Source organism: Alcanivorax profundi, assembly GCF_003597125.1.
GTDB lineage: Bacteria > Pseudomonadota > Gammaproteobacteria > Pseudomonadales > Alcanivoracaceae > Alcanivorax > Alcanivorax profundi.
The window spans coordinates 1-57,134 of record NZ_QYYA01000005.1; the positions used below are offsets into that span (position 1 = coordinate 1).

Sequence of the window (57,134 nt, forward strand, 5' to 3'; positions counted from 1 at the left end):
TGCCGCCCGGGCAGATATTTTTGATTATATCGAGATGTTCTATAACAACCGGCGACGCCATGGTTCTAATGAAAAGCTGTCACCGGTAGAGTATGAAAAGCGTCACCAAGAACGGCTGATAAGTGTCTAGAGAACTGGTGGCGATTCAGACTGTATTAATTCGTTTGGCTACTGGGTAGATGAAGATTGGGGCGAAGGTGTTATTACGCTCGAGCCAAATCAAACGGCTGATCCTCACTGGCTTACAGCAATTGATTTTATGTCTGGTGCAGTTTTAGCTGTCCAGGCGGAGAGTGCCAGTGCCAAAGTCACGGCCTAACAAGTCAAAGCATGCGGACTTGGTAAAGTTGTCACCTTTTTGCTTGTGCAAAAAAAGCCGCCAACTTCACCAGGCCGGCGTTTGAGGCGTTAAAGTTTGAGATCTATCTATGGGGCACGAAGAAGATATAAAAATTATAAATGCCTTTGTCGGTCGTGATTGCGAGCGAACACTAGCATGTAATTCGGTTAAGTTAAGGTTTGCGGAGAAAAGGCAATATATTTGGATTGATCCTCCATGGTTCCTCGATAACTCATCCGGAACGGTTATGCGTTCCGACGAATACCCCGGAGATGCCGATGAATTTGAGGAGTGGAGCGAGGGCATGAATCCACTTAACTATGTACAGCTGACGTCGTTTGAGTATCGAAGAGGAAGCTTGGTTCTGTCTTTCAATAATGAGCACAAGCTGATAGTCCCTCCTTCTTTGGCAGAAGTTACCCAGGAAGACTTTTATCATCATTGGTATGCAAGTTCAGAGTAACTTAACAAGTAGCTGCAAGACGACCTTCGGCAGCTGAGGCGGGCGTTAGGTGAATAAATGGGTGGGGAAATTCTTGGCATTTTTATGCCGGTAACTCTTTGGTTGTTGCTGTGGAATTTAGTTCTATTGTTTTTTCCAAAGAAGCGTGCGAAAGCGGCAGCTATGCTGGTTTGCTTCTGCCTGATTATGGCTATTGAGTTTTATTCTGGATCTGATCGCTGGTTAACATGGTCATTAATAATATATCCAGTTTTATATTTACCTATTAGCCCAATGTTTAGTTTGCTCCGGTGGTCGATAATAAAATTAAAGGAGAAGGATGGTGATAAGCCTTGAATCACCTAACAAGCGGCGCCAGGCAGACCAAATTTACGCTCCTTCGTCGCTCAAATTTGCTTGCTTCGCCGGGCGTTAGCCGTCAATGAATATTGAAGAAATTTACAGTTTTCTGGCTAAAGAGATAGCGATTGAGTCAGAGAAGTTGCACCCAGATGTAGATTTAACTGCTGATCTTGGTGTGGAGGGTGACGATTTCTCAGAATTAATCGAGGCTTTTGCGGAAAACTACCATGTAGACATGAGCTCATATCGTTGGTACTTCCATCACAGAGAGGAAGGGTGGAGCCTAGGTGCGTTGTTTTTTAAGCCGCCATATATGCAAGTTCAAAGAATACAAGTTACACCCGAAATACTATTGCACGCTGCAAGAATGAAGAAATGGAGTTTCGAGTATCCATCGCATCAAGTTTCGGAAAGTCGTCTAGATATTCAGATGAATATTATAATTTTAGTTGGTCTTGGGGTCACTGGTGCTTTAATGTGGCTTCTGGGCGTCTTTAGCGCCTAACAAGCGGCGGCAGAGCGACAGCCAACACGGAGCGCCTGCGCTGGGCGTTAGCTATCCTGCGGAGATCAAGATTGCGCACTAAAGAAGAAACAGAAGATCACGTTCGGAAAACAATAGAGATTGCTGACGATCATAGGGTGAATTCTGATCAAAGAATGGAGAAATTCTGCCTCCGTGGAGCTTGTGTAAAACTCATCAGAATATCTGTCGAGGAATTTTCAAACCCTTCTGAAGCTAAGGATTACCTTCGCAATTTCGGGCTTCCTAACTATTTAAAGAGATTTATTTGTCTCAATGGTGAAATCTACCAAAGGTTTAAGGAAAGCCCGAAGCACCCACAAACTGAAGTAACTACAGATGTTAGCATCGTTCACTTTCTTTGGCTCATGGGTATGTTTGAAGAAGCAGAAACAATGATAGCTATTTCATCTGATGAGTCAGTGTGGAAATACTACCCCGTTCATCGTCTTTGGAAAGATTACCATCGAATGGTATTCGCATTTTCAAATCATGAGAAGTATGAGCCTAAGCCGCCAAAGCTAAATGGCTATGAGAAGCATTGGCTTCCATATATCCAGCTTATGGAGAGGTTTACTAAATCAGAAGACATTTCCGATATAGTTATAGAAATCGATGAATCATTTGAGAAGAGAAATAGGGATAAGCGACTAGAAGACTATCCTGGCTTTGATGGTGACGGTAGAGCCCCGGTGAAGTGGGATTTGAGAAAACATACAATCTTAGAATGCGGAGCAAGATTTTATGGCTACAGCTAACAAAGTTCTGCTGTCGGGCAAATTTTGCGCTGCGTCCCAAATTTGCTGAAGATCAAGGCGTTAGGCATACAAGTATGTACCGTAAACTCGAACACAATGTGCCGGAACAAGCGCAGCACAAATATTACAATGAACACTTCGAGGGAGTTGAAATCGATCTCGGGTTCAAAAATGCGGTTCATGTTTTCCAGAATTGTACTTTTGATAACTGCTGTATAAGAGTCAATTCAAGCTCGTCTGCTACGCCACACATACTCGATACTAATGCATTTAGTAATTGCTTAATCTGGCCAGGAAGAAAGATGTTTGTAAGTACCATAGAGGCAAACTTCGAAAGTTGTAAGTTTAAAGGTACATGGTCAGGCCGTATCCGAGGCAAGGTTGAAAATTGTGATTTCTCTGAAGCAAATCTAGAAATGGTTGCCTTCATTGACCAGAAGGATGTAGGGGATAATATTATCAATGGCCAAGGCTTGGCCATAATCGAAAATGCTGGGCAGCATAAATCGGCTTTAAAATCAGCTTTAGGCGAAGAATCTAAAATATGGATTCATATTCGTGAAAATACTGGGCTCTTTGTGGTTAATATCAAAAAGCATCAAGACAGCGAAGTATTATTAAGGGTGTTTGCTAATTTACCATTCGTTAAGGTAGTCCCAAATGCCTAACAATAGCAGGTTGTCGTACTGGTTTTCCGCTGCGCTTCAAACCAGCCGTAACTGCGGGCGTTAAGTCTTGAGGGGAAGGAACGAGGTTGGCATATGAGTCATTGACCCTTGATGACCTAGGGGCACACAAATGCTGGAAGATGGACCATTCTGATGAAACCATTTCTCCAATAGATGATGTGAGGGGTTTTGATCAAGATGAGCCTTATGTTTCATATGCCGAATATCAGTTTAGTAATGGCGATATCTTTTCAGGGTATATGTGTGTTTATGACTCACGGGAAATAGAGTCTTCATTGATGGTGTAAACACATCGCTTTGTATGTACTGCGAAGCCTCTAAGGAAGAGGTGGCGGCTTTATGTAAGATAACCGGCCTGGATGCTTCGGCTATATTTCCTATCAAGTACCAAAATCATATTAAATGCTTTGGGAGTGATTCAGGAAATATCGGGGTGGAGACTTAACAATAACATGCATGCGACATACACCTGCTTTTGGCGTTATATCACTTGAGAATGATGTGTTTGAATATTTGAAGAAGAATGTGGGTTTGGTGTTTCTGGCACTTGTAACGAATTTGGCTGCGGTCAGTGTTTGGAAGGTCTATCTCACTTATGGGTACGTTTATGTTTCAAAGTTTGGTATCAAGTTTTACGGAAATGCTGCGCTTGTTCAGTCTCTAGCAGTTCTTTTTGCTGCGTTGATCTGTGATTACTATTTTTTCAAATCGCTGCGTTTGCATAGATATCAGTGACTGATATAAAAGGTGGCGGCAGGAAGACCAAATTTTCGTTCCTCCGTCACTTCAATCTGCCTGCTGCACCGGGCGTTATAAATTGGGGGAATAAATGGAAGGGACAAAGCTTTTCGCCGCTTTGGGCTATTTGAGCGTGTCTTATGTCTTGGGGATAATCTTGTCCCCTTTGATATATCGAGATGCAAAATCACTGCCTAAGTTATTTTTGGGAACTAAGCCTTGGTTTTGGTCAGTGTGCTGTATTTTTCTAGGTCCGCTCTGGGTGATGTTGGTTTATTGGGCGATTCATCACTCCAGTTTCAGTAACAGAATTTCTAGTGAAGATTTATAACAATGCCTTGCATGCGACAAGCGCATGATGGTTGGCGTCATACATCAGTAAGGAATCAGGCATCGTGAAAGTAGATAGAATTGATCATTTGGTTCTTACAGTAAAAGATATAAATGAAACGATTCAATTTTATTCATCTGTCATGGGCATGGAGAAAGTCGAATTTGGAGAAGGGCGAATAGCGTTAAGCTTTGGCCAACAAAAGATAAATCTCCATCAATTAGGTAAAGAGTTTGAGCCTAAGGCACAAAATGTTAAATCCGGTTCAGCTGATTTATGTTTCATAATTGACCTGCCGGTAGAGCACGCACTACATGATTTGGAGTCAAAGGGCATCAAAGTCATCGACGGCCCAGTTCAACGTACCGGGGCTTTAGGTAAAATTAAATCGGTATATTTCAGGGATCCTGATGGTAATTTGATTGAGGTCTCCAACTATGAAAACGTATAACACAGTGAAGCAACGGCCTTAGTCGTCCCCCGCTTTAGTGGATACTTTCTGCTGGCACGCGAAGGTGACAAATGCCCTGTAAGGCAGTCCAGTAAATCCAGCCCCCCTTCCTGAACCGATAAACGCGTGTCTCACCCTGATCTTCCACGTCATAATCGCTAGCATCCCGTCTGCATACACACTGCAGGAACGCTCGCCGGCCCATTCGTTCCCTTGCCCTGTCATTGAGTCCCTTCCCGCATTCCCCTACATTCATTCCTGGCTGTCTTGAGGGAGGCAGCATGTGATGGCTGTCGATTTTGTGGGGGATGGCCATCTCAGTCGTTACTGTTTCTTGAGGCTGCTGGGGCATATTCAATGACTTCATTCCTGTTTAGGGGTTGGACCAGGGCGGGTGTCCGTGGGGTGGTGTTTGCCGGGATATTGTCGGCGTCGCTCTCCGTGGCGGCCTCACCCTTGCTGGATGCGCTGGCGATGGCGGATCACGATGCCATGGCTGAACAGCTCAAAGCGGACCCTGGTCTGGCGTCGATGCCGGATGGGATCGGTGATTCCCCATTGTTGTTGGCAGTGCGTGCGGGGGATATGACTGCGGTGAAGCTGCTGGTGGACGCGGGGGCGCCCGTGACCCAGAGCTCTGCCAGTGGCGAGACGCCATTGCAGGTCAGCATGCTTTCAGGGCGGGGTGAGGTGACCCAGTGGTTGCTTCGTCATGGGGCGGAGCCGGATCAGTTTAACGGGGGGGGGCAGTCAGCACTGCACTGGTGTGCCCAGGCCGGTGAGGTGGCGCTGTGCGAGCGATTCCTGAAGGACGGCCTGTCACCTTTGCAGCGGGATGCCACCGGGCTGACACCAATGGATTTGGCGATTGGCTGGGGCCGGTTCGACGCACTGGGCGTTTTGCTTGCTGCTACCCCGACACCGCCCTCCCGGGATGTTGTGACACTGGACTTTGATGATGATCGCGTCCGCTACTGGAGTGCCCTCTATTGGTCGGGTGACGAGGCGGCTTTGGTGGCCAGCCTGGGTCAGGATTTGCAGTCCTCCTATCCCCATCCTCTCGCGCCCTATATCTGGAGTGCGGTGCACCGCCGCCAGGACACCCTGGACGCGGCGTTGACACAGGCGTCGCCGGCCCTGAAGCAGGCTCTGGGGATAACGCCACAGGTGCTGATGGCGGTGGATGCCGCCCCTCGTGAAGCCTGGAAGGCGTTCCCGGCGACTGCGACCTATCGGCTCGGTGAGGTGTATGCCCTGGTGGAGTTGGCCGATTCGGCCCGGGATCTGGGGGAGTTCGGGGTCTTTTACGACTACCTGGAAGCCGCGGTTACGCTGGCGCCCAATCACTGGCAGCTGGCCTGGATGTTCGACAACATGACGGCACTGGATCTGCCAGGGATGCGAGAGCGGGCGGCGGCATTTGCGCAAGCCGAGGCGGTGCGTGGCGGGTTTACGGGGGGCTATCTCCAGGCGGTGGTGCCGCAGCACAGTTGGAAGAACAGTGATCAGCTGGCCCATGTGGAGCGCTACCTTGAGCGCTGGCCCCACGATGGTCGGGCCTTGGTCGCCCGCTCATTGACGCTCAAGGGAAATGGCTATTACCGCGAGGCGGTCGAGAGCCACATGGCGGGGCTGGCGCGCTTTCCGTTCTATGCGGGACGCAGTGATGCCATGGAGCTGTTGATTAAAACCGGTCAGCACGACCGGGCCCGGCGCGTGGCGGAAGGCCTGGCGCGCTGGTATGGAAACGAGGGCGTGCCGGCCCGCGCGGCGCGTTATTACGCGGCAGGACTGCTGGATGACGGTGACAAGGGTGCTGCACGGGGCGCCTTGTCGGAGGCGTTGGCTCGTTACCCGGACGAGGGCCGGCTGTGGATGGAGCAGGCGCGTCTGGCGTTGGCAGAGCAGCGACCGGATGAGGCGCTGGCGGCAGCCGCGACCGGTTTCCCCTTGATCGAGAGTCCTTCGTCCGGGCAACTGGCAGACTGGTTGCAGGCGTACCGCGACAGTGGTGATCCGCGCGGTGGCGTTAGCGTGTTTGAGCGTTACCGCGAACGGGTTGGTATGCCGTCTGCCAGCCTGCTCAATAGTGTGCTGGAAGATCTGGCGACGCTGCAGGATACCCAGAGGTACCAGGCGTTACTGCGCGAGGCCCGTTCCTATTACCCCCATGACCGTGAGCTGTTATTGCGTCAGGCGCGGCAGGACGTGGCCGAGGGTCGCCAGGCCTCGGCGCTGGCGTTGCTGGAAGACGGCTTGGCCCGTCATGGCCATTCCCTCGACTATCTGAGCCAGACCTATGACGTCCTGTTGGCTGTACGGGGGGAGGCGTCGGCACGACGTTTTGTGGTTCAGCGGCAGGAGCGCATGCCTTGGGAAAAGGCGTCATGGCAATTGGCAAAGCAGCACGGTGCTGGCGAGGAGCCGGCTCTATGGGAAGCGGCGATTGTCGCTGCGCCGACGGAGACGTTTGGTTGTGAGGCGCTGATTGATTATTACGTGTCTGCCAAGGCGTGGCGCCAAGCCCACGATTGGGCGCAACAGTGCCATGAGCGTTTCGTGTCCACGGGGCGGTTGAGTGCCCGCCAGTCCATGTTGCTGTACGACGCCTGGGTCTATGAAAACCAGACCCGGCAGGAGCGGGTGGATAGCGAGACTTTGCGTGAGGCGCAAACGGCGTTTGATGAATTCGCCCGCGGGCATGGCCATTACATGGATTACCTGCGTTACCGGGAAGCCTTTTGTCTGGCGCGGGGGGACAAGTCCTGTGCGGCACAGTCCTTGGCGCAGCGCAGTGCTTATCAGCAGGACAGCACCAGCCATTTTCATGATCTGGTGGCGCGTTATGCCAATGAACTGGGAGCCGACAAGACCTTTGGCTACGGTGCCCGGATGCTGGCGCGATCACCCTACGACAGCAGCAAGGTGGCGTCGTTTCTGCACAAGCATTTGTTGTGGGGGGGCAGTTCGATTGTGGCACTCAAGGCCATCAATGATGCCGAAACCCGCGGTGTGAGTGTGGACAAGAAATGGCAGCGCCGGGCGCTGGGGAATCTGGGGGATTCCCTGTCCAGTTTCGAGCGTTACACCGTGGCGGGCATGCGCCCCTCGGCGTCACTGCGCTATATCCGCTGGTTCGATGAGGCCCGCCGTGATTCTCTTAGCGCTGATGGTACTCGGGTGTTTTATCAGCTCGACAGCGAGATCCCCGGGGTGGAGATTCTGCTGCCCAGTGGCGAGCAGGTTGTGCGTCAGGATCACCCGGTGTTTGGCAAGCCGTTGTACTTTGCCCGGGGCGCCACGTTTATGCGCCTGGGGTATACCGAGACCGGGCAGCTGACCCGCATTGAAGATTCCAGCGGCCAATCCATGACGTTGCTGTACGACAAGGATGACCAGATCCGCACGCTGATCAGCCCGGAGGGCACGCTGCACTTTACCTACAATGCGTTGGGCAAGCCTGTGCGTATCGTCGAGCAGGATGTGGGCGTGTTGGAGGTAGCGTACGACGAACAGGGCGAGATTCTGTCGGTGAACTCTGAGCAGGGTCAGCAGATGGCGTTGCGTATCACCCGTTCGTTCCAGTCGCTGCTGGGCATGGTCAATCAGGTCAAGCGGATTCACGATGTGAAACGGTTGCCGCGTCTGAGCGTGAACGACCCACAGGTGGATGCCCTGCGGGTGGAGTACGAGGACACCGAATACCACAGTGCGGAGGAGCAGAAGGCAGCGCTGGCGCTGGCGAAGTATTTGATCGGCCAGGTAGGGGACGACCCTGACTATGTCGGAGAGTCCGAGCGTTTGTTGTATGGCGTTGTGGCGACCGCGCAGGTCCACTCCCGTGAAAAGGCATTCCGCCACCGGGGTGCCCAGGCGGTGACGCTGTTGCATCAACTGTATCAGGAGGTGCGTCCGCGTGGGCTGCCGCAGGAGACCTTCAGTGAGTGGTCGGGGGCCTGGAACTGGTTGCGCAGTGCGGAACTGGAGGCGTCGTCGTCCACGTTGCGCAAAGCCCTGGCTGCGGTCAATCAGGCTCCACTGGCGTTGCTTCGGGATGCCCACCGGTTACAGCGTTCCGATTTCAGCAATACCGCTTACTGGAAACGGTACGGCGATCATGAGCTGTTTGGCAAGGCGTTGGCAGGGACAGAAAAACATCAGGTCGTGATGCGTGCCAACGGAGATGTGGTGGTGGCCACCAGCCAGGGATTGTCGGTGCTGCGCGAAGGCTACTGGCACTGGTACGGGTTTGATTTTCGCCAGCAGCGGCTGTCGGCGACTGCAGTGCTATCGGAGCAGGATGCGCGCGCCAACATTCTGGCCGTGACAGAAACCGAGGATGGCATTCTCTGGCTGGGAACGGCCAAGGGCCTGCTGGCGATTCCCGGAGACTACGACGGTGACCTGAAACGCTGGAGTGTGGCCGAAGGTTTGCCGTCGCCACGGGTCATATCGCTCACGTCACGCGGTAGCCGTGTATGGGCGGGGACCGGTGCCGGGCTGGTGGTGCTGGAGTATGCGCAAGCGAACCCGCAGGCCGTTACGGCGGCAGGTACTCATCCCATTGATCAGCTCTACCGCTTGCCCGGCCGACCCGATGCCTTGCTCTACCGCGCCAACCATCAGGTGTGGTTGTTGTCAGGTGACGCTCCCGTGAGTCTGGGACGGGGGCAGGACATGACCTTCGACATGGGGCGCATGCGGGTTTACCGGCTGGAGGGCAATCAGGTCTTTGGCCAATCCCTGACGGATGAAAACGGGCGCTGGGAGTGGCTGCAGCAGGATGCTGAGCTGGTCGCCACGGACAGTGACTTGCTGCTGTCAAAAAAGGTTCATGGGCTGTCGATGTGGGACCTGGGTAGTGGCGAGGAAGCGTTGGTGGTGAGTACCGACCGGGCCATGAATGTCTTGCAGGGCCACTATTATGAGGCGCTGGCGCTGCCGTTTGCCGAGCAACGCGGGGGCATGGCTGTCGGGCCGCGGCACTCTTTCAGTGATTCGCGTGGCGTGGTGGTGCTGAGCGACGAGGGTGTGTACACCCGGCTTGGCGAGGGCGCGCAGCAGCTGCAGCAAGCGCCGGTGTACGACCTGTTGGTGAGTCAGACGCTTAACAGTCTTTATGTGGCCATGGGGGACCACATTTTGTTGCTGGGCAATGATCAGCCACTGGAGTCAGCCCAGTATTTTTCTTCGGCCAATGCCCGTGTGCTGGCAGAGGATCAACACGGCAATCTCCTCACCCATGACGGCTACACGGTTCTGCGTTTTCCTGCCGGCAGCGATCAGCCCCAGGAGTTGTTCTCCGCGCGGCCTGCGGTCGAAGAAAAGGGCTGGCAAGGTGGCGTGGTCGACATGCTGGTGGACCGCGAAGGCACCTTGTGGGTGGTGTCCGGTTCGTCCCTGTTCCGTTACCGCCAAGAGACTCTCACCGAGTTCAACTATCTGCTCGACAGCGAACGTTTCCCGTCACGTAGCCCGATGCTGGCGGGGGTGCATGAAACCCTGGCGGGCGAGATCGAAGTGGTGGCATCCGATGAGGGGCATCTGACACATCAGGGGGTGTCGTTGTCTGGCGGGTTGCTGCGCTGGACTGGCAGCGGTTTCGAGCATGTGGGCAAGCCGCCACACTGGTTTGTCACAGGCTACACACCGGTGGATGACAGAACGGCGGTGATTGGCACCAACACTACCTTCGCCCGTGAACTGACGGGGGGCGCACGGCAGTCGTTTGCCGAGCTCAACGATCCCAGTTACCAGGCACTGGCGGACAAGACCCCACTGCTGTGGCTGGGGGGCGAGGGGGCGCGTTTCCAGGGGAGCAATAGCTGGTTGTTCCCGTCGGCGGGCGGGGTGCTGTTGTATCACGGCGGCACCTGGCTGTACCCGGATCGTCTGAATCAGTTATTGCCGGAGGACGCCGCACTGGGCCAATACGGTGGGCGCACTGTGCATGCGGTAGCGGTGGCCGGCAATGGTCGGGTTTATGTGGGCACCGACCTGGGGCTGTTGCTGTATGACTCTCAAGGGGTGGCGTCGTTACTCAATGACAACCATTTCGGTCAGCTTGCTTTCCGTGAAGAGGACACCCAACAGCAACAGGCGCTCAGTGATATTTTCCTGCCTGCCATATCGGGTGACAGTGACGCCGGGAAAATGCTGGCTCGCTACCGGCAGATGGAAGCGCAGATACGCGAGCTGGAAACCCGGGTGGCGCAGCCGGTGCCCGAGGCGGATGCTGCAACCTTGAGTGGGGCGGCGGCGTCCGGCAGTGCAGTAAAGGGCGTGTCGGATTCGCCCCGTGCTGAGCGTCTGCGGCAGCAACTGAAGAGCAAGAACCGGTTGCGGGAAACGTTGCTGGCACGCATGGAAGCAGAGCATGCGGGGTTGTACCAGATGCTCAAGCTGGACCCCCGTGAAGTGGCCGCCTTGCACCAGCGTTTGAGTGAGGATCAGGCGCTGGTGCAGTATCTGCCGACGCCGGAAAAGTTACTGATCCAGCTGGTAACCCGTGAGGGCGCGCAAATTCGTGAAGTGCAGGTCAGCCGTGCGGATCTGGAGGCCGCCAGTGCGCTGGTGGTAAAAGGCATGCGGTACCGGGCAGCCCATCTGACGGGCAATGACCGCGGGTTGTCGGCTTCCGGGGAGCGTGCGGCAGGGCCTGATGACGATGCGCAGGATGCCAGTCTGGCCTGGTTGTATGACAAGTTACTGCGGCCGGTGGAGCGTGAGCTGGAAGGCAAACAGCAGGTACTGGTCACACCGGTAGGGGCATTGACGTATTTGCCGTTCCCGGCGCTGTTACGCAAGAAAGAGGGCGATGTGCGCGAGTATGCCGCCGAGCGTTTTAACATCGGTGTCATTCCGTCCATGTATCACCTCAGCCTGGTGCTGCAGCAGAACGAATCCTTCAGTGACGGTTTGACCATGGTGGCCGATCCGGATGGCAGCTTGCCTGGGGCCCGGCAGGAAGTGAGCCGGATTGCCCGGGGAGCACTGGTGGCTCCCACCGTGCTTGAGGGCGCTTCTGCCACCTATGCGAATCTGGCGGGTGCGGTGCAGGATGCCCGGGTGGTGCATCTGGCGACCCATGGTAATCTTGATCCGGCGGTGCCGGCAGACAGCTACCTGTTATTGGCCAATAACTACCGCCTCAACGTGATTGATATCGCCGGTCTGACCCTGGATCAGACCGATCTGGTCGTGTTGTCGGCCTGTGAAACCGGTATCGGCAAACCGGGTCTGGAGTATGCGACGTTGGCGCGGGCGTTTGCGCTGGCCAGCGTGCCTACCGTGATCGCGTCCTACTGGAAAGTGGATGACGGGGCGACGGCCCGGTTGATGGAGCAATTTTATGGCAACCTGAGGGAATATCCCGGGGAAGGGTATCTGGTTGCCATGGCCCAGGCTCAACGGGCCCTGATTGAGGAAGGGGGACGGTATTCCGAGCCGGCAGCGTGGGCTGCGTTTACGTTGTTCGGGAAACCGTAAAAAAACAATCTTCATTGCTGTCGAAAAGCGGCTCGCTGGCCATCCCAATTCAACAGCAATGGACAGTATGGGTGCAGGAACAATGACGCTATCGGGAACCGGGAAGTGGCTGTGCGGCGCGATGTTGGCGGGTGGCATGCTGGTGTCACCGGTACAGGCTGCCAGGCATGCCTTGCTGGTAGGGGTGGCGGATTACCCAAATCTGCCGGCCTCGCTGCAGTTGGATGGCCCTGCCCATGATGCTGAAATCGTGCAAGCCATGCTGCGCCAGCGCGGATTCAAGCAGGACAATATCGAGCAGCTGATTACTGCAGAAGGCAAGACCCTGCCTACCCGGGAAAATATTCTGGCGGCGCTGGAGCGGTTGGCGGCATCTGCCAGCGAAGATGATTTCTATTACCTGCATTTCGCCGGTCATGGTAGCCGCCAGCCGGCGAAGGCCACGGACAATACCGAGCCCGACGGGCTGGATGAAATCTTTTTGCCCACCGATGCTGCGGAATGGGACAGCTATATCGGTTCGGTAAAGAACGCGATTCTGGATGATGAAATCGCCCACTATGTCGACCGTATTCGTGATCGCGGGGCCGATGTGTGGCTGGTGTTTGACAGTTGTCATTCCGGCACCATGACCCGGGGGGCAACGGCCATGCCGGAGGTAAAGTACCGCCGTGTGGACAGTGCGGTCCTGGGGATTCCCGACGCACCATTAATTCACCGTCCCTCCCCCATGGTGTCCGAAACCCGGGCGCGGGGTTTCCTGGGAGAGGTGTTCAGCGGTACGCCGGAAGATGAGCCGCCGCGCAAGCGGGGTGAGCTGATTGCCTTCTCTGCGGCACAGAGTGCAGAGACCACACCGGAAATGAAACTGCCTCGCGGGGCGCCGGATCGCCGTTTTCATGGCCTTTTTACCTACACCTTGATGGAAGTGCTTGGGGCCAACCCGCAGCTGAGCTATCAGCAGCTGGCCCAGCAGGTACTGTCCCGCTACCAGAGCTTGCCGTGGCAGGCGACCCAGCCGTTATTCAGTGCCAGCGACATGAGCCGTCCGGTATTCAATGACGATGTCCCGGCAGAGCCGTCCTACTTTGCGACTTTCAAGAACGGCAAGCTGGATATTCAGGCGGGCTCCCTGTCGCTGCTGGGCACGGGGGCCACGGTGACGATCTACGATTCGCCGGTAGGCAAGGCAAAGAACGCGCTCGGCACAGTGAGGCTGGATGGTGCTACCCCGGTGCGTAGCTGGGCCATGCCGGAGGAAGAACAAAGCAAGGACTGGCCGGCAACGTTGTACGTACGACTGGACAAGCCGGTGCTGACGACCGAGGTCAACGTGGCCCTGTTGCCATCCGCCTCCATGAGCAACAAGGACGAGAAGCGCCTGCAGAAGGCGTTGGCAGAAATCGAGAAGTCTGGCATCGGGATCAAGGTGTCGGCACTGGATGCCGCCGACATTCTGGTCAGCGAGTTTGATGAGCAGCTGTGGTTCCTGCAGGCAGATCAGAGCCTGCCCTGCGAAGAGCAGCGGCTGGCAGAAGCGGCGCGCAAGGTTTGTGCCGAAACCCGTCTGCCGCAACGCCTGCTCAACCTGGCATTGCCGGACAGCAAGGATCGCCAGCTGGCGGTCCTGCAAGGCGGCCTGAGCAAGATCGCGAACGTCACCCGCTTGATGTCCAGCGTGCAGCACCTGCCCGGTGCCCAGCAGCAGCTCAAGGTGAGTTTCCGCATTGAACATGACGGTGAGCAGAGCGAGTTTCCGGTGAATGGCCAGCCGGTGCTGACCGAGGGGGACCGCATTTTATTCAGTGTCACGAACAAGGGGCGTCAGGCCCAGGATGTCAGCATCCTGTTTGTGGACAGCCAGTATGGGGTTACCCAGCTGTACCCGGAAAGTGGTCAGCCTAACCGTTTGGACGGCGGTGAGTCGCTGAACTTTGAGTGGGATGTGAATGTGGAAACCGTGGGTATGGAGCACCTGTTGGTAAGCAGTCAGCCTGGTGATGGAGTGAATAGCAATCTGGGATATCTGCAACAGGCACCGCTGAATGTCTCTACCCGTGGGCTCGGTAGCAGCAAGCCGCCGCAGTCATCAGGATTGAATCTTTTTACCTGGCAGGTCAGCCACTAGGCTGAGTGCCACTCCCGGCGAAGAACGATTTTTAACTTGAAAGGAAGGAACGACCATGAAAATTTTCTCAAACATCATGCTGGCTTTGGTGATTGCGTTTTCTGCGATGTCAGTTGCCCATGCAGAGGAAGAAACCCCCTCTTCTCTGCGTGCAGAGGCTGCCAAACTGTATACCCAGGCCGATGAGCTGACGGAGAAAGCCTTGAAATTGGAGGCAGAGCAAGCCAGTGAAGTGAAAAGCCGTGGCAATGAAGTCAAGCTGCGTGGCTATGGGGCACACCAGTGCGTGATGGATTGCATCCCGCATGGCAGCCTGTATTCCTGCCGCCGAGCCTGTGGCGCTTATTAAGTTCCACACAGGATACGGGTGTCAGCCAGCCTGATACCCTCACGAAAAGGCCGCTATCGATAGCGGCCTTTTTTTGTTTGATTCGGGCAAGGTGATGGGGAAGGCATCAGAGAGGGAACGTTTGGCACACATAAGCAACGCGGTTTTCATCACAAAGAACACAGCGTGAGAACCTTCTTTCCTGAGAGGGTAATGGGTGCGCAGAGGGAGTGGTGGCTTGACCGCATATTACGCTCTAACGATCACTCCCTCTGGTGTTGTCGTGTGCTTGGGTAACAACGGCGATGCTAGCGTATCAGACGTTGTTGAAGCTCATTGCGTTTGGCGCTGACGTCATCGCAACGGATCGTTTCTGGCAGAGGCGTGAAGCCGTCAATGTCCGCGGGACGGGTGAGCCGTTCCAGTTTTTCGGGCGTGGTGTGGCAGAGGGCATCACTGAGCAGTAGCCAACGGCCCCACTCATGACGGGCGGTGAGCTGTTCGCCAAACTGTTGGCGGTAGCGTTCGCTGGCCTGCGCAAGTTGAGCCTTGCCGATGCCAGCAAAGCTGCTCAGCAGCCCCTGAGACTGTTGGCCTTGGTGTATGCCGGCGAGGATCTCGTTGATGTCATCGTCTTGTGCAACGGGCAGGTCGCGCATGTTGGGTTGTTCATCCAGATACCTGCTCAGCTCGGGAGAAAATTGCTGATAGGCCCGATCCAGTGTCAGCGGATCCATACCGGGTTTCAGTGCCAGCCAGCCGGCAAAGAGCGCGGCTGCCGCCGCAGTGAGGCCGCCGGCCGGTTGCCACCAGCGCCGGGGTTTGCGTGCGGCACTCGACAGGTTGAGCACATTATTGTGCTCGACCCACAGGTCCTGATCGTTCAGTAAACGCTGCCAGCGCTGGTATAGCGCCGGGTCGTGGGCAAGGTGACTGATGACCTCGGCACGGCGCTGCGGGTCCAGAAAATTGTCCAGTAAGGCCGCCAGGTCCTCATCATCCGGTGTCGAGCCCTGAAGAGCGGGGCGCTTTGATAACGCCAGAGCAATACGGCTCAGATACTCCTCCTGCCGTTTGCTGGATAGGTTTTCTGTCATAGTCGCTTACCCCTGACTACTGAGATGGACAGTTGCCCGGGATGAACGCTGAAACCGGACATCATTGCCAGTCCTCCGGCAGCAAGTGGTGCGCCTGGAGCACTTCCCGTATATGGGCCACTGCCCGTTGCGCCAGTCGCGCAGGTTGATGAGCTGGCAGGTTAAGCGTGCGGGCGATCGCGCTGAACTTGATGCCATCCACATGGGCCATACGCAGTATCAGGCGTTGTTCATCGGTAAGGCGCAGCGCCGCACGTACTGTGTCCAGCGTCTCTGAGCTTTGCCATTGGCTGGCCGGCCGGGGAGGGTCTTCATCGAGAATCAGTTGATGCAGCAATAGCAACAAGGGTTCGAGTGTGTCAGCGGATGCGGTGTCATTGCTGTCCGGTTCCTGATAGTGCTCTTCCAGAGAGACCTCGCCGGTTTGTTGTCCACACCAGGGCAGTTTCCCCTTGATGGTGCGAACCATCTGCTCAAGGGTGTCAGGGTCGCGTAATGTTTCGTCGTGACCAGCCAGACGTTCGATAGCCACCGGGACCGGCTGACGTTCCAGGCAGATAAACTTCCACAATGTCAGCCAGGCATCTCCCAGCTGTTGGAGCCAGGCGGGCGGGCGGATACGGCCAAAGCGTTTGCGGGCGTATTCTTCCACCAGATTGCTGCAAAGGGTGTAAAGGTAGGTTTCCGGGCGAGATTTGCCGGTGAATTTACGGCATAGCTTCCAGTCACTTTCACACAAATGCTCAAGCACATAGTCACTGGCGATTTCCGCATCGGTGGTTTGCCCAAAGCGTCGCTCGCACAGTGAGCGTATCCGGCCCTGTGTCTGCTCGCTGAAGACAATGCCAGGCCAGTCTGTGTGTTTTGCTGACGTAGTAACAGCCATTCTCCTTTTTCCCCAGAGCAAGATTCAATCATAAACCCGGGAAGCATGAAATCCTGTTAAGCCTGCCGCCGACCGGTAGTAGCCGCGAAAAAAACTCTATAGGGTAGAAATGCCCATGGTCTTTCATTCATGAACAACACAGGAAAGCGAGATGGCTGACAAAGGAATGATGCGAAATTCCACGATTCTGGTACCGGTATTCCTCCCGGCGGTGATCGTGGCGCTACTGTTGATCATCGGTACCATCAGCGATCCGGACATGGCTGGCCAGTTGTTCCAGCGAGCACAAAGCTGGATCACAGAAACGTTTGGCTGGTTCTACATGCTGGTGGTGGCGTTGTTCTTCCTCTTTATTGTCGGCATCGCGCTGACCTCCTGGGGCAACATCAAGCTGGGGCCGGATCATTGTGAGCCCGAGTACTCTTTCCCTGAATGGTTCGCCATGCTGTTTTCTGCCGGTTACGGCATTGCATTGTTGTTCTTTGGCGTTGCCGAGCCGGTGCTGCATTACGCCGAACCGCCTGTGGGTGCGCCGGAAACGGTAGATGCCGCCAAGCAGGCCATGCAAATCGCCTTCTTTCACTGGGGGTTTCATATCTGGGCAATCTACGGCCTGGTTGGGCTGGTGATGGCCTATTTTGCCTTCCGCCATGGTTTGCCGCTGTCCATGCGCTCGGCCTTTTATCCGCTGATCGGAGACAAGATTCATGGCCCCATTGGCCATGCCATCGATGTGTTCGCCATTCTTGGTACGATGTTCGGTATTGCCACCACCCTCGGGCTGTCTGCGGCGCAGATCAATGCCGGGCTGAATTATTTATGGGATGTGCCGGTGGCTACCTGGGTGCAAATTACCGCGATCGCCCTGGTTACCCTGGCTGCCACCGCGTCAGTCGTGGCGGGCATGGACAAGGGCGTGAAGCGCCTGTCGATTCTGAACATGGTGCTGGCGATTGCCCTGATGTCGTTTGTGTTCGTGGTGGGGCCGACGATTCATATCCTGGAAAGTTTTGTACAGAACACCGGCAGTTATCTGAGCAATATTGTCGAGCGGACATTCAATCTGCAGGCCTATACCCACAGCGACTGGATTGGTAACTGGACCCTGTTTATTTTCAGCTGGACCATCGCCTGGGCGCCTTTTGTCGGCCTGTTTATTGCCAAGATCAGCCGTGGTCGCACCATTCGCCAGTTTGTGGTGGGGGTCATGCTGGTCCCGACTATTTTCACGTTCTTGTGGTTCTCGGTCTTTGGCGATACCGCCCTCAGCATGATCATGAACCAGGGTGTGACGGTTCTGGTGGAAGAGGTGCAGGCAGACAAGGCGGTGGCCCTGTTCCAGATGTTTGATCTGCTTCCCTGGTCCACGTTTATTTCGTTCCTGGCGGTGTTGTTGATCATTACCTTCTTTGTCACGTCGTCGGATTCCGGCTCGCTGGTGGTGGATTCACTGGCGTCGGGTGGTGTGCTGCAAACCCCTGCCTGGCAGCGGATTTTCTGGGCGTCCCTGGAAGGGGTGATTGCGTCGGTGTTGTTGCTGGCGGGCGGGTTGAGTGCGCTGCAGACCATGACCATTGTCAGTGCGCTGCCGTTTGCGTTGGTGATTATTCTGGCCGCGGTGGGGATGTGGCGTGCGCTGGTGATCGAGAAGCATCGGGAAGTCAGCTTGCAGGCTCATATGGCCACCATGCGGAATATGACGGGCTCTCAGTGGCGTCATCGTTTGTCCGCCATGATTCGCTACCCGACTCGTGACGAAGTCGAAACCTTTATTCGCGTCACCGCCATGGAAAGCCTGAAAGAGGTAGTTGATGAATTGCGCAAGGCGGGTTGGGATGCTGGCGTTGAGTTTGATGAATCGCTGGTGCGTGCCGAGCTGGTCGTCAATCGCGATGGTCATGTGGGTTTTATTTATGACATTCGCCTGATTACCAGCCCGATTCCCGAGTTTGCCTATGCCGGCAAGGCCGGACCGGAATCGGAAAAGGAATACTGTCGGGCCGAGGTGTTCCTGCGCCGGGGTGGTCGTTCCTATGATGTGTATGGCTATGATGGCAACGACATCATTCAGGATGTGCTGGATCAGTTTGGTAACTACCTGCACTTCCTGGATAGTACCCCTGGCAAGTTGCCCTGGGAGATGGCCGAGCATGATGATTTGCTGCACCCTGCAGACAAACCGGATAGCGAATAAGTTGCCGTGTGACCGGCATGATCTGCGGCCTGCAAACACGAAAAGGAAGCGAATGAAACAACCGTGGTTTTGGGTATGGGGGCTGATGCTGGCACTGCTGGCTGGCCATGCGCTGGCAGATGAGCGCGATGACAAGATCGCGAGGCTGTTGAATCTGGCGGGGGCTGAGGAGCTGATTAGTGGTCTTGCCGACTCGGTGATAGCCGGTCTGGAGCAGGCGCAGCAATCGGCCCAGGGTGAGGATGCCGAGCGCGGTGAGGTGATGCTTCACGTGGCGAAGGAATCATTTCTGCCTGAAGTGATTTACCAGCAGGTGTTCGAGGCAGTCTCGGTGGCGTTGCAAGACGACCAGCTGGAGACCTTGCTGCTGTGGTACCAGTCTCCATTGGGTAAGCGTATTACGGAGATGGAAGTCGAGGCGGCCTCCCCAGCATCGGGTCAGGCCATGATGCAAAATGCCACTGCCTTGTTGTCGAATCAGCCGATGATGGAAAAAGCGGCGCAGTTTGATGCCTTGCTCCACCTGACGGATTACAACATGGCGTTGCAAAAACGCATGTTTATTGCCGCTCAATTGCATGTGCGTACATTGCACAATCCCGATCAGCCTGCGGACAGCCGTGAGCTGGCGGCGCTTTTTGAGCCGCGGCGTGCGATGTTTACCGAGCAGACCCGCAACATGGTGATGCTATCCTTCGCCCATACTTACCGTGAGCTGCCGCCGGAAAAGCTGGAAAGCTATCTGGATTTTCTGTCCACGCCGTCTGCCAGACAGTTCAACGAAGCCACCCGCATGGGCCTTGAAGCAGGGCTGGATCTTGTCTTTGAGGACTATATAGCCGGCCTGGCAGAGCTGTAACTCTGCACCTCAACAACTGCAACCCTTCAATGTGGGAGCGGTGGTTCCACCGCGTGTAAAAAGCCGGGCAAGGCCCTCGCGGTCGCTCGATCGCTCCCACAGCAAGCAAGCCACCCGGTCTGATTGCCTGCCTCGCTGAGGCTCGTTATCGCTGCAAGCATAGCTCCTACAGTGGATTGATAGTGGAGGGGGTTATGTGGGAGCCAGCCTGCTGGCGATAGTGTTTGCTGCGCTGGCAGGTGAAAGGGCTGCCGGGTGTTAGCTACGTTTCTTGCCGGCCTTTTCCAGCACCATCAGGGTTTCCACGTAATTGACGAAATGCTCCAGGTAGGCCGGTGAGAGGGTCTGCAGGGTGCGAATGGCGCTGGTGACCAGGCGATGGGAATTGAGTGGGCCGGCGTCGCTGGGCGTCTGGGTCAGGGCCAGGTCAATGCGTTGGCGCTTGCGCTGTTGTTGCTGGCCCCGGCGGGCACGGGTGAGGGCTTTCAGTTCCCGCGGGGGCGTGTGGGCCTGGGTGGGCTCGGGGCTGTCGTCGAGCAGATCACTTTCCTGAGCGTGTAACAGCGCGGTGAGCGGGTCACGGGGCTGGCCAGTGTCTGCTTCCGGTTGGCTGTAGTGTTCGCGCAGGGCGGCCAACGGACTGCGGGTATCCGGGCGACGTTGTTGGCGCAGCCAATGGCGAAGCGCCTGTGGCGATGCCGGCGGGCGGTCTGCACAGGTTTCCGCTTCCCGGGTAGCGGCGTCCAGTCGTTGCTGATACTCGCTCACCGCTGCCGACAGCCTGGCCAGGCTGGCAGCACTGCAATGGCGTTGTTGCTGCAGGCGTTCGCCCTGGCGCTGCACAAAGCGAAAGCGCACCGGGTCGAAGTGATCTGCACCGTTCTCCTGCCACTGGGCAATGTGGTCGAGCAGGGCCTGTAGCGTTGCCGTATCAGCCATCGTTGTCCCCGTTTGCCGGGTCGGTGTTGCGGCGCGGCACGGTGGTCAGCTCCACCCGTCGATTCTTGGCCCGGTGGGCGTTGCTGTCATTGGGGGCAACAGGTTGATGCGGGCCGAAGGCCGCGGCGAATACCTGGTCGGCGGGCATGCCCTGGTCGATCAGGGTGCGGGTCACGGTCAGGGCACGCTGGGCGGATAACCCCCAGTTATCTTCGTAACGCCGGTTGCCGCGCTGAATGGGCAGGTCGTCGGTGAAGCCACTGACCATCAACATCTGGTTGTGCTGATTGAGGTACACCTGCAGCGGTTTGACCAGGTCCTGCAACAGGGCGACGCCCTCGGCTTGCAGCTGATCGGAGTTGAGCTGGAACAGTACGCTGCCACTGATGCCGATACGGCCATCTTCAAAGGTAACCCGGCCGCTCGCCAGCGGATCCGCCAGGGCCTGCTCCAGCGCCAGGCGGCGCTGTTCTTCGGCCAGCCGCTTGGCTTTCTCCTGTTCCAGTGACTGGCTGAGTTCCAGCTGAATGCCGATGACCCACACCAGCACCAGCACCAGGATGCCCACCAGCGCCGCCATCAGGTCGGAAAAGATGGCCCATACCGGGGAGGCCTGGGCGTCGTTGTCGTGCAACTCGTCCATCAGCTGGCCTCGGCGGAGGACAGGGCGCCGAGCGCCTCGATGACCTCTTTCTGGGACGCCATGCTCAGTTCGATCACTTCACGGGCCTGCTCCACGTAGTAGCCCAGCTGCTCGTCAGCCCGGGCGGCGGATTTCTCCAGTGCGGCTTCCACTTGCTGCAGGTTATCCAGCAACTTGTCGTTGCTGTCGCTGAACAGCTGTACGGCGGTGGCAAAGGCCTCGCTGAGGCTGGCTACTTCTGCGGCGCTGCCGGTGACATCGCCCGCTACCTCGTTGAGGCGTTCGCTCTGTTCGCTGACCTGACGGGTGAAGGTGTCGCCCACCTGGGCCAGGGTGTCGCTGGCGCGGGTGATCAGGGTTTCAATGGCATCGCGTTGAGCGCCGGCAGTGTCGCGTTGGTTGCTGAGCAGGGTGTCCAGCTCTTCCATGATGCGGCGGCGCTCGTCGAGTAGCTCGTTGTCCCGCTCGCTGCTGCGGGTCATTTCTTCGCGCAGGCGGCTGATGACCTCGGCGGCAGCCTTGGGGGTTTCCGATGCGGTTTCGATCAGGCGCGTCATGGGGGCTTCAAGGGCCGTACCAAGACGGGCGAGGTGCTCGCTGACGGTGGCTTCCAGGGTGGCCAGGCGGTCGCTGGCTGCGCCGGCCCGTTGGGCCTCGGCATCGCGCAGGGCCTGCAATTCGTCGCGAATACCCGCCACCAGTTGATCAAGCCCTTCGCGCTGCCCTTGCAGCAGGGTGGTGGTGCCTTGCTGGAAATGCTGCTGGTGCTGCTGCAGGGTCTCTCGCAGCTCGCCGATCAGGGCACTGCCGCTGGCTTGTTGCTGTTCGCCGTGCTGCTGCCATTGCTCCGCGGCCTGCTGCACGCTGTGCTGGAACTGGTCGGTGATGCGCGTCAGCTGCTGCTGCTGTTCACCGGCCAGTTGTTGTTGTTGCTCGCGGGTCTGTTCCAGCAGCTGGCGGGCAACTTGCTGTTGCTCGTCCTGCTGTTGTTGCCACTGATGCAGACTTTGCTCGCTGGCGCTCTGGAAGCGATCGGCCAAGGCCTCCAGGGTGCTGGCGCTGCTGTTGGCCAGCTGTTGCTGACTATCGCGCAGGGCGCCGAGCAGGGCGTCGCTGTTATCGCGGAAACGGTCGTGGTGCTCGGCCAGAGACGTGCTGATGTCTGTCACCAGTCGGGCGCTGGTTTGCTGGTGGGCATCGAGCCCTTGCTGCCAGTGCTGGGCGGCGGCTTCAGTGGTATCGCGGAACTGGCGGGTCAGTTCGCCAAGCTGGGTTTGGGTCAGTTCTGTCAGGCGCTGATGGGTCCCTTCCACTTGCTGGCTAAGGCTGGCGAGGGATTGCTCCATGAGCGGCTGGAGATTTTCCACTGCCAGGCGGCTGCTGTCGGCCAGGGTGTTTTTGAGGGAGTCGCCCACGGACTGGGCCAGTTGTCGGTACTGCTCTTCCAGGTTGGCGTGGAACTGTTGCTGGTTACCGGTCAGGGAGTCACTCAGGCCAGTACCCAGTTGTTCCATGCGCCCGGCCAGCCCTTGCAGGGCGTTCACCAGCGCCGGGAAGGATTCGGCTTGCTGATGCAGCGCCTGATAGGCGGCTTCGCGCTGATGATCCAGCGAGAAGGCGTGCAGGGTGGTATCGGTAAGGCTGTCGAGCTTGCGCGAGACCAGCAGCCGGTCGCGACGGCACAGGGTGGCGGTCAGGCCAAGCATGGCGGAGGCCGCGACCCCGGCAATGGAGGTGCCAAAGGCCAGGCTCAGGCCGGCGATCGGGGCGGACAGGGCGCTGCGGATGGCGCTCAGCTCGCTGCTGCCGTCCAGCGCTGTGGCGGCACCCTGCAGGGTAACGATCATGCCCACGAAGGTGCCGAGCAGCCCCAGCATCACCAGCAACCCGGTGAGGTAGGGGGTCAGTACTGGCCCGGGCAGAGGCGCGGGGTGGCCATCAATGCGCCGTTGCACGGCATGACGCAGGGACGCCGGCAGGCTTTGCAGCCAGTGGCGCAGGCTGTCGCGACTGTCGGGCAAGTCGTCCAGGCGCTGGTCCAGCCGGGTGGTATTGCGGCGGAATCGCAACAACTCGGCAAAGCCCATGGCATAGACGGCGGCAATGATCAGGGTCACGGCCAGAGCGACCGGGTGACGCATAAAGGTGGCAGCAATCCACACGACAGCGATGGCGCCGATCACAAAGGGAACGGCAAACAAAAAGCGTTTCATGGGGTGGGGCTTTCCTCGTTCACACTGGCCGGGCAGGCGTCGCGGGCGGCGGCCAGCAGGCCGAGCACCGGTTCCTGTCGAGCGTCCAGCTCGGCCAGTAACAGCATTTTCAATTCCCGGCGGAACTGGGTCAGCCAGCCATGGGGGCCAAGCCAGTCCGCGGGGGTGTGGAAGGGGTCCCGTTGTTGCCAGAGCAGGCGGTAGCGCTGCTCCAGCACACCGGAAAGGGCCGCGAAGCCCTGGCGCGCCCAGGCGGTCAGGCTGCTTTCCATGACCGCATCGATTTCAGCCAGATGCGCCAGGGGCTCACTGTGTCCGGCGAGCAGGCGCCGGCAGCGTAGCCGCAGATTGGTGAGCCCGGCAATCAGTTGTCGCTGGTGCGCCTGATAAAACCGCTCGTAGGCGCCGAAGCTGGGGCGCTTTTCGGCCCCGGCATCCTCGCGCAGGGGCGGCAGGGCAACAATGGATGCCGCCTTTTCGCCCGCGAAGCTGCGGCCGATATAGTCGAGCAGTGCACGACGGGTTCGCAGCAGGTCGGCCTGCAGTTGTTCGGGCAGGTCATCGTTGGCGGTGAAAGGCCCGGATGGGGTATGCCGGGTGGCGCCGTCCAGCGAGATGGCATCGGACAGGTCGAACAGTCGCCCCAGTCGCTCGGCGAAGTCACCATGGCCTGCGCGCACGGCTTTGCTGTCCAGGCTCTGCAGGAGCTGGACCAGGCGGCTGGCGGGAGCGGATTGTGGGGCGGTGTGCGTCCGTTGCATGCAGTATCCGTTGATGAAACCGGGTGCCGGGGCGGGGCGCCGCGCCGGCGAGCCGCCCATTCTAATCGGGAAAGGGGTACGATGATAATGCGTCTGTCGGTTGGCTGGGCAGTGTGCAGACCATCAGGACGCGGTGACAGGTCAGGTCAAAGACTGGATCAAAGTGAATGAGGTGGCGGGTGCAAGGGATAAACCGAATGAAAGCCGGGCTGGTGTGGCTGCTGGTGAGCGTGCTGGCGGGCTGTTTCAGTCCGCCGGGGGGTGACCGGGACCGGCACGGCTGCCTGGGCTCCGGCGGATACCAGTGGTGTCCACGGGTAGCAGAATGCGTGCGTTCCTGGGAGCTGGCCGAGGAGCGCGGTTTCGAGGCAACCCCCGAGGCGTTTCAGGCCTGGTGTACCGCAGAGACGAGTGACGGGGCCCGCTGAGCGAGCCGCTATTCACGCTAAATCTGTGATTCGATGGGCAGTAGCGAAAGGCTCCAGACCTTGAAGCGTTGCCATGCGGAGGTCTCCGGGTCGTGATCGATGCGGATTGGCTGATTGCCGTTGGCCGCTTTCCACTGAAGATCGCCTTTATCGTCCAGGCTCAATTGCCACGCCGATGACGCCTGTATCCAGTCTTCGAATACCTGACTGAGCTGTTGATTGATCGCTGCGCTATGAATCAGCAGGCCGACCTCGGTGTTCTGGATCAGTGAGCGGCCGTCCAGGTTGATTGAGCCGATGAAGGTGCGGTCGTCATCGAACACGAAGGTCTTGGCGTGCAGGCTGGCCCGCGAGCTTCCCTTGAACCAGTGGATGCGCTGCTGTTGGCCGGCTTCGGAGCGCAACTCCCACAACTTGATTTGTTGCTCCAGCAGCGGACGGCGATAGCGGCTGTAGCCACTGTGTACGACGGCCACATCGGTGGTGCTGAGAGAGTTGGTGAGGATGCGTACATCCATGCCCCGGTCTACCAGGCTGGCCAGGTAATCGACGCCCTTGTCGCCCGGAATGAAATAGGCGGAAGTTAACCAGGCTCTGCCATTGCTGCTGTCCAGTTCGTCACGAAGTACATTGCCCAGATAATCCTCTTCCGGTGTGTCATCACGGGCATAGGCTTTTGAGGGCGGGTCGGCGTGGAAGTGCGCCTCTCCCCAGGCTAGCGGAATTTCGCCGGAGAGAATGGCTTGTCCGAGCATGGAATCTGCCAGTGCCAACGCGAACTCACTGTCGCGCTGGCTGTGCAGTAAGTCGGCAAGTACGGCACGTAACTCGCCCAGATTCAGGTCGGAATCGTCGGCGTCCAGCAGGTCGCTGGCCGGCACTGAGACCGGGCTGTTCCAGTACTGGTCAAAGCTTGCCGCGCCTTCGCGAACCACATCCCCCATGGCAATGATATCGATATCCTGAAAATCCACTTCGGTATTGGAGAAATATTCGTCGGCCACATTCCGGCCGCCGGTGAGCAATACACTGTGGTCTGCCAGCATGAGCTTGTTATGCATACGGTGGTTGGTGCGGGAGAAACCAAAGGCGAGTTGCAGCGAGCGGGAGAACCCCGCGCGGCCAGCCACGGGATTGAAAATACGAATGGCAATATTGGGGTGCTGGGCCAGTGTTGATACCTGGGGGTTGTCGATGGGTGTGCCAATGTCATCCACCAACAAGCGGACCCGGACGCCGCGGTCGGCAGCTTCCAATAGCTTGCTGATGATAAGGCTGCCGCTGACATCGGAGGAAAAAATGTAGTACTGAAGGTCAAGTGAAGAGCGGGCCGCTTCAATCATGGCGACTCTGGCAACAAAGGCGGACAGGCCATCGCGGAGCAGGTACAGGCCCGTTTCACCCTGGTGCCCGGCCAACAGTTCACGGTTGGCTTCAGCGAGAGGGCCAGTTTGTGGAGCAGGAAGGCTTTCGCTGTGCGGGCGGTGGGTGAGATCGAACTGGCTATGGGCATGGCAGCCCGTGCATAGCAGTATTGTCAGCAGCAGGGCTGTGTGGCGAATTTGCAAAAGCATGATGTGTTTTTATCTGGCAAGTCTGCGATTATCAAAGCCCAGTGTGGAGAAAATTTCAATTCCGGCGGCGAGGAACCCCTGAATGCTCAAGCGAATTACGCTAATCGCCTGCATGGTAACCACCGCTAGCCCGGTCAGTGCCGACTTTTTTCGCGATTACATGATTGATCCGGAAGACGGTATGTTGGACAGCAGCCGCTTTCTGTCGGAATTACCCATGAGCTTTATGCCGGTTCCTGTGGTTATCACCGAGCCGGCGGTGGGTAATGGGTTGGGCATTGTCGGCGTGTTTTTCCACGAGAGTGACGAACAAAAAGCGATGCGGGTAGACGGTGATGCCCCAGCCATTCTGCCCAACAACATTAGTATCTTGGGTGTTGCCGCGACCGAGAATGGCACCCGGGGGGTGGCCGCCGGGCACCTGGGCTTCTGGCGCAATGACACTATCCGTTATCGGGGGTTTGCTCTGGTGCCGGACCTGAACCTGGATTTTTATACCTTTGCCGGGCACACCATTGACCGGCCGGTAGAGTTGAATCTCAAGGGGCCGGCTGCATTGCAGGAACTGAAGTTCCGGGTGGCAGCTAGCCCGTGGATGGTGGGGGTGCGGCAGTCTTACCGGCAGGTCGAGCTGGATCTGGCGGAAGATATCCAACTTCCCAATCCACGCTTGAATGCGGCGGTAAACCAGTTTCTGGATAACCACCTGGGAGACAAGATTCGTACCTCTGGCCTGGGCGTGCTGGCGGAATATGATTCCCGGGATAACCCGATGGCGCCGCAAGACGGGCTGTATTACGCCGCCAATTACGTCTGGTATGGCGACAGTATCGGCAGCGATCTGAACTACGGAAGTTATACGCTGGAAGGATTGAACTACTGGAACGTCAATGAGCATTTCAATTTTGCCCTGCGCTTTCAGTATGACGGTGTAGATGCCGGTGACAGTGCGAGGCTTCCTCCCTATGTGTTGCCCTTTGTCGATTTGCGCGGTATCCCGGCGGTGCGCTATCAGGGCAAGGCGGTGGCGGTGGCGGAAATTGAAGCCACCTGGAAAGCGAGCATGCGCTGGCGGTTCAATGCTTTTTCGGGCGGTGGTCGCGCGGCAGAAAGTGCCAGTGAATTATCCGAAGCAGAAGTCGCTAATAATTATGGCGCAGGGTTCCGCTATTTGATGGCCCGCCGTTATGGCATGACCATGGGGGTCGATGTGGCGCGAGGCCCAGAAGAGACTGCCTGGTATATTCAGGCAGGCTCAAGCTGGTGAGGGTGGGGTTCCCTAGTCTTCGCGGTTTTTATCCATATTGCGGTTAGCTGCTTCGGCGTCTTCCAGGGCGGCAAACTGTTCAGAGATCAGGCTGCCAATTTCCTGGTTTACCTTTCGAATCGTGTCGTAGACCATGCCGATGGTCTTGCGTTGTTTCTCCTTGAAAGAACCTGCCTGCTCTTCAAACAATCCGAGCTTCTCCAGTGCATCAAACGGCAGGCCGGCAATATGCTGATGAACGTCTTCCACGGTGGTGGCGCCGTCTTCGATGGCTTCCTGAATCATGTCCTTGAGCAGTTCTGCCCGTTGCAGGGTTTTTTTCATGGTTATGCGTCACGGTGATGAGAGTGGGTTCAATGTAGCGAAAAGCGGACAGGGGGGCCATCTTGTGAATGACTTTTCTGACCGATTGTCTGACGTAATAAGCCGTTACATCCTTGCTGGTTGACCGCGTTCATGAAATGGGGTCACTCTGAAAACGGGTTCATCATCGAATCCTGATCGAAACACGGAGTGCGATTATGGAAACTGTGAAAAACATGATTGCCGATATCAAAGGCAAGCTGGATGAACTGGAAGCAGAATTGATGCAGATCGAAAAAATCGGGGTGGGCGCCAATGGCGATACCAACACCGAAGCCGAACGTCACCGTCTTGCCTTGCAGGATGTGTTGGTAGATCTGCAGCAACGCATTGATGAATATCACGAACTGGCCGGCATGGACGACGATGGTGGCCAAACCAACTGGCAGCAGATGGATCGGGATCTGATGGATCTCAACAATGATCTTTATGGGGCGAATTAGCCTCTCGTCGATACTTTTTTGACGCGTCTGATGTCCTGATCCTCAGGGCTCGGGCGCTGTCCTTATTTGCAGGAAATGCATGACTTCCTCGACCGGGATTACGGTGCAGGCCGAGGTGGCAGATGATGTGGCTGCCATCCATTCGCTGACGGCGCAGGCGTTTGAAAACGTGCCCTACAGTGACCAGCGTGAGCCCTTGATTGTTGATGCCCTGCGGGACCAGCAAGCCCTGACCCTGTCGCTGGTGGCGCATGCCGGGGATGAACGGGTCGGGCATATCGCTTTTTCCCCGGTTACCCTGTCGGATGGCGCGTCGGGCTGGTTTGGTCTGGGGCCCGTGTCGGTGTTGCCTTCTCGGCAAGGCGAAGGGATCGGCAGCGAACTGGTGCTGGCGGGACTGGAGCAACTCAAGGCGCGGGGAGCGCAGGGCTGTGTGCTGTTGGGAGACCCCAACTGGTACAAGCGCTTCGGCTTTGTCGCGACCCCCCTGGTGCGTTTGCCCGGTGTGCCTGCCGAGTATTTTCAGGCGTTGCTGTTAAGCGGTGAATGGCCGGATGCAGACGTGCATTACCATCCGGCCTTCAACGCCTGAGCGGCAGCCGCGGAGGTGTTCCCGCCGGCCCGGTTACACCAACGAACCCAGCCCCAGCACCGCAAAGAAGCCCACACTATAGGCCACCAGCAGGTAGCCGAAATAACGCAGATAGCTGGCGAATGTCAGCGCTTCAACTTTGCTCATGGCAATCACCCCGGCGGCAGAACCGATCACCAGCAGGGCGCCGCCCACGCCGACGGAATAGGTCAGTGACAGCCATTCCGGCAGGGTCATTTCTATCCCTGAATTCAGTAATGCAGCCGTCAGTGGCACGTTGTCGAACAGTGCCGACGCCAGCCCGACCAGGAAGTTGGCTGCCACGGGGGGCATTACGTCGTACAGCGCCGGGAAGTAGGCCAGCATGCCGAGTTCCTTGAGCATTCCCACCAGCAGCAGTACCCCGAGGAAGAACAGCAGGGTGTCGAATTCGATCTTGCGGATGTATTCCAGTATCGGCTCATCCTTGTTCATGAACTGCACCACCATGAACATCAGTGACAGGCCAAACAGGAAGCACAGTACCGGTGGAATACCGAAGGCCACATTGGCGGCAATGGTGCCAAGAATGGTGGCGAAAAACAGCAGCGCGATGACCTTGTCGCCGCGATCGATGACGGTGCTCTGCTTTTCGATCTGCACGTCACCGCTGAGACCAAAAGACAGCATCACCGCCAGGACCGCCACGGCACCGGCGGCGGGCAGGCTCAGCATCAGCAAGTCGGGAATTTCCACCTTGCCCGCCAGAAAGATCATCAGGGTGGTGACGTCGCCGGTGATCAGCGCGGTACCACCGGCATTCACCGAGAACACCACCAGCACAATGTAGCGCAGCAGCTTTTTGGCCGACAGGTTCAGGTTCATGAGCACGGCGATACACACCAGCGTGGCGGTAATGTTGTCGGCCATGGACGAGAACAGGAACGCAAACAGACCGGTAAGCAACATCAGTTTGCGTTCACTGATGCGCGAGGGCAGCAGTTTATTGACGATGCTGTCGATGATGCCCTTGCCGGACAGGTAGGCCACAAACGTCATGGCGGCCATCAGGAACAGCCACAAGGTAGCGATATCCAGCAGGTTTTCGTTGAGGCTTTCCATCAGTGCTTCATGGCTCAGGTGGCCGGGCGGGGCAATAAAAAACAGCAGCCAGGCAAAGGAACCGAAGAACAGTGTGGTTTTGGCCTTGTCGATATGGACGATATCTTCGATGACGATGGACACAAAGCCCAGCGCCACCAGGATCAGCAGAAGGGTGGTCATGAGGGGCGTCTCGCAAGGTAATGGGCTGCAGGGCAGCAGGGGGAGCGCGGCGCCATTCTAGGGCGTTTGTGAATGCAGTTCACTAAAATACTCCCTGTATAGGCCCGAATCCTGCCATGAAAGTGGCCTCTGGTTGCGTGGCAGTGCGCATTTTTTCGTCGTTGCCTCTTTCAATCAATGAGAATAATTCGCATTATGTGCCCCTATTGGGGGCTCAAGGCCCGTTTTGCTGTTCACGCATACTGAGGAATTTCTATGTTGACCCGTGTTGCCGCCGGGGGGCTGATGCTGTCCTCCCTGTTCCTGTCTGCCTGTAGCGATCAGCCCAAGGTGGAAGAAAAGGCTGCCCCGTATGAAGCGGCCCAGGCTCGGGACGTGATCAGCCATTATGCGGACCTGGCGCTGGCTGGTTACAGCGATGCCCTGGCGCAAGCCCGCGAATTGCAGGCGACTATCAACACCCTGCTGGACTCTCCGGACGAAGAGAATCTGGCCGCAGCCCGGGCCGCCTGGCGTGATGCCCGGGTCCCCTACATGCAGACCGAGGTCTTTCGTTTCGGCAATAGCGTGGTGGATGAGTGGGAAGGGCAGGTAAATGCCTGGCCGCTGGATGAAGGGCTGATTGATTATGTGGACGACAGCTATCAGGCGGTGATGGGCAACCCTGGTGCCCGCGCCAATATCATTGCCAGTGAGTCGCTGACCATTGGTGAGCAGCGCCTGGATCTGACCGACCTGAATGCTGACCTGCTGGCCAGCCTGAATGAGCTGGGCGGTTCCGAGGCCAATGTGGCCACCGGTTACCACGCCATCGAGTTTTTGCTTTGGGGCCAGGACCTGAACGGTACCGAGGCAGGGGCGGGCGAGCGTCCGGCCACGGACTTCGCGCTGGGCGAGGAAGCGACCGGTGGCAATAACGAGCGTCGCCGTGCCTACCTTCAGGTGGTGACGGATCTGCTGATCAGCGACCTGGAAACCATGGTGGCCGTATGGCAGCCGGAACAGGAAAACTATCGCGCCGAATTGCTGGCGGACACCCCGGAAAACGGCCTGCGCAAAATGCTGTTCGGCATGGGTAGCCTGTCTCTGGGCGAGCTGGCGGGTGAGCGCATGAAGGTGGCGCTGGCGGCACACTCCCCGGAAGACGAGCACGATTGTTTCAGTGACAACACCCACTTTTCGCACTTCTATAATGGCAAGGGCATCCAGAACGTGTATCTGGGGGAGTATCAGCAGGTCAATGGAGAGACCCTCAGCGGGCCCTCTCTGAGCGATCTGGTCGCCGCCAATGACCCGGCGGTGGACAGTCAGCTGAAGCAGGCTTTTGAGGCCAGTGAAGCGGCCCTCCAGGCTCTGGTGGACAGTGCCAACACTGGCGTTCACTTCGATCAGCTGATTGCACCGGGTAATGCGCAAGGCGCTGCCACTGTGAACGCGGCTATCGATTCCCTGGTAACCCAGACCACGGGCATTGAAAAGGCTGCGCTGGTGTTAAACATTCAGGCGTTGAACCCGGACACGGCCGATCACGAGTTCTGAAAACGATTCTCTTTAAGATCTGGTAAGATGGCGCCGCCCCTTGGGCGGCGCTTTGCTGTGGCCGCCTGATCCCCTGGTTCCTGAAGGAAGAGTGTCTTGCGTTATCTGCTGCCCACCTTGCCCCTGATCGCCCTGTTGGCCGCCTGCGATTCCGGCCCCACCTTTACCGAGGCTGAACCAGGCGAACACCTGTCAGCGGGGGAGGCCACGGTCACCAAGACCGACCACAACGCCTTTTCGTTGCCGCTGGCGAACCTGTCTCCGTCCCGCCGGCTGGATTTCAGTGTGGGCAACAGCTTCTTCCGTAACCCGTGGGTGATCGCACCGGCCTCCACCGATGCCCGTGATGGCCTGGGGCCGCTGTTTAACACCAACGCCTGCCAGAACTGCCATATCAAGGATGGCCGCGGCCACCCGCCGGGGCCGGACGCGAAGCAGGCGGTGTCGATGCTGGTGCGCTTGTCGGTGCCGGCCGGTGAGGCAGATGATCTGACCCAGAGTGGGTTGCTGCCCGAGCCTCACTATGGCGGCCAGTTCCAGGATGCGGCGATTCCCGGCATCGAACCGGAAGGTCGGGTGCGGGTGGACTATGAGCCGGTGGTGATGACGTTTGCGGACGGCCATGAAGTATCGCTGCGCAAGCCGAAGCTGACGTTCAGCAATCTGGCCTACGGCGAGATGCATCCCGCTACCTTGTTTTCCGCCCGTATCGCGCCACCGGTGATTGGACTGGGGCTGCTGGAATCGATCAGTGACAAAGACCTGCTGGCCCATGCCGATCCTGAGGATGACGATGGCGATGGCATCAGTGGCCGCGCTAATCTGGTCTGGGATCGGGCCACTGAAACCACCCGCATCGGCCGCTTTGGCTGGAAGGCCGGCCAGCCCAGCCTGCGCCAGCAGAATGCGGAAGCCTTTGCCAACGACATGGGGCTGACCAGCCATCTGGTGCCCACGGATTCCTGCGCTCCCAGCCAGACCGAATGCCTGGCCCTGCCTCATGGCGGCGTGCCAGAGGTGAGCGACAGCATTCTCGACAACGTGACCTTCTATACCCGTAACCTGGCCGTGCCTGCCCGCCGTAATGTGGGGGATCCGCAGGTGCTGGCGGGCAAGACCCTGTTCTTCCAGGCTAATTGCCAGGGCTGTCACGTGCCCAGCTACACCACCGCCGCAGAGGCCGCCGAGCCGGAGCTGGCCAACCAGACCATTCGCCCCTACACCGACCTGCTGCTTCATGACATGGGGCCGGGGCTGGCGGATGGTCGCCCGGAGTTCCTGGCCAATGGCCAGGAATGGCGCACCCCGCCGCTGTGGGGGATCGGCCTTACCGAGGCGGTCAACGGGCATACCCAGCTGCTGCATGACGGCCGTGCCCGTAACCTGATGGAAGCGATTCTGTGGCATGACGGAGAAGCGGCCGCATCCCGGGACCAGGTGCTGAGCTTTGATGCCGAGCAGCGTGCCGCGCTGCTGGCATTCCTGAATTCGTTGTAAGGAGTGGATCATGCGTAGTGCGATTGTACTTGGCTGTGTCGTCCTGCTGGCGGCGTGCAGCAACCCCCGACAGGAAGTGACCAGCCAGCTGGCGCAGCAAGTATTGCTCCCTGCCCATCAGCAGTGGCATGACCGTAATGCTGCACTGGTTCAGGCGGTGAAGGGGTTCTGTGAGGGCGACGCTGAGCGTACCTCAGTGGCGCAGGCGTTTATGGCCAGTCAGCAGGGCTGGTCTTACCTGCAGCCGCTGATGGTGGGGCCGCTGTCAGAAGGCAATCGTAGCTGGCAGGTGCAGTTCTACCCGGACAAACGCAACATGGTTGCGCAGCAGGCTGAGGCCTTGCTCGACAGTCATGATCCGCTCACCCAGCAGGCGCTTGATGGCGCCAGTGTGGTGGTGCAAGGGCTTACCGCATTTGAATACGTGCTGTTTGATGACAGCGTGGAACTGCAGGCGGACAAGGCACGCTATTGCCCGATGCTGATGGGCATTGCCCATCACCAGCAGGGCTTGTCCGGCGAGGTGATGGCACTGTGGGAGGAGGCCGGTGGCATGCTGGCCCAGCTAACGGATTTCCCCAATGACCGTTACGCCAGCGCTGAAGACGCTCTGGGCGGTGTGTTACGCGTGCAGATCACCGGTGTGGATGTGCTCAAGAAAAAACTGGGCACCCCCATGGGGCGCCTGAATCAGGGGGTGGCCCAGCCGTATCAGGCGGAGGCCTGGCGCAGCCGGCAATCGGTGGCCAGCCTGCAGGCCTCTTTGGCAGGAGCCCAGGCCGTGTGGGAGCGGGTGCGCTCACTGGTCAGTGATGGCGAGCTGGCAGGCAAGATCGATCAAGCCTATGCCGAGACCCGCGACAAGTTGGAGGCATTGCCGGCGCCGTTGTTCGAGCTGGTACAGGATCCGGCCAATCAGCCGTTACTCCAGGACCTGTATCGCAGTCTGGATACCCTGGAAACCCTGCAACAGGCCGAGCTGGCCAGTGATCTGGGTATCCAGATCGGCTTTAACGCCAACGACGGAGATTGATTCCGCTCCACGTTTTTCGGTGCGGTTCCATGGGCCAGGCGGGAGAGAGTCATGCCACTGACACGACGAACATTATTGAGCGCCGGGGCGGCACTGGCCGGGGTGGCTGCCGTGGGGGGCTGGGCGTTCTGGCAGGGTCGAGGGCAGTCGCCGTTGCTGCTGTCGGCACGCAATGATGATGCCGGTCAGCATTATTGCGCGGGCTATTTTCTCGATGGCAAGCAAGCGTTCGCCACGCCGGTGCACGAGCGTTGCCATGACATTACCCGCCATCCGTTTTTGCCGCTGGCCCTGTTTGTGGGTCGCCGTCCCTCTCGGGAAAGTTATCTGATCGACCTGCGTGACGGGACTCTGGTGCAGACCCTGCACAGCGAACCGCAGCGGCACTTTTATGGCCATGCAGTGTTTCACCGGCAAGGCGAGTGGCTGTATGCCACCGAGAATGATCTGAGCGACCCCGGCCGCGGAGTGCTGGGCCGCTACCGGCTGGATCTGGACGCTCTGCGGCTGGTCCGTGATGGCGAGGTGCCCACCCATGGGGTGGGGCCGCACCAGTTGAAATGGATGCCGGATGGGGAGTCGCTGGTCATTGCCAACGGCGGTATCCGTACCGAAAGCGACAGCCGCGAGAAAATGAACCTGGATGCCATGGCGCCCAGCCTGGTGATCATGGATCGCCACGGCGAACGGTTCAGCAAGGAAACCCCTGAACATCGCCAAAACAGCATTCGTCACCTGGCTGTGGCCGATGATGGCACGGTGGTCTCCGGCCAGCAGTACCAGGGCCCGGCCTGGGACAGTGTGCCCTTGCTGGCGATCAAACGTCCGGGACAGCCCTACCAGACCTTCCCGGTGGCAACAGAACAGTTGGCCATGATGAATCAGTACACCGCGAGTATTGCCATCCACAGCGAACAACGGTTGGTGGCCATGACGGCCCCCCGGGGGAACCGGTTCTTTGTCTGGGATCTGGATACCGCAGAGACGGTGGTGGATACCCCCATGTCGGATTGTGCCGGGGTCGGGGTGGTGCCCAGCGGCTTTGCCGTGACCTCCGGGCAGGGGCGCTGCCGCCACTTTGATTGCCGGGGGGGAAGCGTGACCAGTGAATGGCTGGATTTGCCCAGCGGCTGGTGGGACAACCACCTGTGGCTCAGCTGACGTCGCCGCCTTTTTGTGGTGAGGCTGGCGGAGTCAGTGTTCGCCCGCACACTCGTTGTGATCGCTCAAGACTTCAATCACGCGGCATTCCCCCTGATGGCCGTGGGCGCATGCTTCAATCATGCGGTCCAGTTCATCGCGCAGGGCGCAGAGGGCGCGAATGCGTTGCTCCACGGCCTGGCGGTGGCGGCGGGCAATGGCATCGGCATGGCCATGCTGTTCGCTCAGTGCCAGTAGTTCGCGAATATCGTCCAGGGTAAAGCCGAGCTCCCGGCTGTGGCGGATAAAGCCCAGCCGTTCCCGGTGACGCGGTTGATAGCGTCGCTGCCCCCCTTCGCTGCGTGCCGGCTCTGGCATCAGCCCGATCTTCTCGTAATAGCGAATGGTTTCCACCTTGCAGCCGGTGACCTTGCTCAGGGTGCCAATGGAAAACAGGGTGCTCATGCTGCCTCCAGCAGGACAATGAAAAGGTGCGTCGCGGATTAGGAAAAGCTGGTTGTCAGACGTCAGACTTTCAAACTGGCCACTTTCCTTTCTTCTCGCCCGCGATGAACCAAAGAAAAGCCTTGAACCTGTAGTCACTATAGCTTTTTTAATGGGGGCAGAGTGAATCAGAACAAGGAGACAGGCATGGCATGTTGCGATACCGATCTGAGCGCCCCCCAGGCCCCCGCATACCGTCGGGTGTTGTGGGTTGTGCTATGGATCAATGCGGTAATGTTCGGGGTGGAAGCCACCACCGGGGTATTGGCGGATTCCCGGGCTTTGCAGGCCGATGCGCTGGACTTTCTCGGTGATGCCAGCACCTATGGCCTGACCCTGTGGGCATTGGGCCAGTCGCTCACCTGGCGGTTACGGGCGGCGCGGATCAAGGGCTGGTCCCTGCTGGTCATGGGCGTACTGGTGCTGGCCAACAGTGGTTGGGCGCTGGTGCAGGGCAGTGAGCCAGTGGGCGAAACCATGATGGGCGTTGCGGCGCTGGCGCTGGTGGCCAATGTGGTCAGCGCGGTGTTGCTGCTGCGTCACCGGCAGGGGGATGCCAATATCCGCTCGGCCTGGCTGTGCTCACGCAATGATGCCATCGCCAATCTGGCGGTGCTGGCGTCTGGCAGCCTGGTGATTTGGGCGGACAGTCGCTGGCCGGACCTGTTGGTGGCAGGGGTGATTGCGGCCCTGTTTACCCACAGTGCAGTGTCGATCTTGCGGCAGGCAAATCGCGAGGCCGTGCCGCATCGCGCCTGCTGACAGCGGGGCGGCTGGTGTCCACGAGGACGCCAGCGTATGGTGCTAAACTTATGTTTTACCGGCACCGCAGTTATGGATTTGAAACACGAAGACTTGAAAGCGCTGGTTGAGCGCACCATGCCCTTTGGCAAATATCAGGGGCGGGTACTGATCGACCTGCCCGAGCCTTACCTGCTGTGGTTTGCCGACAAGGGTTTTCCGAAGGGCGAACTGGGGCGTTACATGGCGTTGGCCTTGATGCTGAAAATGGATGGCACGGAAAAACTGCTGGATCCGCTGCGCGCCTGATAGGCTCCAGTCGCTGCGGCGTTAGTGCCAGTGTGTCCCTATTTTTTAAAAGGAAAAAAGCATGTCCCGATTGCAACCGCTTACCGAGTCTGTCTGGCACGTTGCAGTTCCTCATGCCTTCATGGGGCTTCATGTCGGCGCGCGCATGACGGTGGTGAAACTGTCTTCTGGCGGTTTGCTGCTGCATTCCCCCATTCCGGTAGATGATGCCCTCGCAGAGGAGCTGGCGGCACTGGGCGACGTGACCCACATCGTTTGCCCTAACCTGTTCCATCATGTTTATGCGGGTGAGGTGAAAGCCCGTTATCCGCAGGCGCTGTTGCATGGCCCGGCGAAGCTGGTCAGTAAGCGCAAGGACCTGACCTTTGATGCGACCCTGTCTGAAACGCCACACCCGGACTGGGGCCAGGATTTTGAGCTGGTCTTTATCGACGGCTCGATGATTCACGAGACAGTGTTTTTCCATGTGGCCAGCCGGACTTTGATCGCGGCGGACCTGATCGAAAACTTCCAGCAATGTGACCATGGCGTGACCCGCTGGTACCTGAAACTGGGTGGGTTGTGGAAAAAGCCGGGTTGGCACCCGCTGCTGCGGCTGGTGTATCTGAACCGCAAAAAGGCGCGAGCCAGTGTCACTCGCATTCTGGACTGGCCGACGGAGCGGTTGTGTCTCTCCCACGGGGAGGTGATTACCGAGCATGCCCGCAACGCGCTGTATCTGGGTCTACGCTGGCTGTTGTAGCTCGCACTGACGCACAGCGACCGCTCTCAGGAGCGGTCGCCTTTCTTTCTTTCCAGCCTCTGGCTTGCACTCTCTCTCCACATTTCTTGCACCTTTGCGGTCTATCGTTTCCTCCATCATTAATGGTGTGGAAATGTCATGGCTGTCTGGATTCGCCGTTACCGGAAAACGGCTGTTATATCGCTGATTCTAATTGTGCTGTTGCTGGTCATGGCATGGCGCTGGGGATCGGCGTCATCGCCTGACAGGCAGTGGCAAATGGCCACTGTCGAGCGGGGGGATGTGGAGGAGCTGGTGACCGCACTGGGAACACTCGAGCCCAAAGATTACGTGGATGTGGGGGCTCAGGTGTCTGGCCAGCTTACTCGCTTGCATGTGGAGGTCGGGGAGACTGTCGAAGAGGGGCAGTTGCTGGCGGAGCTGGATGCCTCGGTGCAGCAGACCAAAGTGGATGCCGGGCTGGCGGAAATGGAATCCTTGCAGGCACAGCTCGAGCAGCGTCAGGCGGAACTGGAACTGGCGCGATTACAGTATCAACGCCAGCAGCGCCTGCGTGGTGCTGATGCCACCAGCGACGATGCATTTCAGAGTGCTCGCTCGGCCCTGCTGGTGACCGAGGCGCAAATCAAAGTGCTCCAGGCCCAGCTGCGCCAGAAACAGGCCAGTGTGGAAGGGGATCAGGCGAATCTGGGGTACGCCAGAATCTACGCTCCGCGCAGTGGCACGGTGGTGAGCATGGAGGCCCGCGAAGGTCAGACCCTGAACGCCAACCAGACCACGCCCACGCTGATGCGGATTGCCGATCTTTCTACCATGACTATTTCCACCCAGGTGTCAGAGGCTGATGTGCATCGCCTTCGGGCAGGCATGCCGGTGTACTTCAATACCCTGGGGAATAATCGCCAGCGCTATGACAGCGAGTTGCGGCAAGTATTGCCGACCCCGGAAGTGGTCAACAATGTGGTGCTGTACACCGCGGAGTTTGATGTGGGTAATGAGCAGGCTCAGCTCATGTCCGGTATGACCGCTCAGGTCTTCTTCGTGGTGAATGCGGCGGAAAATGTGTTGAGTCTGCCGGTGGCAGCGGTCAAGCGTTCCGGGCGCGGGCAGTGGAAAGTCCAGGTGCTCGATGGCAAGGGTGAGCCACAGGATCAACCGGTACAGGCGGGTATCAATAACCGCGTGCGCATCGTCATCAACGAGGGACTGGAAGAGGGTGACACCGTGGTGCTGGGGGCGGCAGGTCCGGCCATGGAGCCGTCGAAAGACAATGACCGCCCGCGCCGTCGGGGACTGTTCTGATGGCGTTGATTGAACTGCGCAATATCCGCAAGCGCTACCCCGCGGGGGAGCAGGATGTGGAGGTATTGCACGGCATTGATCTGGCCATCGAGGCCGGGGAATTTGTAGCCATCATGGGCAGCTCCGGGTCAGGCAAGTCTACCCTGATGCACATTCTGGGTTGCCTTGATCAGCCTAGTGACGGCGAGTACCGTTTTGCCGGCCAGGCGGTCACGGCCATGGATCACGAACAGCTGGCCTGGTTGCGCCGGGAAATGTTTGGCTTCGTGTTCCAGAGTTATCACCTGATCGGAACGGCCAGTGCCTGGGAAAACGTGGCGCTGCCGGCCATTTATGCCGGGGTGTCCCGCGAAGAGCGCAAGCAGCGTGCGCAGGCATTGCTGACCAGCCTTGGACTGGAAGAGCGTCTGGAAAATCGCCCGAACCAGTTATCCGGTGGTCAGCAGCAACGGGTCTCTATCGCCCGTGCCTTGATGAATGGCGGCAAGGTGATTCTGGCCGATGAACCCACCGGGGCACTGGACAGTGTCAGCGGTGACGCTGTCATGGCACAGCTGCGCAGCCTGGCCGAGCAGGGCCATACGGTGATCGTGATTACCCACGATGCCAAAGTGGCGTCCCACGCTGACCGGGTGGTGGAAATTCATGATGGTGATGTGATCAACGACACCCGTCATCAACCCCATCAGCAGGATCGTGCCCAGCCGGTATCCCGCCCGCCGCGCCAGTCGGCATTGCCCGACCTGGGCGAAGTGCTGGAAGCGGTGATCATGGCATTGCGTTCGTTGCGGGCCAACTGGATGCGCACCGTGCTGACCTTGCTCGGTATCGTGATTGGTGTTGGCGCGGTGGTGGTGATGCTGGCGATCGGCGAAGGCGCCAAGCAGGACGTGGTCGCCCGCATCAATGACCGTGGCACCAACCTGTTGGTGATCCGACCTGACCGGGGCCAGCAACGGGTCGCCGACGGCGTGATTGCGACACTGGTACCAGAGGATGCCGAGGCGCTGAAAAAGTTACCGAACATTCGCACTGCAGTACCTGAGATTTCCGGTAACGTGACCGCTCGTGCCAACAGCAAGGATGTCTCTACCAGTGTGCAGGCCGTCAGCGAAGATTTTCCGTCGCTGCGAGACTGGCACCCGGTGTCGGGGATTTTCTTTGGCCAGCAGGACATGAACAGTTATGCCCCGGTGGCGGTGATCGGGCAAACCGTAAAGGCCAATCTGTTTCCCGATAGCGATCCGCTTGGCCAGTTCTTGATGCTTAACAGTATTCCCTTTCAGGTCATCGGGGTGATGGGCAGCCAAGGAGCCACCGACTGGGGGGATGATCAGGACGATGTGGTTATCGTGCCGCTCTCTACCGGCACCCTCAGGCTGTTTGGACAAAACTATCTGCGCTCCATCACATTGGCGGTGCAGGATGTCTCGCAAATTGATGCCACCGAAAAGGCCGCGGTGGCCTTGCTGACCGCCCGCCACGGGCGCGAGGATGTGCGTGTTTTCAACATGGCCTCGCTGTTGGACATGGTGTCGGAAACCCAGAACACCCTGACCCTGTTGCTCGGCTCGATTGCCGCCATTTCCTTGCTGGTGGGCGGGATCGGGGTGATGAATATCATGCTGGTCAGCGTTACCGAGCGAATTCATGAAATCGGTATTCGCATGGCGACGGGCGCACGGCAGCGAAACATTCTCCAGCAATTTCTGACCGAGTCCGTGGTGGTGTCCGCGCTGGGAGGTGTGGTCGGTGTGGTGGTTGGTATTCTCGTCGGTTCGTTGCTGGAATGGTTGGGCATGGCGATTGTGTTTTCCGTCCCGGTGATGGTGGCGTCTTTTGTGTGCGCAGCGGGCATTGGTCTGCTGTTCGGTTTTGCTCCCGCCTTGAAGGCCGCGCGCCTGAATCCTGTGGAGGCGCTCAGTAATGATTAAGAAAATGATATGTGTGATGTGTGTGGCGGTGCTGTCCGGCTGTGCCATGACATCCGGCCTTGACGCACCGGAGCAAGCCATGCCGGAACAATGGCTCAACCAGCAGCAAGACAGTGAGGCGATGATCAACCATCCGCAGTGGTGGCAGCAGTTCAACAGCCAGGAACTGAACCTGCTTGTGGGCCAGGCGCTGGCTGCCAATACCGATTTGTTGGCTGCGGCCGCACGGGTCGAGCAGGCTGATGCGCAACTGACCCAGGCAGGTGCTGCCCTGTTTCCTTCGTTGGGCCTGAGTGCAGGTGGTGGACGCAGTGGCGTGTTCGGCGAAAGCGGCAGCACGGACAATTACAACGCGTCGCTGAATGCCAGTTACGAGCTGGACCTTTGGGGGCAGATTCGCAACAGCCGGGATGCGGCGCGAGCCTCTTTGCTGGCCAGTCAGTTCAGTCGCGATACGGTGCAACTCACGGTGATCGCCAGCGTGGTGAATACCTATCTGCAGGTGTTGTACCTGCAAGACAACCTGGCCCTGTCTGAAGAAAACCTGAAGCTCGCCCAGCAGGTGCTTGATGTGGTCGAGTCCAAAGTCGAAAACGGTGCGGTCTCGCCGCAGGACCTGGCCCAGCAGAAAACGGTGGTGGCCAACGCCAAGGCGCAGCTGCCGTCCCTGCGTCACCAGTTACGGCAGAGCCGGTATGCCCTGGCCGTGCTGGTGGGGGAAATGCCCCAGGTATTTCAGGTGGGGGGTGGCACCCTGGACGGTTTGCAGCTGCCCGAGATTCAGGCTGGCTTGCCGGATCAGGTGCTCGCCCAGCGGCCGGATATTGCTCAAGCCCAGGCGCAGCTGATGGCTGCGGATTATTCCGTGGCTGCGGCCCGGGCTGATTACTGGCCCTCCATTACCCTGACCGGTAGCGGCGGCTATGCCAGCAGCGCCCTGTCGTCACTGTTTAACGGTGATGCGGTGTACAGCCTGGGTGTCTCGCTGGCCCAGACCCTGTTCGACGGTGGCGCCCGCGGTGCCCGGATCGACCAGAGCAAGGCCGCCTGGGAGGAGCAGGTGGCAAGCTACACCGGTACCTTGCTGGTGGCTCTGCAGGAAGTGGAGCAGTCCCTGAGCAATGTGCAGGCGCTGGCCGATCAGCAGCAGTATCGCGAGGAAGCCTACACCCAGGCGGAGGAAGCCTACCGGGTGGCGCAGGTGCGCTATCAGGAAGGTGAAACCGAACTCACCGATGTGCTCAGTGCGCAGAGCAGTTTCAACAATGCCCGCCAGAACAGCCTGGAACTGATTTATAACCAGTACCAGTCCCGCGTCACGCTGTACCGGGTGCTGGGAGCCTCTGAATAACTCCTTGCGTACTCAGCGTGGCCTGAAGCGTTCAGCAGTTGTGTCTTGTCTCGAAGGGAAGGGATGCTCCCTGGAAGGTGGCCGGGCCGCGGAGGAATCCTGAGGGGTATTCTGCGATTTCCTCACCCAAGAGGGCACAGAGATCACCGGGGAAGGTGAAATTCTGTGCCCTCTGTCTTTCTTTGATACGGTTTGCCGGTGGCAGCTCGAATCGACAGAATATGGGACTCTTTCTGCGTTCCCGGATAGCCCGTGCTTCCTTTGGTGTATCACCCCGACTACAGTTTCCCTTTTCCCGGCAAACACCGTTTTCCCATGGAAAAATTTTCCCTGCTGCAGGGGTATCTGCGCAGCAAGGGGATTGCCCGTGGCGACAATGAATTTCGTCCCGGCCGGGCAAAGCCTGCGTTGTTAAGTCAGGCCCATTGTCCACAGTATGTGTCGGCCATGGTGAATGGCACGCTGGAGAGCAAGGCATTACGGCGCATGGGCTTGCCGTGGAGCGAGGGGTTGATGAAGCGCACCTGCATTGCGCCCATGGGCACCCTGATGACGGCGCAGCTGGCCCTCCAGCATGGTCTCGCGTGTCACCTGGCCGGAGGCACTCACCATGCCCATTACGATTTCGGTTCCGGTTTCTGCATCTTCAATGACCAAGCCTTTGCGGTGCAGCAATTGCTTGCCCGGGGGGCTGTGGAAACCGTGCTGTTGTTTGATTGCGATGTGCATCAGGGCGACGGCACGGCAGCCATGCTGGCGCAAGAGCCGCGGGCATTTACCTGCTCGATTCATTGCGAGAAAAATTTTCCGGTCAGAAAAATGCACAGTGATCTGGATGTGGGGTTGCCGCCGGGAATGACTGATGGCGATTATCTTGATGTGGTGTTCGATACCCTGGAGCGGTTGCTGGATCAGCTGCAGCCGGATCTGGTGTTCTATGATGCCGGGGTGGATATTTATGCGCAGGATCCGCTGGGGCGTCTGGCTGTTTCCGAACAGGGCATCGCTGACCGGGACCGCGGTGTCATCGAGCGTTGTCGCCGCCGGCATATTCCGGTGGCGACGGTGATAGGTGGCGGCTACGATGATGACCGTGATGCGCTGGCGCGCCGTCACGCCATCGTGATTGAGGAAGCGGCCACAATAGCGGCCTTGTCCCCGTAGTCGCCACTCAAGGAGTTCTCATGTCCAAAGCACTGTTGATCATGGCCCATGGTAGCCGCAGTGATACCGCCAACGACGAATTTCGCGCGTTGGTGGAGACGGTGGCAGAATCCGCCCACGCCGCCGGCGAGGAATATGTGGCCGTGCTGCCCTGTTTTCTAGAGCTGGCGTTTCCTTCCCTGATCGAGGCAATCCAGCAACTGGAGCACCAGCCGGTGACACATGTGCAGTTGTACCCCTTGTTCTTCAACAAGGGCAAGCATGTGGGCCGGGACATTCCCGCCCAGATCGAGGATGCCCGGGCGCGGTTCCCGGAACTGTCCATCGAGTTGCTGGATTACTTCGGCAACGCCAAGGGGTTGGCGCCGCTGGTGTTGAGCCATATTGTGGCGCAGTCTGGCGACTAGAATGACTTGGCGAACACCAGCCCGCCCCACAGAACATTACGGTCGCCTACCCCTTCCTTAAGTTCTGAAGTGTGGCCACGCAAGACATAACTCAGGCGATAGCCATCGCCAAAACCCCAGGTGTACCCCAGCCAGGCTTCGGCAATGGCCTGGTTGATCTCGTCGCTATCGTAGCTCACGTCACTGTCGCGGAATTGTCCTTGCAAAAATACATTGTAGGCGCGACCCACCAGGGAAATACCACCCCACAGATAATGCTCGCTGCCTTGTTCCATGGAATTGGTGCTGTTGCGCTCGCCATAGCGGGCCAGCTCCGGGTTGCTTTGCCACCATGGGGCCCGCAATTTTCCGGCGCGAAAGCTGAGGCTCCAGCGCGCTTCGGTGATATAGCCGACAGACCCTTCAACGGTGCTTTTGACTTCCAGGTTATCAGTGGAGAAAGGCAGCGTTTTCTGACGCGCCAGTGAGTAGCGGGCGGTGGGTTCGCCACCGTCACTGATCTGGTGGTTCCAGCCTTCAGCATGTTCACTGCCGATGGCCTTGTGGAAACTGTTTTGCAGATTGCCGGCCAGATCCAGCCCCAGGGCACCGACGGTCAGGGTGCTGTGCCAGGCGACCTTGTCTTGCGGATTGACCTGAATGCGGCTGCTGGAAGCATATAACAGGCTGGCATACGGACGGTCGTCATATTGTGGAGCTGCGATGCTCTTGTCTTCGGGCGTAAAGCCGAACAGGCCGGCTTCAAAGCTGTGGCCAAGCTCACTGGTGTTACCAATGCCATCGACGCCAATGCCGCGGTCTATCCAGCCCAGCGGTGTATCCAGAGACAAGGCAAAATCCCGGGCCTTGGTGCCGGTGGCGGCGACGCTCAAACCGTAGGTGTAATCCTGGTCGCGGCTGCCGGGGACCAGGGCATCGTTATCCAGTGTGAAGGACCAGCTTCCGGTGTTTTCTTCGCTGTCAGTCGCGGTCTGGGAGACGGGTTGACGATAGGGGGCGTGGGCGGGGTTGCCGACCATGGCCAATCTCAGTGATGGCGGCTGCTCTCCGGCATCTGCGGTGACGGGGATCAGCAGGGCCGCGGCGGTCAGCAGAGCTGCGCAGGTTTGGGGTAAAGCCGGTTTTTTTCGTTTTTTCCTCATGGTTTGTTATCACCCGTTCTCTGTCATTAAGCGGCGTGTTGCCGTGACGTACTGCTGGGCGATTGTGGGTGGTGCGCATTGTTGTTCTGCCAGCGTCGTACCGTGGTACATGCAATCAGATGACAAGAATGGTGACAGACTGTTCGATAACAAAGCGCGAAAGACTGAGCCTTTTAATCGATTTTTTCGAACTTTATAGATTTTACAAGAGGTGGAAAACACTCGGGACGCGGCCATTTCCTGACCGGATTCTCACCGCCGCCGGCGAATGTGTCATTGAGCCGCGGGCAGGCCCATCGTAGCCTGCACCCCATATTTCCCGTGGTAATCAGTCAAGAGATTGAGGAGGCCCCAGGTGGCAGAAGCATATATCGTAGCGGCGGTTCGCACCGCAGGTGGCAAGAAGAACGGCCGGTTAAGCAAGACTCACCCGGCGGACATGGGCGGCAAGGTTATCGATGCCCTGATCGAGCGCACCGGCCTGCCGGCGGACAAGGTAGACGACGTGATCTACGGTTGTGTCAGCCAGATCGGTCCGCAGACCTTCAATGTGGCTCGCACCTCTATTCTCAGCTCATGCCTGCCGGAATCCGTACCGGGCGTGTCTATCGATCGCCAGTGCGGTTCTTCCCAGCAAGCCATTCACTTTGCGGCCCAGGCGGTCATGAGTGGCACTCAGGATGTGATCATCGCCGGTGGTGTGGAATCCATGAGCCAGGTGCCGATCGGTTCTCCGGCGGTGGCCGTGAAGGAAATGGGGTCTCCGTTCGATGGCGTGGAAATCAGTAAACGTTACCCGGGTGAGCATTTCAGCCAGTTCAACGGTGCCGAGCGCATGGCCGAGAAATACGGCGTGAGCAAGGAAGAGCTGGATCAGTTCGCCTATGACTCCCACAAGCGTGGCGCGGCGGCCACCGAAGCGGGCCGTTTCAAGGACGAGATCATTCCGATCACCGTGACCCTGGAAGACGGCTCCCAGGAGGAGCACGTGGTAGATGAAGGGATTCGTTGGGAAGCGGATCTGGCCGCCATCAAGGCACTGAATCCGCTGGTTGACGGCGGCTACATCAGCGCGGCCAATGCCAGCCAGATCACCGATGGCGCGTCTGCGCTGATGATCGTCAGCGAGAAAGCCCTGAAAGAATTTGGCCTGACGCCGCTGGCCCGTATTCACGCCATGTCGGTAGTTGGTTCTGATCCGACCATGGTGCTGGAAGGCCCGATCCCTGCTACCGAAAAAGTGCTGGCCGCAGCGGGCATGACTATTGGCGATATCGATCTGTATGAAGTGAACGAAGCGTTTGGCTCTGTACCGCTGGCCTGGATGAAAGCGGTGGGCGCGGATTACGACAAACTGAACGTGAACGGTGGTGCCCAGGCACTGGGTCACCCGCTGGGTGGCACCGGTACCAAGCTGATGGGTACCCTGATCTACGAACTGAAGCGTCGTGGTGGCAAGTATGGATTGCTGGCAATCTGTGAAGGCCTTGGAACGGCTAACGCGACGATCATTGAAGTGCTGTAACGTCAGTTGAAAGTTTAAACGCGTGTGAGGTTGGTGTCAGCCGTCCTGACGCTGGTTCCGTGCCGCGACGTTCCGCCTGATAAAAAGCCGCTCCGGGAAACCGGGGCGGCTTTTTTGTCTGCAGGGGGTAGCGAGTCTCGAGTTTCGAGTTGCGAAAATCAAAAGCGAAAAGAAAAATCTTTGTCTTTCGGTTTTCGTGGGTTTTGCTCTTCGCAACTCGCAACTCGCAACTCGCAACTCGCAACTCGCAACTCGCAACTCACAATGTACCCGTTAGCACTGTGCCTGGCTGGGGAAAAGTCATCAGCTGAGCCTTTCCACTAGCCAGACCCCGGCAAGCAACATGATCGAAAGTGACCCGACTGGCACAAAAATGCGTTGATAAAAATGCGTTTGCCGCATCAGATACGCCAAGGGAACAAATACCAGAACAATGGCAACCTGACCCAGCTCTACACCGAGATTAAAGCCCAGAAGTGGCAGGAAGATGCCGCTGTCGGTCAATCCCAGGTCCGCAAGAACCGAGGCGAAACCCATGCCGTGGATCAGACCAAAGACAAACGCCATTACCCATCGTTTGGGGAAGTAACGGGGCAGCAAGTTTGCTACGGCGCCAATGGCAACGGTGGCGGCAATGGCAGACTCCACCAGCCATGAAGGCAGTGAGATGATACCCAGAGTGGCAAGCCCCAGCGTGAGTGAATGCGTCAGCGTGAAGGCCGTCACGATGGCCAGGGTTTGAGTCAGCGCGCTGCCCATGTTGGCAGCCGGTTGCCAACCACCTCTTTGCCAGACCAGTACCGCGGGGAACAACAGGGTCAGCAGAAACAGAATGTGATCATAGCCAATCAGGATGTGGTGGATCCCCTGATAAACAAAACCCTGGAAGGCTGGCCAGAGGGGGGTGAGTTCTGCGTTGAACTGCTGGCGGCGTTGCTGGTTGCTAAAGGTGGCGGTAAGTTGGGTGCCATCCTGGTCCAGACGCAAAAGGCCATGATGATCCGGGTCGCGCTCAAACAGGAGCTGGTAATCGACTTCCAGCTGTTGGGGAGGGGCGCTGCATTGGCCTTGCAAGTGCAGGGCCGCATAGGTGCCATCCACATGATCAATGGCCTGCAAACGGGTCAGGGTTAATGGGCACGGATAACGTATGTCGTCCTGCAAGGCCGTCAGACTGAGTGCGGGCAATATCTCTTTGCCCAAACTGCCCTGCATACGTTGCAACTCCCCCCAGGTGATCACCGCATCGCGATTCTCATCAAGCGGAATCAGCAGGTTCAGATCTCTCAGGGCAATGTCCCAACGTCCGGACAGTTGTTTGCTGTCGGAGCGAGCGTCGAGTTGCAGGTAACTGTCACTGGGTTTATGCGCCAGGGCCTGCATCGTGATCAGGGCAAGAATCAGGGATAATATCGCTTTCATCGGGTTGCCCTCTCGTTCCAGTGTTGAGAAGGCGCGTCGTTGATGTTGTGACGTTGAATAAATCGGTAGGCATCATCCAGTGATTTTTCATTTTCGCTCAGTGCCGCACTGGCCAGCAGGATGCGCAGATCGCTCAGCTCCCTTTGTGTTTCCCAGTTAGCTCTGGCCGCCTCAAGTGCCTCGTCAGCCTGTTCCGTTACCGACAGTAAAAAACGGGCGTGTTCACGATGATGAATGGGTCTTTGTGATTGTTGGGCCATGTCGACGCGTTGCTGATAGGCATTGCGCCAGTTTGAAGCTTCAGAATGCCGACTTCGCTTGGCGGCAATGGCCAGGCGTAGCAGGGCGTTATCCCTGTCCTGCCAGTCCAGCAGATCGGTAATCACCTTGGCGTTGGCACCTTGCATAAGCCAAATGTCACTCTGCAAATAACGCAGGTAGGGCGATTGTGGAGCTATCTGCAAGGCCTGTTGAACATGGGTAAGTGCCAAGGCGTTATCCCCTTGTTGCACGGCGATTTCAGTGAGCAGGGTGTATAGCCACTGGCGTTCGTCATCTGTCATTGAAAGCTGATCACTGTTGGCCAGCCGGGTCAGTGTCTGCTCGGCCTTGTCCAGGTTGCCGGTGATTGCCTGGATTCCACTGAGGCAGAGGATGACACTGGTGGCAGGGAGAGAAGTTGCGGCCTGCTGACAGGCTTGTCGAGAAGAGGTGAAGTGGCCTTGCACGCGATCCAGGTTGGCAAGCATCAGCCAGGCCTGGCCCTCATCCGGGCGTTGTTCAAGCAAGCGATTCAGTCGGCTTCGAGCCAAGGAAAAATGGTGCTGGTACTGTTCGATTTCTGCCATCAGCAGTTGCGTAGCGGCAGAGTTGGTGGGCGTCAGGAACGGCTTTAATGTGGCTTGGGCATAACCCAGAAAGCGGGAGTCCTCCCTGAGTCGAGCTTCATCAATCAGTTGTCGTGCCTGCGCTGTGGCGTTGGCCTGGTTTTTGATCGGTGAAGATTGCTGCAGCGCTTGTTCGGCCGGAGATAGTCGAGCCAGAACCTGGTCGTTGGAAGATGGGGTGTAGGGGGCCGCCCAGTTCCGCCCGGCAATCAGGCTGAACAGGACGACAAAAAAAGGTGCCATCACTCTGTAGTGATGGCACACCCCCCGATTCCATTTTTTAGTTTGGAGAGTCCAGAACACTGTTGTAGGCCTCCGGGTTGTTCTGGTCGCGGTCCACAAGCCGCAGGTTGTTGATGTTGACCGGGTCGCGGTCATCTCGTGTATTGGCCAACTGCACCTTGACGAACGCCGTGTAGTTAATGGCAGCATTCGCTTGCGGTGGCGGTCGGTCATTATTGTCGTCACCGCCGCAGGCGCTCAGCGCCATTGCAGAAAGCAGTACGGTGGTCATGGTAAAAAAACGCATGATGTCCTCCAGTTACATGGCCACGTTGTTGGCACCCGGCAGCGGGGTGTTCAGGTAGGGGAAAGTGGTGAGATAGGCATTCGGGTCCGGAAGCGCTCCGTCATTCACAATAGCGCCACCATTTACCTGGCTATTTTGTGTGCCACAGCTACCGATCTCGCCGCCCGGATCTGCGCCATTAACGTCGCCACCACACAGGAACCCTTCGGCAGCGGTGAGTGCAATATCGACTACATCATCAATGGGCCGGCGACCATTGGGGAAACCGGCAAAGTCTCCACCTGCTACGCCCAAATCCACCTGGGAGCCTGCTGCAGTTGCCGGGATGGCAGTGTTGAGGCGCAGTATTTCACTGGCCGTTACCATGGGCAGCTGGGTAACGCCGGGTACACCCGTCAGGAAGACCGTGACCAGATCGTTACGTGGTGTCTCAGGAGCCGTGACACCAAACAGGATCTCTACCAGTGCAGGCAGCGTCGGATTGGTCACATAGGTGGCAAACTGACCGTCATCTTTCGGTTCACTGGCATTGAAACGGTCCTTGTCCTGCAGACCGATAACGACCTCATTGACCAGCGGATTACCGAGGCGTGACACCTGTGTATAGGCGCCACCCTTCACGGCCGGCCCTTTGGCATTCGCACTGGCGGTAGTGTCTGTGCCTTTCGGGGAAGGGTTAATGACGGTGGCCTGACGTACACTTGCGGTAGTCCAGCCGCCAATAACGCTGTTTTCGCCGGTCAGACAGGACGCCGGTACTTCCAACGCCAGACTGGTGACGTTCTTGTCGCCAATGGTATTGCTTCGGGAATCGCGGTCGCCGAGTGGATTGAGCGCAACCAGATCAAATACTTCCCCGAGGTTCACCACAAAGCCTTCCTGTCGTTGACCCGCAAATACTTTGCCCGGCATGGGGCAGTCCGGGATGGCAACCTCGTGGATAAAGCTGTCGGCATAGGTGGCATAGTCCGGCAGCGATTTGGTGCCGATGTTGTCCAGGGGCTTGTCGAATGTCTCACTACCGCTGCCGGCATCGGTGAGATTTTGTACTGTGCCGGTGCGACGATCGCCGGTAATCATCTTCACTGTATAGGTTTCGAGCACGTTCTGGGCGCTATTGTTACCTGCGGTAATCTGGCCAATATTGATCAGTGGAACGGGTACGCTGGTGCCTCCAACATCGACTGCCAGATTTTTGCGTTCGGTGTTGAACTGGAATTGGAAGGTAATGTCTTCCTGGGCATTGCCGGTGTTGTCGATGTGAATCTCGTAGATGGCCTCGTCGTCCAAGGAAAAGTAGTTGGGGCCGCCATAGGCATCTTGCAGCGGCAGATAATTGGCGATCAGGGTGACGTAATTCTCGCGATCAGCTTCGTAGCTGTTGAACATGTAGAAATCGGTGCCATCAACTTTGGGCATGCCGGTAATGAAAGGCGCTTCCCGATGACTGGATGCCAGGGCGCTGGTGCTCGCCAGCACCATGGCCAAGGTAGAGGCAGCGGGGATGAGAAGACTGCGGCATTGCATGGTGGATCTCCCTTTGTATTCGTTGTGAAGGGAGTTACGCCCGACACGGCGTTACGGATGCAGAAAATATTTTGTTTTTTTATGCATCCAATCCGTCGACATTCACGTACTACTAACATCTTTACTGTCATGACTGGGCCTGTTCACACCAACTCAGGCCCCGGTTATGGATTGCGACAATCAACGGCTAGTGACTTTGCTGGCGAAGTCCGCACAGGGCGACCGGCAATCGTTCGCCAGTCTTTATCAGCAAACCAGTGCGGCGATTTATGGCATGTGCGTGCACTTGCTGCGCAATACCGATGAGGCTCAGGACGTGTTGCAGGAAACCTACATTCAGGTATGGCATCACGCGGGTGAATACCACGCAGACCGTGGTACTCCGATTACCTGGATGATGTCTATTGGCCGTTATCGTTGTCTCGACGCCCTGAGGCGCAGGCGGCATCACGTGGATTTCCAGCCGGTGGAGTCCATCCAGGAGAGCGACGCGCCGGGGCCTATGCAAATGGCAGACGCCCAGTCTGAGCGTCAGCGTCTGAGTGATTGCCTCAAGGATCTTGATGAGCGCTATCGCTCTACCATCGAGATGGCTTACTACCGTGGGTTCACACACCAGGAGCTGGCAATGGCCATGGGCCAGCCCTTGGGAACGACCAAGAGTCTTGTCCGTCGTGGCCTGTTAGTGTTGAGACGGTGTCTCGGTTCATGAGGCCTGATCATTTTGAGCGTAACCAGGCGCTTGCTTCTGAATATGTGGTGGGGACATTGCAGGGTGCTGCACGCAAGCGATTCGAGCACTGGATGATGGAATCACCGCGCTTGCGTCGTCAGGTGTGGTATTGGGAGCGAAGGCTTGAACCGTTCAATAACACTTTGCCCAAAACGGCACCTCCTGCGCAGCTGTGGGATCAGATAGAGCAACGGTTGTTCCCGGAGCCGCAAGCATCCAATGCCAGCGCAGGGCACAGGCACAGGCAGGGGCTGTGGTTCTGGCGCTGGAGTGCAGGGCTCGCCATGGCGGCTTTGCTGGTTGTACTGATATGGACTCCTTTGCCATCGCAATCCACACAGGGGGTGGTGGCGGTGGTTCAGTCGGAACAGGCTCTACCGCTCTGGGTGATGAATGCGTCCACGGCGGATCACAGCTTGACCATGAAGGCCTTGCCGTCGGTGGCTACCAATACGGGGCAGGATTTTGAACTGTGGCTGCTGTCAGGGTCAGGCGTGCCCGTTTCCTTGACGGTGTTACCGACGGAAGGAGCCGAATTACGTATTCAGTTGAGCAACGAGCAGGCGCGAGAATTGCTGGAGAGCCGATCGCTTGCCATCAGTCTTGAGCCCAAGGGAGGGTCGCCTACCGGGCAACCCACCGGCCCGGTTCTCTATCACGCTCAGCTGGTAGATTTCTGAGGTGACCGCAACGGTAGCAACAACAGTAAGCGAAGAGGGCGTGCGGCCGGCGGTCATTGCTACTCCAGCGAGCTTTCGGCCTCTTCCAGCGCTTCCATGGCTTCCAGCAGGGCTCCCTCCAGCTCGTCATGCTGTTTCTTGAGGCGCGCTTGATCTCCCAGCAAGCCGTTCATTTCGTTTTTACGGCTATCGTCGGTGTAGAGTGATTCATCGCCCAGAGACGCTTCGGTCTTTTCCAGTTGGCTTTCACAGTCGGCCAGTTGTTTTTCCAGCTTTTCTACCTGCTTTTTCAGCGGTCGCAGTTGTTCACGCTTTTGGGCGGCCAGTTGACGACGGGCCTTGGCATCCATGCCGTCATCGGCTTTTTCTTCCCGTGCCGGTTTGCCGTCCTTGCGGTTTTGTTGCAGCCAGCGAGCGTAGTCATCCAGGTCGCCATCGAAGCGGCGAACCTCGCCGTTGGCCACCAGCCAGAATTCGTCCACCGTGGTTTCCAGAAGGTGGCGATCGTGGGACACCATGACCACAGCACCTTCGAAGGCCTGCAAGGCGAGGGTGAGGGCCTCGCGCATGTCCAGGTCAAGATGGTTGGCCGGTTCGTCCAGAACCAGCAGGGCGGGTTTTTCCTGCACGATCATGGCCAGTGCCAGGCGGGATTTTTCCCCGCCCGAGAAGCGGCCCACCGGGGCAAAGACATCATCGCCATGGAATCCGAAGCGGCCCAGTTCGCTACGCAGTTGCGATTCGCTCCATTTGGGATAAAAACGGGACAGCATCTGGTAAGGCGTGTCGCTGTGATCCAGCCGGTCGACCTGTTGTTGGTGAAAGTAGCCTACGGCAAGGTCCCGGTCTTTTTCAAAGCGCCCGGCCAGGGGCGGCAGCTCGCCGACGAGCGTGCGGATGAGGGTGGATTTGCCCGCGCCGTTGGGGCCCAGCAGTCCCAGCCGGGACTCGGGACGCAGGCTCAGGCTGACCTGGCTGAGGATGGCCACGTCACCCTCATTGTTGCGGTAACCGCATTGCACCTGTTCCAGGTTTTCCATGGGGTTAGGCAGCTTTTCCGGCATATGGAAGTCAAAGCTGAAACCGGAATCCACATGGGCCGGGGCGATCAGTTCGAGCTTTTCCAGCGCCTTCACCCGGCTCTGGGCCTGCTTGGCCTTGCTGGCCTTGGCCTTGAAACGGCGGATGAAGGTTTGCAGGTGGGCCACCTGGGCCTGCTGCTTGTCGTGCATTTTTTGTTGCAGCGCCAGTTGCTCGGCGCGCTGGCGTTCGAAGTCGGAGTAGCCGCCACTGTAGTGATGCAGTTTTTGCCGTTCGATATGCAGGATCTGGTTTACCGTGGCATCCAGAAAGGCACGGTCGTGGGAGATCACCAGCAACGCCCCGGGTTGCTGGATCAGGTAGCTTTGCAGCCACAGGATGGCATCCAGATCCAGGTGGTTGGTGGGCTCATCCAGCAGCAGCAGGTCGGCGTCGCTCATCAGCACCTGGGCCAGATTCAGGCGCATGCGCCAGCCACCGGAAAAGCTGGAGACAGGCTGGCGCTGCTGGGTTTCGCTGAATCCCAGGCCGGCTAACAAGGTGGCCGCGCGGGCGGGTTGTTGCCAGGCGTGCAGGGCTTCCAGTTCGCCATGGGCGACGGCAATGGCGTGATTGTCACCGGCGCTTTCTGCGTCGGCCAGTTTGTGCTCTGCGCGGCGCAGGGCCTTGTGTCCGTCCAGCACATAGTCCACGGCAGGCTGTGCCAGGGCCGGCACTTCCTGGGCCATCATGGCCAGACGCCAGTCATTGGGACAATTCAGGTTGCCGCCGTCGCTCTCCAGTTCGCCCATGATAAGCTTGAACAGCGAACTCTTGCCGGTACCGTTGCGGCCCACCAGCCCCACGCGCCAGCCTTTGTGCAGCACAAAACTGGCCTCCTCCAGCAGGAGGTCCGGGCCGCGGCGCAGGTTGATCTGTTCCAGAGAAAGCATGGTGGGTCCGTCAATAATGAGAAACCGGCGCAGTGTAAGCCAGCCAATCGGATGGGGGAACCGTGGACGATACCGTGAAACAGGATCTTTGGCGCTACGCGCTGGGACGGTGGCAGGACAAGGCGTTTGAGCAGGCTTGCCTGACGTTGCAGGATACCTACCAGGTGCCGGTGTCGTTGTTATTGTGCGGGCTGTGGCTGGCGGCCTCCGGCAAGCAGCCGGATGCGATGGTAGGGCGGCGCGTGGCGGAGGTGGCGGAGCAGTTCGAAGTCGACTATCTACGGCCGTTGCGCGCGGTGCGGCGAAAGGCCGGTAAGGATGTCCGTCTGCCTGAATTCAAACGCCAGCTGCAGCAGGTAGAACTGGAAGGTGAGCGCTGGCTGCTCACTACCTTGCCGTCCCTGTGCGATAACCTGCTGCCGGCGGGGGGGCAGGTAGACCCGATGGCGTGGATGTTGGTGCTGGTGCCGGAACTGGCGCAATGTGAGGGGCTGCAGGATGCGTTGAACGTGCTGGTTGAATTGAAAGTTCAACTTTGAACTTTCCACTGGCCCCTGCCATTCTTCTTTTCCCTTGAGTTTCACCGGACTGCATCATGACCATCGACCTCGACTTTGACCGCGATCATCTCTGGCACCCCTACACCTCTACCTCCAAACCGCTGCCCACCTTTCCGGTGGCCAGTGCTCGCGGGGTACGGCTGACGCTGGAAGATGGTCGTGAGCTGGTGGATGGCATGTCGTCCTGGTGGGCGGCGGTGCATGGCTACAACCACCCGGTGCTTAACCAGGCTGCCAAAGACCAGATCGATCGCATGGCCCATGTCATGTTTGGTGGTCTGACCCATGAGCCTGCCGTCGAGCTCGGTAAGACCTTGGTGGCGCTCACCCCTGCGCCTTTGCAAAAGGTCTTTCTGGCAGACAGTGGTTCTGTGTCGGTTGAGGTTGCCATCAAGATGGCGTTGCAGTTCTGGCTGAGCCAGGGGCAAACCGGCAAGGACAAGTTGCTGGCGCTGCGTAACGGCTATCACGGCGATACCTTTGGGGCCATGGCTACCTGTGATCCGGTCAATGGCATGCATTCCCTGTTCAGTGGTGTGCTGGCAAAACACCACTTCGCTCCCGCCCCACAGAGCGCGTTCGAGGGCCCGTTGCAGGAAGAGGATGTGGCCGCAGTGCGCTCCGTGCTGGAACAACACAGTGGTGAGATTGCAGCCATTATTTTGGAACCGGTGGTACAGGGTGCCGGCGGCATGCGCATTTACCACCCCGGTTATCTGAAGGCCGTGCGTGCACTGTGTGATGAATTCGGCGTGCTGCTGATTTTCGATGAAATCGCCACCGGGTTTGGCCGTACCGGCAAGCTGTTTGCCATGGATCACGCGGATGTGTGCCCCGATATCCTCTGCCTGGGCAAGGCGATCACTGGGGGCTACATGACCCTGGCCGCAACGTTGTGCACCGACCGTGTGGCCGCGGGTATTTGCGATGGTGAGGCGGGCGTGTTGATGCATGGCCCTACTTTCATGGGCAACCCACTGGCCTGTGCGGTGGCCAACGCCAGCATCCAGTTGCTGCTGGATTCCGACTGGCAGCAGAAAGTGGCCGCCATTGAGCAGCAGCTAAAACAGGAGCTGCTGCCTCTGAAGGCGCTGGACAGTGTGGCAGACACACGGGTGCTGGGGGCCATCGGTGTGATGGAGATGCAAGAGCCAGTGGCCATGGAACAGGTGCAGCAACAGTTTGTGGAGCAGGGGGTATGGATTCGCCCGTTCGGCAAACTGGTCTACATCATGCCCCCGTTTGTCATCGAACCGGCAGACCTGAGCAAATTGACCGGCGCCATGCGGGACCTGGCAGAGCGCAGTTGAAAGTTCAAAGTTGAAGGTCCAAAAGCGTGAACCAAACATTCCACACGGGTGCCGTGCCGCAGCGCTACAAACAACCAGCAACGTCCGCGCACTCAATTGCCAGGGGGCATGGCGCGGCTCTAGTCTATGCCAGATAGCGCGATGGCCTGCTCGCGCTTTTAAACGTTGAACTTTCAACTCAACTACCGAAACCCCGGCATGGCCTGAATAAGATGACGCTGAACTTCCAGCCATTCGCCAATCAGGCGCCAGTGCTGGCGATCATCAAGATTACGGGACACTGCAGCATCCATGACGCCTTCGCCATGGCTCATGGCTTGCACATAAAGCTGTGTGTCCCGGAGGGTCACCAGATACGGAATCTTGAGGCTGGTCAGGAACTGACGCAGCGCAGCATACATCTTGGTACGGGTACGTGCCCGGTTGGCGACTACGGCCAGCCGGCGTGGCCGACGGCGATAGGTCGGGGTCAGCATGACGGTCTGAAGAAAGCGGGTAGTGGCACGAATGTCGATGGGGCTGGGCAGCACTGGTACCAACACGATCTGCGACAGCCGCAGCAAGTGGTCGAGTTCATGGGGGTCCAGCCCCGCAGGAGAATCGATGACGACCAGTTCACCGGCCTGATCCAGCTTTTGTTGCAGGCGGCCCAGAGACAGCGGCTCCGACACCGGCCACGACAGGCCATGAATATGGGCGCTCTTGCGCAGTTTCAGCCATTGAGTCGCCGATTGCTGGGGATCGAGATCAAGCAGGGTCACCGGACGGCCGAGTGCTTCGTAATAGCTGACCAAATTAGTGGCAATAGTGGTTTTTCCGCAGCCGCCCTTGCTATTGGCAACCAGTATAACGGTGCGTTTGACCGTGGTTACCGGGCTGTTATGTGCGCTATTCATGCGGTTGAGTGCCAAGATTTTCGTATGATTGTACCCGTCCTTGCGTTCCGGGCGACTGGCATCCCGGAAAACAGTGAATCCCCTCACATTTGTCACACTACCGCATCTGACTGAAAAGTGGTGTAAATTGTTGTGCCTCGGGGCATTGCTGCAGGGAACCTTGAGCGATTTCGCTGTCATAAATGG

General features: G+C 58.1%; 50 protein-coding genes. 33 read left to right on the top strand and 17 right to left on the bottom strand.

Annotated elements, in window-relative coordinates:
* From D4A39_RS13935 to D4A39_RS13990, 10 genes are all read left to right on the top strand, one after another.
* Positions 1-130: IS3 family transposase (locus tag D4A39_RS13935; protein WP_147393865.1), on the top strand; the 130-nt coding region annotated here is incomplete at its 5' end.
* Positions 131-587: 457 nt separating this feature from the next.
* Positions 588-803: a hypothetical protein gene (locus D4A39_RS13940; protein ID WP_119918420.1), complete on the top strand. Its 216-nt coding sequence runs from the start codon at positions 588-590 to the stop codon at positions 801-803.
* Between the two features lie 57 nt (positions 804-860).
* On the top strand, positions 861-1,139 hold the full coding sequence (locus D4A39_RS17675) for a hypothetical protein (protein ID WP_147393925.1): 279 nt from the start codon (positions 861-863) through the stop codon (positions 1,137-1,139).
* Positions 1,140-1,224: 85 nt separating this feature from the next.
* On the top strand, positions 1,225-1,650 hold the full coding sequence (locus D4A39_RS13945; RefSeq protein WP_119918421.1) for a DUF1493 family protein: 426 nt from the start codon (positions 1,225-1,227) through the stop codon (positions 1,648-1,650).
* A gap of 71 nt (positions 1,651-1,721) precedes the next feature.
* Positions 1,722-2,426 carry a hypothetical protein gene (locus tag D4A39_RS13950; RefSeq protein ID WP_119918422.1) on the top strand — a complete coding sequence of 235 codons (705 nt, stop codon included), beginning with the start codon at positions 1,722-1,724 and terminating at the stop codon, positions 2,424-2,426.
* 74 nt (positions 2,427-2,500) lie between these two features.
* Complete coding sequence (locus D4A39_RS17680; RefSeq protein ID WP_147393926.1) at positions 2,501-3,094, top strand: hypothetical protein; 594 nt, start codon at positions 2,501-2,503, stop codon at positions 3,092-3,094.
* Positions 3,095-4,248: 1,154 nt separating this feature from the next.
* Positions 4,249-4,635 (top strand): VOC family protein, encoded by a 387-nt coding sequence (locus D4A39_RS13970; RefSeq protein ID WP_022985442.1) that lies wholly within the window; start codon positions 4,249-4,251, stop codon positions 4,633-4,635.
* Positions 4,636-4,992: 357 nt separating this feature from the next.
* A complete protein-coding gene (locus D4A39_RS13980) occupies positions 4,993-12,123 on the top strand; it encodes a CHAT domain-containing protein (RefSeq protein WP_119918427.1) in 7,131 nt (2,376 codons plus the stop codon).
* A 67-nt stretch (positions 12,124-12,190) separates the two neighbouring features.
* The gene (locus tag D4A39_RS13985; RefSeq protein ID WP_158586943.1) at positions 12,191-14,251 is read left to right on the top strand and encodes a caspase family protein; all 2,061 of its coding nucleotides are present in this window, start codon (positions 12,191-12,193) and stop codon (positions 14,249-14,251) included.
* 55 nt (positions 14,252-14,306) lie between these two features.
* The gene (locus tag D4A39_RS13990; RefSeq protein ID WP_022985438.1) at positions 14,307-14,600 is read left to right on the top strand and encodes a hypothetical protein; all 294 of its coding nucleotides are present in this window, start codon (positions 14,307-14,309) and stop codon (positions 14,598-14,600) included.
* Positions 14,601-14,887: 287 nt separating this feature from the next.
* Here D4A39_RS13990 and D4A39_RS13995 read toward each other — a convergent pair whose 3' ends face one another.
* Positions 14,888-15,676: an anti-sigma factor family protein gene (locus D4A39_RS13995; protein WP_119918429.1), complete on the bottom strand. Its 789-nt coding sequence runs from the start codon at positions 15,674-15,676 to the stop codon at positions 14,888-14,890.
* 61 nt (positions 15,677-15,737) lie between these two features.
* Positions 15,738-16,562, bottom strand: coding sequence for an RNA polymerase sigma factor (locus D4A39_RS14000; protein ID WP_119918430.1), 825 nt, complete (start codon positions 16,560-16,562; stop codon positions 15,738-15,740).
* Between the two features lie 151 nt (positions 16,563-16,713).
* Here D4A39_RS14000 and D4A39_RS14005 point away from each other — a divergent pair, with 151 nt between their 5' ends.
* Together D4A39_RS14005 and D4A39_RS14010 are read left to right on the top strand one after the other, a co-directional pair.
* Positions 16,714-18,756 (top strand): BCCT family transporter, encoded by a 2,043-nt coding sequence (locus D4A39_RS14005; RefSeq protein WP_119918431.1) that lies wholly within the window; start codon positions 16,714-16,716, stop codon positions 18,754-18,756.
* 52 nt (positions 18,757-18,808) lie between these two features.
* On the top strand, positions 18,809-19,615 hold the full coding sequence (locus tag D4A39_RS14010) for a DUF2059 domain-containing protein (RefSeq protein ID WP_158586944.1): 807 nt from the start codon (positions 18,809-18,811) through the stop codon (positions 19,613-19,615).
* A 258-nt stretch (positions 19,616-19,873) separates the two neighbouring features.
* On the opposite strand, the gene D4A39_RS14015 is transcribed toward D4A39_RS14010, so the two are convergent.
* Genes D4A39_RS14015 through D4A39_RS14030 form a run of 4 tightly spaced genes read right to left on the bottom strand, consistent with a single transcriptional unit; the run spans position 19,874 to position 24,171 of the window.
* Positions 19,874-20,554, bottom strand: a complete 681-nt coding sequence (locus D4A39_RS14015; RefSeq protein ID WP_119918433.1) for a DUF2894 domain-containing protein — start codon at positions 20,552-20,554, stop codon at positions 19,874-19,876.
* A complete protein-coding gene (locus tag D4A39_RS14020; RefSeq protein ID WP_119918434.1) occupies positions 20,547-21,197 on the bottom strand; it encodes an OmpA family protein in 651 nt (216 codons plus the stop codon). Before D4A39_RS14020 ends, D4A39_RS14015 begins: the two co-directional genes overlap by 8 nt.
* Entirely contained in the window at positions 21,197-23,410 is a 2,214-nt protein-coding gene (locus tag D4A39_RS14025) for a DUF802 domain-containing protein (RefSeq protein WP_119918435.1), read from the bottom strand. Before D4A39_RS14025 ends, D4A39_RS14020 begins: the two co-directional genes overlap by 1 nt.
* Positions 23,407-24,171 carry a DUF3348 family protein gene (locus D4A39_RS14030; protein ID WP_022985429.1) on the bottom strand — a complete coding sequence of 255 codons (765 nt, stop codon included), beginning with the start codon at positions 24,169-24,171 and terminating at the stop codon, positions 23,407-23,409. The genes D4A39_RS14025 and D4A39_RS14030 overlap by 4 nt, the downstream gene beginning before the upstream one ends.
* A gap of 197 nt (positions 24,172-24,368) precedes the next feature.
* On the opposite strand from D4A39_RS14030, the gene D4A39_RS14035 reads away from it, so the two are divergent.
* Positions 24,369-24,599, top strand: a complete 231-nt coding sequence (locus D4A39_RS14035) for a serine protease (RefSeq protein ID WP_119918436.1) — start codon at positions 24,369-24,371, stop codon at positions 24,597-24,599.
* Positions 24,600-24,616: 17 nt separating this feature from the next.
* Here the strand turns inward: D4A39_RS14035 and D4A39_RS14040 are convergent, their stop codons facing one another.
* On the bottom strand, positions 24,617-26,173 hold the full coding sequence (locus D4A39_RS14040) for a phospholipase D family protein (protein WP_119918437.1): 1,557 nt from the start codon (positions 26,171-26,173) through the stop codon (positions 24,617-24,619).
* A gap of 82 nt (positions 26,174-26,255) precedes the next feature.
* On the opposite strand from D4A39_RS14040, the gene D4A39_RS14045 reads away from it, so the two are divergent.
* On the top strand, positions 26,256-27,440 hold the full coding sequence (locus D4A39_RS14045) for a BamA/TamA family outer membrane protein (RefSeq protein WP_022985426.1): 1,185 nt from the start codon (positions 26,256-26,258) through the stop codon (positions 27,438-27,440).
* A 12-nt stretch (positions 27,441-27,452) separates the two neighbouring features.
* Here D4A39_RS14045 and D4A39_RS14050 read toward each other — a convergent pair whose 3' ends face one another.
* Positions 27,453-27,764, bottom strand: a complete 312-nt coding sequence (locus D4A39_RS14050; protein ID WP_022985425.1) for a hypothetical protein — start codon at positions 27,762-27,764, stop codon at positions 27,453-27,455.
* A gap of 197 nt (positions 27,765-27,961) precedes the next feature.
* On the opposite strand from D4A39_RS14050, the gene D4A39_RS14055 reads away from it, so the two are divergent.
* Together D4A39_RS14055 and D4A39_RS14060 are read left to right on the top strand one after the other, a co-directional pair.
* The gene (locus D4A39_RS14055; RefSeq protein WP_022985424.1) at positions 27,962-28,246 is read left to right on the top strand and encodes a hypothetical protein; all 285 of its coding nucleotides are present in this window, start codon (positions 27,962-27,964) and stop codon (positions 28,244-28,246) included.
* Positions 28,247-28,325: 79 nt separating this feature from the next.
* On the top strand, positions 28,326-28,838 hold the full coding sequence (locus D4A39_RS14060) for a GNAT family N-acetyltransferase (protein WP_119918438.1): 513 nt from the start codon (positions 28,326-28,328) through the stop codon (positions 28,836-28,838).
* A gap of 33 nt (positions 28,839-28,871) precedes the next feature.
* On the opposite strand, the gene nhaD is transcribed toward D4A39_RS14060, so the two are convergent.
* A complete protein-coding gene (nhaD, locus tag D4A39_RS14065; RefSeq protein WP_022985422.1) occupies positions 28,872-30,101 on the bottom strand; it encodes a sodium:proton antiporter NhaD in 1,230 nt (409 codons plus the stop codon).
* 255 nt (positions 30,102-30,356) lie between these two features.
* On the opposite strand from nhaD, the gene D4A39_RS14070 reads away from it, so the two are divergent.
* From D4A39_RS14070 to D4A39_RS14085, 4 genes are all read left to right on the top strand, one after another.
* Entirely contained in the window at positions 30,357-31,640 is a 1,284-nt protein-coding gene (locus D4A39_RS14070) for an imelysin family protein (protein WP_119918439.1), read from the top strand.
* A 96-nt stretch (positions 31,641-31,736) separates the two neighbouring features.
* Positions 31,737-33,137, top strand: coding sequence for a di-heme oxidoreductase family protein (locus tag D4A39_RS14075; protein WP_022985420.1), 1,401 nt, complete (start codon positions 31,737-31,739; stop codon positions 33,135-33,137).
* Between the two features lie 10 nt (positions 33,138-33,147).
* Positions 33,148-34,170 (top strand): imelysin family protein, encoded by a 1,023-nt coding sequence (locus D4A39_RS14080; RefSeq protein ID WP_022985419.1) that lies wholly within the window; start codon positions 33,148-33,150, stop codon positions 34,168-34,170.
* A gap of 51 nt (positions 34,171-34,221) precedes the next feature.
* The gene (locus D4A39_RS14085) at positions 34,222-35,331 is read left to right on the top strand and encodes a DUF1513 domain-containing protein (protein WP_199699469.1); all 1,110 of its coding nucleotides are present in this window, start codon (positions 34,222-34,224) and stop codon (positions 35,329-35,331) included.
* Positions 35,332-35,364: 33 nt separating this feature from the next.
* Here D4A39_RS14085 and D4A39_RS14090 read toward each other — a convergent pair whose 3' ends face one another.
* Positions 35,365-35,775, bottom strand: a complete 411-nt coding sequence (locus D4A39_RS14090) for a MerR family transcriptional regulator (RefSeq protein WP_022985417.1) — start codon at positions 35,773-35,775, stop codon at positions 35,365-35,367.
* Positions 35,776-35,961: 186 nt separating this feature from the next.
* Between D4A39_RS14090 and D4A39_RS14095 the strand changes: the two genes are divergently transcribed.
* The 8 genes from D4A39_RS14095 (at position 35,962) to D4A39_RS14130 (ending at position 43,764) form a co-directional block, all read left to right on the top strand.
* The gene (locus D4A39_RS14095) at positions 35,962-36,576 is read left to right on the top strand and encodes a cation efflux transmembrane domain-containing protein (RefSeq protein ID WP_022985416.1); all 615 of its coding nucleotides are present in this window, start codon (positions 35,962-35,964) and stop codon (positions 36,574-36,576) included.
* Between the two features lie 72 nt (positions 36,577-36,648).
* Positions 36,649-36,864, top strand: a complete 216-nt coding sequence (locus tag D4A39_RS14100) for a DUF3820 family protein (protein ID WP_031226472.1) — start codon at positions 36,649-36,651, stop codon at positions 36,862-36,864.
* A gap of 61 nt (positions 36,865-36,925) precedes the next feature.
* Positions 36,926-37,606, top strand: coding sequence for a DUF4336 domain-containing protein (locus D4A39_RS14105; protein ID WP_022985414.1), 681 nt, complete (start codon positions 36,926-36,928; stop codon positions 37,604-37,606).
* A 138-nt stretch (positions 37,607-37,744) separates the two neighbouring features.
* Positions 37,745-38,908: an efflux RND transporter periplasmic adaptor subunit gene (locus tag D4A39_RS14110; RefSeq protein ID WP_035482149.1), complete on the top strand. Its 1,164-nt coding sequence runs from the start codon at positions 37,745-37,747 to the stop codon at positions 38,906-38,908.
* Entirely contained in the window at positions 38,908-40,842 is a 1,935-nt protein-coding gene (locus tag D4A39_RS14115; RefSeq protein WP_022985412.1) for a MacB family efflux pump subunit, read from the top strand. Before D4A39_RS14110 ends, D4A39_RS14115 begins: the two co-directional genes overlap by 1 nt.
* Positions 40,835-42,193: an efflux transporter outer membrane subunit gene (locus D4A39_RS14120; protein ID WP_031226468.1), complete on the top strand. Its 1,359-nt coding sequence runs from the start codon at positions 40,835-40,837 to the stop codon at positions 42,191-42,193. The genes D4A39_RS14115 and D4A39_RS14120 overlap by 8 nt, the downstream gene beginning before the upstream one ends.
* 252 nt (positions 42,194-42,445) lie before the next feature.
* Positions 42,446-43,357, top strand: coding sequence for a histone deacetylase family protein (locus D4A39_RS14125; protein WP_022985410.1), 912 nt, complete (start codon positions 42,446-42,448; stop codon positions 43,355-43,357).
* Positions 43,358-43,377: 20 nt separating this feature from the next.
* Positions 43,378-43,764: a sirohydrochlorin chelatase gene (locus D4A39_RS14130; RefSeq protein ID WP_022985409.1), complete on the top strand. Its 387-nt coding sequence runs from the start codon at positions 43,378-43,380 to the stop codon at positions 43,762-43,764.
* Here the strand turns inward: D4A39_RS14130 and D4A39_RS14135 are convergent.
* The gene (locus tag D4A39_RS14135; RefSeq protein ID WP_119918440.1) at positions 43,761-44,906 is read right to left on the bottom strand and encodes a lipid A deacylase LpxR family protein; all 1,146 of its coding nucleotides are present in this window, start codon (positions 44,904-44,906) and stop codon (positions 43,761-43,763) included. The two genes, D4A39_RS14130 and D4A39_RS14135, sit on opposite strands and share 4 nt — an antisense overlap.
* A 355-nt stretch (positions 44,907-45,261) precedes the next feature.
* On the opposite strand from D4A39_RS14135, the gene D4A39_RS14140 reads away from it, so the two are divergent.
* Positions 45,262-46,431: an acetyl-CoA C-acetyltransferase gene (locus D4A39_RS14140; protein ID WP_022985407.1), complete on the top strand. Its 1,170-nt coding sequence runs from the start codon at positions 45,262-45,264 to the stop codon at positions 46,429-46,431.
* Between the two features lie 303 nt (positions 46,432-46,734).
* Here D4A39_RS14140 and D4A39_RS14145 read toward each other — a convergent pair whose 3' ends face one another.
* Genes D4A39_RS14145 through D4A39_RS14155 form a run of 4 tightly spaced genes read right to left on the bottom strand, consistent with a single transcriptional unit; the run spans position 46,735 to position 50,796 of the window.
* Positions 46,735-47,853, bottom strand: coding sequence for a HupE/UreJ family protein (locus tag D4A39_RS14145; protein WP_022985406.1), 1,119 nt, complete (start codon positions 47,851-47,853; stop codon positions 46,735-46,737).
* The gene (locus tag D4A39_RS14150) at positions 47,850-48,983 is read right to left on the bottom strand and encodes a tetratricopeptide repeat protein (protein WP_022985405.1); all 1,134 of its coding nucleotides are present in this window, start codon (positions 48,981-48,983) and stop codon (positions 47,850-47,852) included. Before D4A39_RS14150 ends, D4A39_RS14145 begins: the two co-directional genes overlap by 4 nt.
* A 37-nt stretch (positions 48,984-49,020) precedes the next feature.
* Entirely contained in the window at positions 49,021-49,269 is a 249-nt protein-coding gene (locus D4A39_RS17785) for a hypothetical protein (protein ID WP_022985404.1), read from the bottom strand.
* Between the two features lie 12 nt (positions 49,270-49,281).
* Complete coding sequence (locus D4A39_RS14155) at positions 49,282-50,796, bottom strand: DUF4331 domain-containing protein (protein ID WP_022985403.1); 1,515 nt, start codon at positions 50,794-50,796, stop codon at positions 49,282-49,284.
* Between the two features lie 166 nt (positions 50,797-50,962).
* Here D4A39_RS14155 and D4A39_RS14160 point away from each other — a divergent pair, with 166 nt between their 5' ends.
* Positions 50,963-51,508, top strand: coding sequence for a sigma-70 family RNA polymerase sigma factor (locus tag D4A39_RS14160; protein WP_022985402.1), 546 nt, complete (start codon positions 50,963-50,965; stop codon positions 51,506-51,508).
* Positions 51,505-52,209 (top strand): anti-sigma factor, encoded by a 705-nt coding sequence (locus D4A39_RS14165; protein ID WP_022985401.1) that lies wholly within the window; start codon positions 51,505-51,507, stop codon positions 52,207-52,209. The genes D4A39_RS14160 and D4A39_RS14165 overlap by 4 nt, the downstream gene beginning before the upstream one ends.
* Before the next feature lie 59 nt (positions 52,210-52,268).
* Here D4A39_RS14165 and D4A39_RS14170 read toward each other — a convergent pair whose 3' ends face one another.
* Positions 52,269-54,182 (bottom strand): ATP-binding cassette domain-containing protein, encoded by a 1,914-nt coding sequence (locus tag D4A39_RS14170; RefSeq protein WP_022985400.1) that lies wholly within the window; start codon positions 54,180-54,182, stop codon positions 52,269-52,271.
* Between the two features lie 74 nt (positions 54,183-54,256).
* On the opposite strand from D4A39_RS14170, the gene D4A39_RS14175 reads away from it, so the two are divergent.
* Together D4A39_RS14175 and bioA are read left to right on the top strand one after the other, a co-directional pair.
* Positions 54,257-54,721 (top strand): TIGR02444 family protein, encoded by a 465-nt coding sequence (locus tag D4A39_RS14175; RefSeq protein ID WP_035482161.1) that lies wholly within the window; start codon positions 54,257-54,259, stop codon positions 54,719-54,721.
* A 56-nt stretch (positions 54,722-54,777) separates the two neighbouring features.
* On the top strand, positions 54,778-56,052 hold the full coding sequence (gene bioA, locus D4A39_RS14180) for an adenosylmethionine--8-amino-7-oxononanoate transaminase (RefSeq protein WP_119918442.1): 1,275 nt from the start codon (positions 54,778-54,780) through the stop codon (positions 56,050-56,052).
* A 182-nt stretch (positions 56,053-56,234) separates the two neighbouring features.
* Here bioA and D4A39_RS14185 read toward each other — a convergent pair whose 3' ends face one another.
* Complete coding sequence (locus D4A39_RS14185; protein ID WP_035482158.1) at positions 56,235-56,948, bottom strand: nucleotide-binding protein; 714 nt, start codon at positions 56,946-56,948, stop codon at positions 56,235-56,237.
* Positions 56,949-57,134: the final 186 nt, after the last annotated feature.

Bases quoted from the DNA above. Each gene is read 5' to 3' on its own strand.
- D4A39_RS14035 (WP_119918436.1), top strand. From the start codon at position 24,369: ATGAAAGCCGGGCTGGTGTGGCTGCTGGTGAGCGTGCTGGCGGGCTGT.
- bioA (WP_119918442.1), top strand. From the start codon at position 54,778: ATGACCATCGACCTCGACTTTGACCGCGATCATCTCTGGCACCCCTAC.
- D4A39_RS14135 (WP_119918440.1), bottom strand. From the start codon at position 44,906: ATGAGGAAAAAACGAAAAAAACCGGCTTTACCCCAAACCTGCGCAGCT.
- D4A39_RS14110 (WP_035482149.1), top strand. From the start codon at position 37,745: ATGGCTGTCTGGATTCGCCGTTACCGGAAAACGGCTGTTATATCGCTG.
- D4A39_RS14115 (WP_022985412.1), top strand. From the start codon at position 38,908: ATGGCGTTGATTGAACTGCGCAATATCCGCAAGCGCTACCCCGCGGGG.
- D4A39_RS14165 (WP_022985401.1), top strand. From the start codon at position 51,505: ATGAGGCCTGATCATTTTGAGCGTAACCAGGCGCTTGCTTCTGAATAT.
- D4A39_RS14185 (WP_035482158.1), bottom strand. From the start codon at position 56,948: ATGAATAGCGCACATAACAGCCCGGTAACCACGGTCAAACGCACCGTT.
- D4A39_RS14160 (WP_022985402.1), top strand. From the start codon at position 50,963: ATGGATTGCGACAATCAACGGCTAGTGACTTTGCTGGCGAAGTCCGCA.
- D4A39_RS14130 (WP_022985409.1), top strand. From the start codon at position 43,378: ATGTCCAAAGCACTGTTGATCATGGCCCATGGTAGCCGCAGTGATACC.
- D4A39_RS14015 (WP_119918433.1), bottom strand. From the start codon at position 20,554: ATGGCTGATACGGCAACGCTACAGGCCCTGCTCGACCACATTGCCCAG.
- D4A39_RS14010 (WP_158586944.1), top strand. From the start codon at position 18,809: ATGAAACAACCGTGGTTTTGGGTATGGGGGCTGATGCTGGCACTGCTG.
- D4A39_RS14060 (WP_119918438.1), top strand. From the start codon at position 28,326: ATGACTTCCTCGACCGGGATTACGGTGCAGGCCGAGGTGGCAGATGAT.
- D4A39_RS17785 (WP_022985404.1), bottom strand. From the start codon at position 49,269: ATGCGTTTTTTTACCATGACCACCGTACTGCTTTCTGCAATGGCGCTG.
- D4A39_RS14120 (WP_031226468.1), top strand. From the start codon at position 40,835: ATGATTAAGAAAATGATATGTGTGATGTGTGTGGCGGTGCTGTCCGGC.
- D4A39_RS14050 (WP_022985425.1), bottom strand. From the start codon at position 27,764: ATGAAAAAAACCCTGCAACGGGCAGAACTGCTCAAGGACATGATTCAG.
- D4A39_RS14155 (WP_022985403.1), bottom strand. From the start codon at position 50,796: ATGCAATGCCGCAGTCTTCTCATCCCCGCTGCCTCTACCTTGGCCATG.
- D4A39_RS14150 (WP_022985405.1), bottom strand. From the start codon at position 48,983: ATGGCACCTTTTTTTGTCGTCCTGTTCAGCCTGATTGCCGGGCGGAAC.
- D4A39_RS14085 (WP_199699469.1), top strand. From the start codon at position 34,222: ATGCCACTGACACGACGAACATTATTGAGCGCCGGGGCGGCACTGGCC.
- nhaD (WP_022985422.1), bottom strand. From the start codon at position 30,101: ATGACCACCCTTCTGCTGATCCTGGTGGCGCTGGGCTTTGTGTCCATC.
- D4A39_RS14020 (WP_119918434.1), bottom strand. From the start codon at position 21,197: ATGGACGAGTTGCACGACAACGACGCCCAGGCCTCCCCGGTATGGGCC.
- D4A39_RS13995 (WP_119918429.1), bottom strand. From the start codon at position 15,676: ATGACAGAAAACCTATCCAGCAAACGGCAGGAGGAGTATCTGAGCCGT.
- D4A39_RS14040 (WP_119918437.1), bottom strand. From the start codon at position 26,173: ATGCTTTTGCAAATTCGCCACACAGCCCTGCTGCTGACAATACTGCTA.
- D4A39_RS17680 (WP_147393926.1), top strand. From the start codon at position 2,501: ATGTACCGTAAACTCGAACACAATGTGCCGGAACAAGCGCAGCACAAA.
- D4A39_RS13985 (WP_158586943.1), top strand. From the start codon at position 12,191: ATGGGTGCAGGAACAATGACGCTATCGGGAACCGGGAAGTGGCTGTGC.
- D4A39_RS14005 (WP_119918431.1), top strand. From the start codon at position 16,714: ATGGCTGACAAAGGAATGATGCGAAATTCCACGATTCTGGTACCGGTA.
- D4A39_RS14100 (WP_031226472.1), top strand. From the start codon at position 36,649: ATGGATTTGAAACACGAAGACTTGAAAGCGCTGGTTGAGCGCACCATG.
- D4A39_RS14105 (WP_022985414.1), top strand. From the start codon at position 36,926: ATGTCCCGATTGCAACCGCTTACCGAGTCTGTCTGGCACGTTGCAGTT.
- D4A39_RS13945 (WP_119918421.1), top strand. From the start codon at position 1,225: ATGAATATTGAAGAAATTTACAGTTTTCTGGCTAAAGAGATAGCGATT.
- D4A39_RS14080 (WP_022985419.1), top strand. From the start codon at position 33,148: ATGCGTAGTGCGATTGTACTTGGCTGTGTCGTCCTGCTGGCGGCGTGC.
- D4A39_RS14000 (WP_119918430.1), bottom strand. From the start codon at position 16,562: ATGGCTGTTACTACGTCAGCAAAACACACAGACTGGCCTGGCATTGTC.
- D4A39_RS14170 (WP_022985400.1), bottom strand. From the start codon at position 54,182: ATGCTTTCTCTGGAACAGATCAACCTGCGCCGCGGCCCGGACCTCCTG.
- D4A39_RS14045 (WP_022985426.1), top strand. From the start codon at position 26,256: ATGCTCAAGCGAATTACGCTAATCGCCTGCATGGTAACCACCGCTAGC.
- D4A39_RS14095 (WP_022985416.1), top strand. From the start codon at position 35,962: ATGGCATGTTGCGATACCGATCTGAGCGCCCCCCAGGCCCCCGCATAC.
- D4A39_RS14055 (WP_022985424.1), top strand. From the start codon at position 27,962: ATGGAAACTGTGAAAAACATGATTGCCGATATCAAAGGCAAGCTGGAT.
- D4A39_RS13980 (WP_119918427.1), top strand. From the start codon at position 4,993: ATGACTTCATTCCTGTTTAGGGGTTGGACCAGGGCGGGTGTCCGTGGG.
- D4A39_RS14145 (WP_022985406.1), bottom strand. From the start codon at position 47,853: ATGAAAGCGATATTATCCCTGATTCTTGCCCTGATCACGATGCAGGCC.
- D4A39_RS13990 (WP_022985438.1), top strand. From the start codon at position 14,307: ATGAAAATTTTCTCAAACATCATGCTGGCTTTGGTGATTGCGTTTTCT.
- D4A39_RS14070 (WP_119918439.1), top strand. From the start codon at position 30,357: ATGTTGACCCGTGTTGCCGCCGGGGGGCTGATGCTGTCCTCCCTGTTC.
- D4A39_RS13940 (WP_119918420.1), top strand. From the start codon at position 588: ATGCGTTCCGACGAATACCCCGGAGATGCCGATGAATTTGAGGAGTGG.
- D4A39_RS14090 (WP_022985417.1), bottom strand. From the start codon at position 35,775: ATGAGCACCCTGTTTTCCATTGGCACCCTGAGCAAGGTCACCGGCTGC.
- D4A39_RS14030 (WP_022985429.1), bottom strand. From the start codon at position 24,171: ATGCAACGGACGCACACCGCCCCACAATCCGCTCCCGCCAGCCGCCTG.
- D4A39_RS17675 (WP_147393925.1), top strand. From the start codon at position 861: ATGGGTGGGGAAATTCTTGGCATTTTTATGCCGGTAACTCTTTGGTTG.
- D4A39_RS14025 (WP_119918435.1), bottom strand. From the start codon at position 23,410: ATGAAACGCTTTTTGTTTGCCGTTCCCTTTGTGATCGGCGCCATCGCT.